59 protein-coding genes, 1 tRNA gene and 3 pseudogenes (1 of these 63 running past the window's edge) are annotated in these 54,095 nt (G+C 61.0%); 48 read left to right on the top strand and 15 right to left on the bottom strand.

Annotation, left to right across the window (positions count from 1 at the left end):
* From rpsN to MJ639_RS17025, 28 genes are all read left to right on the top strand, one after another.
* Positions 1 to 187: the 3' portion of a 30S ribosomal protein S14 gene (rpsN, locus tag MJ639_RS17155; protein ID WP_243375459.1), read on the top strand. Its footprint begins 119 nt before the window's first position; only the last 187 of its 306 coding nucleotides appear in the window; its start codon lies off the left edge, out of view; its stop codon occupies positions 185 to 187.
* Between the two features lie 15 nt (positions 188 to 202).
* Complete coding sequence (rpsH, locus tag MJ639_RS17150; protein ID WP_091136345.1) at positions 203 to 598, top strand: 30S ribosomal protein S8; 396 nt, start codon at positions 203 to 205, stop codon at positions 596 to 598.
* Positions 599 to 635: 37 nt separating this feature from the next.
* Positions 636 to 1,169, top strand: a complete 534-nt coding sequence (gene rplF / locus MJ639_RS17145) for a 50S ribosomal protein L6 (protein ID WP_243375455.1) — start codon at positions 636 to 638, stop codon at positions 1,167 to 1,169.
* Positions 1,170 to 1,181: 12 nt separating this feature from the next.
* Positions 1,182 to 1,544 (top strand): 50S ribosomal protein L18, encoded by a 363-nt coding sequence (gene rplR / locus MJ639_RS17140; protein WP_027317119.1) that lies wholly within the window; start codon positions 1,182 to 1,184, stop codon positions 1,542 to 1,544.
* Between the two features lie 122 nt (positions 1,545 to 1,666).
* Positions 1,667 to 2,236, top strand: coding sequence for a 30S ribosomal protein S5 (gene rpsE / locus MJ639_RS17135; protein ID WP_116529231.1), 570 nt, complete (start codon positions 1,667 to 1,669; stop codon positions 2,234 to 2,236).
* A gap of 14 nt (positions 2,237 to 2,250) precedes the next feature.
* Positions 2,251 to 2,457, top strand: coding sequence for a 50S ribosomal protein L30 (gene rpmD / locus MJ639_RS17130; protein ID WP_243375452.1), 207 nt, complete (start codon positions 2,251 to 2,253; stop codon positions 2,455 to 2,457).
* An 11-nt stretch (positions 2,458 to 2,468) separates the two neighbouring features.
* Positions 2,469 to 2,942, top strand: coding sequence for a 50S ribosomal protein L15 (gene rplO, locus MJ639_RS17125; protein WP_243375449.1), 474 nt, complete (start codon positions 2,469 to 2,471; stop codon positions 2,940 to 2,942).
* Positions 2,943 to 3,143: 201 nt separating this feature from the next.
* Positions 3,144 to 4,481, top strand: a complete 1,338-nt coding sequence (secY, locus tag MJ639_RS17120) for a preprotein translocase subunit SecY (protein WP_243375446.1) — start codon at positions 3,144 to 3,146, stop codon at positions 4,479 to 4,481.
* A gap of 58 nt (positions 4,482 to 4,539) precedes the next feature.
* On the top strand, positions 4,540 to 5,121 hold the full coding sequence (locus MJ639_RS17115) for an adenylate kinase (RefSeq protein ID WP_243375442.1): 582 nt from the start codon (positions 4,540 to 4,542) through the stop codon (positions 5,119 to 5,121).
* Positions 5,122 to 5,623: 502 nt separating this feature from the next.
* Complete coding sequence (rpsM, locus tag MJ639_RS17110; RefSeq protein ID WP_243375440.1) at positions 5,624 to 5,992, top strand: 30S ribosomal protein S13; 369 nt, start codon at positions 5,624 to 5,626, stop codon at positions 5,990 to 5,992.
* Positions 5,993 to 6,071: 79 nt separating this feature from the next.
* Positions 6,072 to 6,461: a 30S ribosomal protein S11 gene (rpsK, locus tag MJ639_RS17105; protein WP_091136316.1), complete on the top strand. Its 390-nt coding sequence runs from the start codon at positions 6,072 to 6,074 to the stop codon at positions 6,459 to 6,461.
* A gap of 92 nt (positions 6,462 to 6,553) precedes the next feature.
* On the top strand, positions 6,554 to 7,576 hold the full coding sequence (locus MJ639_RS17100; RefSeq protein ID WP_423790817.1) for a DNA-directed RNA polymerase subunit alpha: 1,023 nt from the start codon (positions 6,554 to 6,556) through the stop codon (positions 7,574 to 7,576).
* A gap of 121 nt (positions 7,577 to 7,697) precedes the next feature.
* Positions 7,698 to 8,120 (top strand): 50S ribosomal protein L17, encoded by a 423-nt coding sequence (gene rplQ / locus MJ639_RS17095; RefSeq protein ID WP_243375433.1) that lies wholly within the window; start codon positions 7,698 to 7,700, stop codon positions 8,118 to 8,120.
* A 151-nt stretch (positions 8,121 to 8,271) separates the two neighbouring features.
* Entirely contained in the window at positions 8,272 to 9,678 is a 1,407-nt protein-coding gene (locus tag MJ639_RS17090) for a Do family serine endopeptidase (protein WP_243375431.1), read from the top strand.
* Positions 9,675 to 10,112, top strand: a complete 438-nt coding sequence (locus tag MJ639_RS17085) for a GNAT family N-acetyltransferase (RefSeq protein ID WP_243375428.1) — start codon at positions 9,675 to 9,677, stop codon at positions 10,110 to 10,112. The genes MJ639_RS17090 and MJ639_RS17085 overlap by 4 nt, the downstream gene beginning before the upstream one ends.
* A 4-nt stretch (positions 10,113 to 10,116) precedes the next feature.
* The gene (locus MJ639_RS17080) at positions 10,117 to 11,439 is read left to right on the top strand and encodes a replication-associated recombination protein A (protein WP_243375426.1); all 1,323 of its coding nucleotides are present in this window, start codon (positions 10,117 to 10,119) and stop codon (positions 11,437 to 11,439) included.
* Between the two features lie 2 nt (positions 11,440 to 11,441).
* Positions 11,442 to 11,828, top strand: a complete 387-nt coding sequence (crcB, locus tag MJ639_RS17075; protein ID WP_243375424.1) for a fluoride efflux transporter CrcB — start codon at positions 11,442 to 11,444, stop codon at positions 11,826 to 11,828.
* Positions 11,829 to 11,871: 43 nt separating this feature from the next.
* Positions 11,872 to 13,164 (top strand): RluA family pseudouridine synthase, encoded by a 1,293-nt coding sequence (locus MJ639_RS17070; protein ID WP_243375422.1) that lies wholly within the window; start codon positions 11,872 to 11,874, stop codon positions 13,162 to 13,164.
* Positions 13,165 to 13,280: 116 nt separating this feature from the next.
* The gene (locus MJ639_RS17065) at positions 13,281 to 13,742 is read left to right on the top strand and encodes a hypothetical protein (protein WP_243375420.1); all 462 of its coding nucleotides are present in this window, start codon (positions 13,281 to 13,283) and stop codon (positions 13,740 to 13,742) included.
* A gap of 120 nt (positions 13,743 to 13,862) precedes the next feature.
* On the top strand, positions 13,863 to 14,450 hold the full coding sequence (locus tag MJ639_RS17060) for a GNAT family N-acetyltransferase (protein WP_243375417.1): 588 nt from the start codon (positions 13,863 to 13,865) through the stop codon (positions 14,448 to 14,450).
* Positions 14,451 to 14,527: 77 nt separating this feature from the next.
* Positions 14,528 to 14,803 carry a GNAT family N-acetyltransferase gene (locus MJ639_RS17055; RefSeq protein WP_243375414.1) on the top strand — a complete coding sequence of 92 codons (276 nt, stop codon included), beginning with the start codon at positions 14,528 to 14,530 and terminating at the stop codon, positions 14,801 to 14,803.
* Between the two features lie 112 nt (positions 14,804 to 14,915).
* On the top strand, positions 14,916 to 16,688 hold the full coding sequence (gene ftsH / locus MJ639_RS17050; RefSeq protein WP_243375412.1) for an ATP-dependent zinc metalloprotease FtsH: 1,773 nt from the start codon (positions 14,916 to 14,918) through the stop codon (positions 16,686 to 16,688).
* Between the two features lie 476 nt (positions 16,689 to 17,164).
* Complete coding sequence (rnk, locus tag MJ639_RS17045; RefSeq protein WP_243375410.1) at positions 17,165 to 17,578, top strand: nucleoside diphosphate kinase regulator; 414 nt, start codon at positions 17,165 to 17,167, stop codon at positions 17,576 to 17,578.
* The gene (locus MJ639_RS17040; RefSeq protein WP_243375408.1) at positions 17,575 to 18,366 is read left to right on the top strand and encodes a pseudouridine synthase; all 792 of its coding nucleotides are present in this window, start codon (positions 17,575 to 17,577) and stop codon (positions 18,364 to 18,366) included. The genes rnk and MJ639_RS17040 overlap by 4 nt, the downstream gene beginning before the upstream one ends.
* A gap of 70 nt (positions 18,367 to 18,436) precedes the next feature.
* Positions 18,437 to 18,562: a hypothetical protein gene (locus MJ639_RS17860; RefSeq protein ID WP_279306684.1), complete on the top strand. Its 126-nt coding sequence runs from the start codon at positions 18,437 to 18,439 to the stop codon at positions 18,560 to 18,562.
* A 23-nt stretch (positions 18,563 to 18,585) separates the two neighbouring features.
* On the top strand, positions 18,586 to 19,629 hold the full coding sequence (locus MJ639_RS17035) for a DmpA family aminopeptidase (RefSeq protein WP_243375405.1): 1,044 nt from the start codon (positions 18,586 to 18,588) through the stop codon (positions 19,627 to 19,629).
* 73 nt (positions 19,630 to 19,702) lie between these two features.
* On the top strand, positions 19,703 to 20,380 hold the full coding sequence (locus MJ639_RS17030) for an HAD-IA family hydrolase (RefSeq protein ID WP_243375402.1): 678 nt from the start codon (positions 19,703 to 19,705) through the stop codon (positions 20,378 to 20,380).
* A 17-nt stretch (positions 20,381 to 20,397) separates the two neighbouring features.
* Positions 20,398 to 21,180: an ATP12 family chaperone protein gene (locus MJ639_RS17025; RefSeq protein ID WP_243375400.1), complete on the top strand. Its 783-nt coding sequence runs from the start codon at positions 20,398 to 20,400 to the stop codon at positions 21,178 to 21,180.
* Between the two features lie 61 nt (positions 21,181 to 21,241).
* On the opposite strand, the gene MJ639_RS17020 is transcribed toward MJ639_RS17025, so the two are convergent.
* On the bottom strand, positions 21,242 to 21,619 hold the full coding sequence (locus MJ639_RS17020; RefSeq protein WP_243375398.1) for a hypothetical protein: 378 nt from the start codon (positions 21,617 to 21,619) through the stop codon (positions 21,242 to 21,244).
* Positions 21,620 to 21,784: 165 nt separating this feature from the next.
* On the opposite strand from MJ639_RS17020, the gene MJ639_RS17015 reads away from it, so the two are divergent.
* From MJ639_RS17015 to MJ639_RS16980, 8 genes and pseudogenes are all read left to right on the top strand, one after another.
* Positions 21,785 to 23,317 carry an acyl-CoA carboxylase subunit beta gene (locus MJ639_RS17015; protein ID WP_243375395.1) on the top strand — a complete coding sequence of 511 codons (1,533 nt, stop codon included), beginning with the start codon at positions 21,785 to 21,787 and terminating at the stop codon, positions 23,315 to 23,317.
* 2 nt (positions 23,318 to 23,319) lie between these two features.
* Positions 23,320 to 24,402, top strand: coding sequence for a PLP-dependent cysteine synthase family protein (locus tag MJ639_RS17010; protein ID WP_243375486.1), 1,083 nt, complete (start codon positions 23,320 to 23,322; stop codon positions 24,400 to 24,402).
* 349 nt (positions 24,403 to 24,751) lie between these two features.
* Positions 24,752 to 25,165: a hypothetical protein gene (locus MJ639_RS17005; RefSeq protein ID WP_243375392.1), complete on the top strand. Its 414-nt coding sequence runs from the start codon at positions 24,752 to 24,754 to the stop codon at positions 25,163 to 25,165.
* A 107-nt stretch (positions 25,166 to 25,272) separates the two neighbouring features.
* Positions 25,273 to 27,272 (top strand): annotated as a pseudogene (locus MJ639_RS17000) (acetyl-CoA carboxylase biotin carboxylase subunit).
* Positions 27,265 to 27,705: a hypothetical protein gene (locus MJ639_RS16995; protein ID WP_243375389.1), complete on the top strand. Its 441-nt coding sequence runs from the start codon at positions 27,265 to 27,267 to the stop codon at positions 27,703 to 27,705. Before MJ639_RS17000 ends, MJ639_RS16995 begins: the two are co-directional and overlap by 8 nt.
* Before the next feature lies 1 nt (position 27,706).
* Positions 27,707 to 28,132, top strand: a pseudogene (locus MJ639_RS16990) (gamma-glutamylcyclotransferase family protein); the annotation flags it as partial.
* 159 nt (positions 28,133 to 28,291) lie between these two features.
* A complete protein-coding gene (locus MJ639_RS16985) occupies positions 28,292 to 28,708 on the top strand; it encodes a DUF6766 family protein (RefSeq protein WP_243375387.1) in 417 nt (138 codons plus the stop codon).
* A 6-nt stretch (positions 28,709 to 28,714) separates the two neighbouring features.
* Positions 28,715 to 29,008, top strand: coding sequence for an acylphosphatase (locus MJ639_RS16980; protein ID WP_243375384.1), 294 nt, complete (start codon positions 28,715 to 28,717; stop codon positions 29,006 to 29,008).
* Here MJ639_RS16980 and MJ639_RS16975 read toward each other — a convergent pair.
* Entirely contained in the window at positions 29,005 to 29,409 is a 405-nt protein-coding gene (locus tag MJ639_RS16975; protein WP_243375380.1) for a rhodanese-like domain-containing protein, read from the bottom strand. The genes MJ639_RS16980 and MJ639_RS16975 overlap by 4 nt on opposite strands.
* 71 nt (positions 29,410 to 29,480) lie before the next feature.
* Between MJ639_RS16975 and MJ639_RS16970 the strand changes: the two genes are divergently transcribed.
* Positions 29,481 to 30,173 (top strand): DUF599 domain-containing protein, encoded by a 693-nt coding sequence (locus MJ639_RS16970; protein ID WP_243375377.1) that lies wholly within the window; start codon positions 29,481 to 29,483, stop codon positions 30,171 to 30,173.
* Positions 30,166 to 30,438, top strand: coding sequence for a DUF3253 domain-containing protein (locus MJ639_RS16965; protein ID WP_243375373.1), 273 nt, complete (start codon positions 30,166 to 30,168; stop codon positions 30,436 to 30,438). Before MJ639_RS16970 ends, MJ639_RS16965 begins: the two co-directional genes overlap by 8 nt.
* On the opposite strand, the gene MJ639_RS16960 is transcribed toward MJ639_RS16965, so the two are convergent.
* The 3 genes from MJ639_RS16960 to MJ639_RS16950 all read right to left on the bottom strand — a co-directional run bounded on the left by MJ639_RS16960 (position 30,429) and on the right by MJ639_RS16950 (position 32,827).
* Positions 30,429 to 31,232, bottom strand: coding sequence for a YdcF family protein (locus tag MJ639_RS16960; protein WP_243375370.1), 804 nt, complete (start codon positions 31,230 to 31,232; stop codon positions 30,429 to 30,431). The genes MJ639_RS16965 and MJ639_RS16960 overlap by 10 nt on opposite strands.
* 68 nt (positions 31,233 to 31,300) lie before the next feature.
* The gene (locus MJ639_RS16955) at positions 31,301 to 32,104 is read right to left on the bottom strand and encodes a YdcF family protein (protein WP_243375368.1); all 804 of its coding nucleotides are present in this window, start codon (positions 32,102 to 32,104) and stop codon (positions 31,301 to 31,303) included.
* A 21-nt stretch (positions 32,105 to 32,125) separates the two neighbouring features.
* Complete coding sequence (locus MJ639_RS16950; protein ID WP_243375364.1) at positions 32,126 to 32,827, bottom strand: ribonuclease activity regulator RraA; 702 nt, start codon at positions 32,825 to 32,827, stop codon at positions 32,126 to 32,128.
* A 142-nt stretch (positions 32,828 to 32,969) separates the two neighbouring features.
* Here MJ639_RS16950 and MJ639_RS16945 point away from each other — a divergent pair, with 142 nt between their 5' ends.
* Complete coding sequence (locus MJ639_RS16945; protein ID WP_243375362.1) at positions 32,970 to 33,548, top strand: hypothetical protein; 579 nt, start codon at positions 32,970 to 32,972, stop codon at positions 33,546 to 33,548.
* An 8-nt stretch (positions 33,549 to 33,556) separates the two neighbouring features.
* Here the strand turns inward: MJ639_RS16945 and MJ639_RS16940 are convergent, their stop codons facing one another.
* The 6 genes from MJ639_RS16940 to MJ639_RS16905 form a co-directional block, all read right to left on the bottom strand.
* Positions 33,557 to 34,042: a lysozyme inhibitor LprI family protein gene (locus MJ639_RS16940; protein WP_243375359.1), complete on the bottom strand. Its 486-nt coding sequence runs from the start codon at positions 34,040 to 34,042 to the stop codon at positions 33,557 to 33,559.
* 40 nt (positions 34,043 to 34,082) lie between these two features.
* Positions 34,083 to 35,255 (bottom strand): isovaleryl-CoA dehydrogenase, encoded by a 1,173-nt coding sequence (locus tag MJ639_RS16935; RefSeq protein ID WP_243375356.1) that lies wholly within the window; start codon positions 35,253 to 35,255, stop codon positions 34,083 to 34,085.
* Between the two features lie 189 nt (positions 35,256 to 35,444).
* Positions 35,445 to 37,541: a calcium-binding protein gene (locus tag MJ639_RS16930; protein WP_279306683.1), complete on the bottom strand. Its 2,097-nt coding sequence runs from the start codon at positions 37,539 to 37,541 to the stop codon at positions 35,445 to 35,447.
* Between the two features lie 191 nt (positions 37,542 to 37,732).
* Positions 37,733 to 38,638, bottom strand: a complete 906-nt coding sequence (locus MJ639_RS16915) for a glycoside hydrolase family 25 protein (protein WP_423790816.1) — start codon at positions 38,636 to 38,638, stop codon at positions 37,733 to 37,735.
* A gap of 93 nt (positions 38,639 to 38,731) precedes the next feature.
* Positions 38,732 to 40,156, bottom strand: a complete 1,425-nt coding sequence (mgtE, locus tag MJ639_RS16910) for a magnesium transporter (protein ID WP_243375354.1) — start codon at positions 40,154 to 40,156, stop codon at positions 38,732 to 38,734.
* Between the two features lie 224 nt (positions 40,157 to 40,380).
* Positions 40,381 to 40,465, bottom strand: a tRNA-Leu gene (locus MJ639_RS16905).
* Positions 40,466 to 40,695: 230 nt separating this feature from the next.
* On the opposite strand from MJ639_RS16905, the gene lipB reads away from it, so the two are divergent.
* From lipB to MJ639_RS16885, 4 genes are all read left to right on the top strand, one after another.
* Positions 40,696 to 41,427 carry a lipoyl(octanoyl) transferase LipB gene (gene lipB, locus MJ639_RS16900; protein ID WP_243375352.1) on the top strand — a complete coding sequence of 244 codons (732 nt, stop codon included), beginning with the start codon at positions 40,696 to 40,698 and terminating at the stop codon, positions 41,425 to 41,427.
* A 94-nt stretch (positions 41,428 to 41,521) separates the two neighbouring features.
* On the top strand, positions 41,522 to 41,848 hold the full coding sequence (locus tag MJ639_RS16895) for a hypothetical protein (protein ID WP_243375349.1): 327 nt from the start codon (positions 41,522 to 41,524) through the stop codon (positions 41,846 to 41,848).
* A gap of 105 nt (positions 41,849 to 41,953) precedes the next feature.
* The gene (locus MJ639_RS16890; RefSeq protein WP_243375347.1) at positions 41,954 to 43,561 is read left to right on the top strand and encodes a carboxyl transferase domain-containing protein; all 1,608 of its coding nucleotides are present in this window, start codon (positions 41,954 to 41,956) and stop codon (positions 43,559 to 43,561) included.
* A 55-nt stretch (positions 43,562 to 43,616) separates the two neighbouring features.
* Entirely contained in the window at positions 43,617 to 44,447 is an 831-nt protein-coding gene (locus MJ639_RS16885) for a protein-L-isoaspartate O-methyltransferase family protein (protein ID WP_243375344.1), read from the top strand.
* 50 nt (positions 44,448 to 44,497) lie between these two features.
* On the opposite strand, the gene MJ639_RS16880 is transcribed toward MJ639_RS16885, so the two are convergent.
* The 3 genes and pseudogenes from MJ639_RS16880 to MJ639_RS17915 form a co-directional block, all read right to left on the bottom strand.
* On the bottom strand, positions 44,498 to 46,126 hold the full coding sequence (locus tag MJ639_RS16880) for a calcium-binding protein (RefSeq protein ID WP_243375342.1): 1,629 nt from the start codon (positions 46,124 to 46,126) through the stop codon (positions 44,498 to 44,500).
* A gap of 441 nt (positions 46,127 to 46,567) precedes the next feature.
* Positions 46,568 to 47,404 (bottom strand): calcium-binding protein, encoded by an 837-nt coding sequence (locus MJ639_RS16875; protein ID WP_423790818.1) that lies wholly within the window; start codon positions 47,402 to 47,404, stop codon positions 46,568 to 46,570.
* 24 nt (positions 47,405 to 47,428) lie between these two features.
* A pseudogene (locus MJ639_RS17915) lies at positions 47,429 to 47,599 on the bottom strand (protease); the annotation flags it as partial.
* A gap of 629 nt (positions 47,600 to 48,228) precedes the next feature.
* On the opposite strand from MJ639_RS17915, the gene MJ639_RS16870 reads away from it, so the two are divergent.
* A complete protein-coding gene (locus tag MJ639_RS16870) occupies positions 48,229 to 49,101 on the top strand; it encodes a tetratricopeptide repeat protein (protein ID WP_243375337.1) in 873 nt (290 codons plus the stop codon).
* A 6-nt stretch (positions 49,102 to 49,107) separates the two neighbouring features.
* Here the strand turns inward: MJ639_RS16870 and xth are convergent, their stop codons facing one another.
* Complete coding sequence (xth, locus tag MJ639_RS16865) at positions 49,108 to 49,893, bottom strand: exodeoxyribonuclease III (protein WP_243375335.1); 786 nt, start codon at positions 49,891 to 49,893, stop codon at positions 49,108 to 49,110.
* 93 nt (positions 49,894 to 49,986) lie between these two features.
* On the opposite strand from xth, the gene MJ639_RS16860 reads away from it, so the two are divergent.
* The 4 genes from MJ639_RS16860 (at position 49,987) to aqpZ (ending at position 53,880) form a co-directional block, all read left to right on the top strand.
* Positions 49,987 to 50,679 (top strand): ceramidase domain-containing protein, encoded by a 693-nt coding sequence (locus MJ639_RS16860; protein WP_243375332.1) that lies wholly within the window; start codon positions 49,987 to 49,989, stop codon positions 50,677 to 50,679.
* Positions 50,666 to 51,214: a dihydrofolate reductase family protein gene (locus MJ639_RS16855; RefSeq protein WP_243375330.1), complete on the top strand. Its 549-nt coding sequence runs from the start codon at positions 50,666 to 50,668 to the stop codon at positions 51,212 to 51,214. The genes MJ639_RS16860 and MJ639_RS16855 overlap by 14 nt, the downstream gene beginning before the upstream one ends.
* Positions 51,215 to 51,946: 732 nt before the next feature.
* Positions 51,947 to 52,369: a hypothetical protein gene (locus MJ639_RS16850; protein WP_243375327.1), complete on the top strand. Its 423-nt coding sequence runs from the start codon at positions 51,947 to 51,949 to the stop codon at positions 52,367 to 52,369.
* A gap of 758 nt (positions 52,370 to 53,127) precedes the next feature.
* Positions 53,128 to 53,880, top strand: coding sequence for an aquaporin Z (aqpZ, locus tag MJ639_RS16845; protein WP_243375324.1), 753 nt, complete (start codon positions 53,128 to 53,130; stop codon positions 53,878 to 53,880).
* The last annotated feature ends 215 nt before the right edge of the window (positions 53,881 to 54,095 follow it).

Genomic DNA, 54,095 nt, shown 5'->3' with positions numbered 1-54,095 from the left:
GCGCTTCGAAGCGCGCCTCAAGTTGGCTGAGCTGCCGCGCAACTCGAACAAGTCCCGCATCCGCAACCGTTGCGAGATCACGGGCCGTCCGCGTGCGTATTACCGCAAGCTCGGCATGTCGCGTATCGCTCTGCGCGAGCTCGGCAACAAAGGCCTGATTCCGGGCCTCGTGAAGTCCAGCTGGTAAGAGGGAGGGCATCATATGATCAACGATCCGTTGGGCGATATGCTCACCCGTATCCGCAACGCGCAGATGCGCCGTCGCGGCACTGTTTCCACCCCTGGCTCGAAGCTGCGTGCCCGCGTTCTCGAAGTTCTCAAGAGCGAAGGCTACATCCGCGACTATTCGCAGACCGAGTTCGGCAATGGCCGTACCGAGTTTTCGATCGAGCTGAAGTACTATGACGGTCAGCCGGTGATCCGCTCCATCGAGCGCGTCTCCAAGCCGGGCCGCCGCGTGTATGCTTCCGTCGACGCCATGCCTCGCGTGGCTGACGGCCTGGGCATCACCATTCTCTCGACGCCCCAGGGCGTGATGGCCGACCATGAGGCCCGTGAGAAGAACGTGGGCGGCGAAGTGCTCTGCAAGGTCTTCTAAGGCCTAAGCACCAGCACAGAACCACGGAGATTCGAAAATGTCACGAGTAGGCAAAAAGCCGGTTCCGGTTCCGTCGGGTGTGACGGCGACCGTTGACGGTCAGATGGTTAAGATGAAGGGCTCGAAGGGCGAACTCTCGTTCCTCGTTCCCGAAGAAGTGTCGGTAAAGCTTGAAGACGGCGCCGTGACGGTCACCCCGCGCGACCTGTCCAAGGTGGCCCGTGCCAAGTGGGGCCTCTCCCGCGCTCAGGTTGCAAACCTGGTGCAGGGCGTCGCCAACGGCTTCGAGAAGCGCCTCGAGATCAACGGTGTCGGCTACAAGGCCGCTGTCGCTGGCAAGGTGCTGAAGCTGTCGCTGGGCTACAGCCACGACATCGACTACGAAATCCCGGCCGGCATCACGATTGTGACGCCCAAGCCGACGGAAGTCGTCGTCAGCGGCATCGACAAGCAGAAGGTCGGCCAGGTCGCCGCCGAGATCCGCGAATATCGCGGTCCGGAGCCCTACAAGGGCAAGGGCGTCAAGTATGCCGGCGAATTCATCTTCCGCAAGGAAGGCAAGAAGAAGTAAGGACGACGTATCATGGCTGAGAAGAAAGGCGCTGAAGATCGCCGCAAGGCCCGTGTGCGCCGTGCGATCCGGAAGGCTGCGAATGGACGCCCGCGTTTGTCGGTGTTCCGTTCGTCTAAGCAGATCTATGCCCAGGTTATCGATGACGTGCGCGGCGTGACCGTCGCTTCGGCATCGACGATCGAGAAGGACCTGAAGGGCAAGCTCAAGACCGGCGCGACCGTTGAGGCCGCAAAGGAAGTGGGCAAGCTCGTCGCCGAGCGCGCAGCCAAGGCTGGCGTGAAGCAGGTGATCTTCGATCGCTCGGGCTACCTCTATCACGGCCGCGTCAAGGCTCTCGCCGACGCAGCCCGTGAAGGCGGTCTGGACTTCTAATTTTAAGACATTCATGAACGGGGCGGGGAGTGGTTTACCTCCCGCCCTGATCGTGCTTTACGGCGGGTATCGTAAAAACCCCTTAGCGAGCGGGCCCGCCGCCCGCGCAAGTGAGAGGTCTCATGGCAAGAGAACCCAGAGAACGTGCTGATCGCGAAGAGCGTGACAGCGAATTCGTGGATCGCCTGGTCCACATCAACCGCGTTGCCAAAGTCGTGAAGGGCGGCCGTCGTTTCGGCTTCGCTGCTCTCGTCGTCGTCGGCGACCAGAAGGGCCGCGTCGGCTTCGGTCACGGCAAGGCCCGTGAGGTTCCGGAAGCGATCCGCAAGGCCACCGACGCTGCGAAGCGCTCGATGATCCGCGTGTCCCTCCGCGAAGGTCGCACCCTGCACCACGACGTGAACGGCCGCCATGGCGCCGGCAAGGTCGTGCTGCGTGCAGCTCCCCAGGGTACTGGCATCATCGCCGGCGGTCCGATGCGCGCTGTCTTCGAGGCAGTCGGCATGCAGGACGTCGTGTCGAAGTCGCTCGGCTCGTCGAACCCCTACAACCTCGTTCGCGCGACTTTCGACGCGCTCAAGAACGAGGACAGCCCGCGCTCCGTGGCTGCTCGCCGTGGCCTGAAGGTCTCGACGCTGCAGGCTCGTCGCCGTGACGCCGATGCGTCCGCCGACGCCGGCGCTGACGCGTAAGGGAGGCTTCGACAATGGCAAAGAAGCCTGCTGCTGCAAAAGCAACCATCACCGTTGAGCAGGTCGGTTCGCCGATCCGCCGCGAGGGCAAACAGCGCCAGACGCTGATTGGCCTCAAGCTCAACAAGCTTCATCGCACCTCGACCCTCGAAGACACGCCGTCCGTGCGCGGCATGATCGAGAAGGTCAAGCACCTCGTGCGCGTTGTCGACGGGCAGTGAGGAGAGCGATCATGAAACTGAACGAAATTCGCGATAACGAAGGTTCTACCAAGAACCGCATGCGCGTGGGCCGTGGTATCGGCTCCGGCAAGGGCAAGACCGGTGGACGCGGCGTGAAGGGACAGAAGTCCCGTACCGGCGTGTCGATCAAGGGCTTCGAAGGCGGTCAGATGCCTCTGCACCGTCGTCTGCCGAAGCGCGGCTTCAACAAGCCGAACGCCATTGATCTCAACGAGGTCAATGTCGGCCGCATCCAGCAGGCCATCGAGGCCGGCAAGCTCGACAAGGCTGCAACCGTGACCATCGAGTCGCTGGTTGCCGCCGGTGTGGTCTCCAAGCCGCGCGACGGCGTGAAGATCCTCGGCGTCGGCGAGCTGAAGGCCAAGCTGTCCTTCCAGGTCCATGGCGCGTCCAAGTCGGCCGTCCAGGCGATCGAGAAGGCGGGCGGCTCGGTGACCCTCCTGGGCGCCGTTGCACAGGCGTGAGCCTGAGCCCACATTAATCTAGATCCAAGCGGCGGCCCGCGTCTGATCGCGTGGCCGCCGTTTGTATGTGAGTGACTTCACTTTTCAGTTTGACTGCGCTTCCTGGAAGCACGATCAAGCTCAAGCCTTTCAGGTTTGCATGATCCGGGCGGACACCGGTCCTTTCAGTCCGATCATGCTTTCGGTATTCGGGGACGAAAAATGGCTTCAGCAGCCGAGCAACTCGCCGCAAACATCAATTTCGGTTCGATCGCCAAAGCCGAGGAATTGAAGAAGCGCATTTGGTTCACCCTCGGTGCGCTCATCGTCTATCGTCTCGGCACCTATATTCCGCTTCCCGGCATCAATCCGGAGGCACTCGCTCAGAGCTTTCAGAACGCCAGCGGCGGCGTGTTGGGCCTGTTCAACATGTTCTCCGGCGGCGCCGTCGAGCGCATGGCGATCTTTGCCCTGAACATCATGCCCTATATCTCGGCATCGATCATCGTTCAGCTCCTCACCTCCGTTCTGCCTTCCCTCGAGGCGTTGAAGAAGGAAGGCGAGGCGGGTCGCAAGATCCTGAACCAGTACACCCGTTACCTCACGGTGTTCCTGGCCCTCTTCCAGTCTTGGGGCATTGCTGTCGGTCTGCAGAGCTCCGGCAATATCGTTCTGTCGCCGGGGCCGTTCTTCCTGATCTCTACAGTCATCACGCTGACCGGCGGCACCATGTTCCTGATGTGGCTCGGTGAGCAGATCACCTCGCGCGGCATCGGTAACGGCACGTCGCTGATCATTTTCGCCGGCATCGTGGCCAACCTGCCGACGGCCATCGCCGGCACCCTCGAGCTCGGCCGTCAGGGCGCGATCTCCACGGGCCTCATCCTCGGCGTGATCGTGATGGCAGTCGCCATCATCTACTTCGTGGTGTTCATGGAGCGCGCCCAGCGCCGCCTGCTCATCAACTATCCGAAGCGCCAGGTCGGCAACCGCATGTACGAGGGCCAGACCTCGTTCCTGCCGCTCAAGCTCAACACCTCGGGCGTGATTCCGCCGATCTTCGCCTCTTCGCTGCTCCTGCTGCCGGCCACCATCGCCAGCTTCCAGACCGGCACGGACGGCACGGGTATCATCGCCACGCTCACGGCCTATCTCGGCCATGGACGTCCGGCCTACATGTTCCTCTATGCGGCCCTGATCGTATTCTTTGCCTTCTTCTACACGGCCATCGTGTTCAATCCGACGGAGACGGCGGACAACCTGAAGAAGCAGGGCGGCTTTATTCCGGGCATCCGCCCCGGTGAGCGGACGGCTGACTTCATCGATCAGGTGTTGACTCGCATCACCGTTCTCGGTGCAGCTTACCTCGTCATCATCTGCTTGATTCCGGAGCTTCTGGTCTCGTACGCGGCCCTGCCATTCTACTTTGGCGGCACTTCGCTTCTGATCGTCGTGTCTGTTACCATGGACACGGTTGCTCAGGTGCATGGCCATCTGCTGGCTCACCAGTACGAGGGGCTCGTCAAGAAGGCGAAGCTCAAGGGCGCACGCCGGCGGTAAAGAAATGGGCTTCCCGCAGGGCAATGCGGGAAGCCTCAAAAATGTGAGGGGAACGTCTATGAGGATCATCCTGCTGGGGCCGCCTGGGGCCGGTAAGGGGACTCAGGCTGTGCGTCTGGTCGAGCGCTTGGGAATTCCCCAGCTGTCGACCGGCGATATGCTCCGCGCAGCGGTGGCTGCCGGTACGCCGGTGGGCCTCAAGGCCAAGGCCGTCATGGACCGGGGCGATCTGGTGTCCGACGATATTGTCGTGGGCATCATCGCCGACCGGATCGAAGAGGCCGACGCCAAGAAGGGCTTCATTCTCGATGGCTTCCCCCGGACCGTCGCCCAAGCCGAGGCATTCGATTCCATGCTGGCCGAGAAGGGCCTCAAGCTCGACGCCGTCGTCGAGTTCAAGGTGGACGAGAATGCCCTCGTGGAGCGTATCGTGAAGCGGGCGAAGGAAACCGAGGCCCGTGGCGAGCAGGTCCGCAAGGACGACAATCCTGAAGTCTTCAAAACCCGTCTCGATGCCTATCGAACCCAGACGGCGCCGCTCTCCGCCTATTATCAGGGCAAGGGCATGCTGAAGACAGTCGACGGCATGGAGCCGATCGACGACGTGACTGTAGCGGTCAAGGAAATCCTGGGCCGCTGAAGGGCAGGGTGGTGAAGGCTTGGATTAGGCATCCCAGTATACTGGGTCTTGTTCTAGCGGGGCTTTATCTTGCCATCAGCGCTTGGCTTGTTTGGATGTCCCTATCAGCTGAAGGTGACCCAAAGGGATCCTTCGTCTTTCTTCAGCTTCCAATAGCCTTGCAACTGGCTGCTTTAGCTGAGCTAGGGTTCTTGCCATTCCTCATGAGGTTAGGGTGGATCGAGGCCTATCTCCTATTGATGCCTCCCACTCTGATACTGTTGTATTTCGTAGGATGGCTCTTGGAGAACTCTTCAAGGGCTTTAATAGGCAAGGGGCTTGACGCCTGGGTTAAAACCCGTTAGGGCCATGCCTCTTGCACAAGAACCTGCATATCCGGAGGGTTTCGTGAGAAACCTCTCTGGCTTGTTGTGTTCGCAATAAGCCCGCGCAGGGGCCGGCCTCCACCGGACGCGCGATAAACATCACCTGAAGCCCAGGCTTCACCACATGGAGACGGACGATGGCTCGTATAGCAGGCGTCAACATTCCGACCGCCAAGCGCGTTGTGATCGCGCTTCAGTACATCCACGGCATTGGGCCCAAGAAGGCTCAGGAGATCATCGAGAAGGTCAACATCCCGGCCGACCGCCGCGTGAACCAGCTGACCGACGCCGAAGTTCTGGCCATCCGCGAGACCATCGACCGCGACTACATCGTGGAAGGTGACCTGCGTCGCGAAGTGTCCATGAACATCAAGCGCCTCATGGATCTCGCCGCCTACCGCGGTCTTCGTCACCGTCGCAGCCTGCCCACCCGTGGCCAGCGCACGCACACGAACGCCCGTACCCGCAAGGGCAAGGCGAAGCCGATCGCCGGCAAGAAGAAGTAAGAATTCATCGGCCACCCATTCCGGGTGGCCCTTTCTCCCGAGCGCCTGGCATGACGGGCGCGTTTGAAGGACCAGTAGAATGGCAAAAGAAGCGACCCGCGTCCGCCGCCGCGAACGTAAGAACATCGTCTCCGGCGTGGCGCATGTGAACGCCTCGTTCAACAACACCATGATCACCATCACCGACGCTCAGGGCAACACGATCTCGTGGTCCTCGGCTGGCGCGATGGGCTTCAAGGGCTCGCGTAAGTCGACCCCGTACGCCGCTCAGGTTGCTGCTGAAGACGCTGCCCGCAAGGCTGCCGAGCACGGCATGCGCACCCTCGAGGTCGAGGTGTCCGGTCCCGGCTCCGGCCGTGAGTCGGCTCTGCGCGCCCTCCAGTCGGCAGGCTTCACGGTCACCTCGATCCGTGACGTGACGCCGATCCCGCACAACGGTTGCCGTCCGCGCAAGCGTCGTCGCGTCTAATTCAAGATCATCCTGCGCGTGGGCCACGGCCCGCGCGCATTCCGGTTTAGGGCCGGCTTTGACGCCGCCCGTCGAGCGGTACCTCAAGAGGTGTGGTTGTGATCCAAAAGAACTGGCAAGAGCTGATTAAGCCGAACAAGCTCGAAGTCTCCCCCGGCGACGATCCGAAGCGCATTGCGACGGTCGTGGCTGAGCCGCTCGAGCGTGGTTTCGGCACGACGCTCGGCAACTCCCTGCGTCGCGTTCTCCTGTCGTCGCTCCAGGGCGCCGCTGTGACGTCGATCCATATCGATGGCGTGCTGCACGAGTTCTCGTCGATCCCGGGCGTCCGCGAGGACGTGACGGACATCGTCCTGAACGTGAAGGCCATCGCCATCAAGATGCAGGGCGAAGGTCCGAAGCGCATGACGCTTCGCAAGACCGGCCCCGGCGCCGTCACTGCTGGCGACATCAACACGGTCGGCGACGTTCAGATCCTGAACCCCGAGCTCGTTCTCTGCACCCTCGACGAGGGCGCCGAGATCCGCATGGAGTTCACGGTCGATACCGGCAAGGGCTACGTTCCCTCCGAGCGCAACCGCGCTGAAGACGCTCCGATCGGCATGATCCCGGTCGACTCGCTCTACAGCCCGGTGAAGAAGGTGTCGTATCGCATCGAGAACACCCGCGAGGGCCAGATTCTCGACTACGACAAGCTCATCATGACGGTTGAAACGAACGGCGCCGTGACCCCTGAAGATGCCGTGGCCTATGCCGCCCGCATCCTGCAGGATCAGCTCCAGGTCTTCGTCAACTTCGAAGAACCCCGCAAGGAAGAGACCGCTGCCGCTGCTCCGCAGCTGCCGTTCAACCCGGCGCTCCTCAAGAAGGTCGACGAGCTCGAGCTGTCGGTCCGTTCGGCAAACTGCCTGAAGAACGACAACATCGTCTATATCGGCGACCTCATCCAGAAGTCCGAGGCGGAAATGCTCCGCACCCCGAACTTCGGCCGCAAGTCGCTTAACGAGATCAAGGAAGTTCTCGCTGGCATGGGCCTGCACCTCGGCATGGACGTGCCGGGCTGGCCGCCGGAGAACATCGAAGACCTAGCGAAGCGCTTCGAAGAGCACTACTAAGTTTCTTGAAGCCGCCTTTCTTTCGAGAGGCGGCTTCAAATCTGCCCCTGTCAAAACGACAGGATCATAAGAGAGACGGCCGTACCTTGGCACGGCGGCCGCTAGATCAAGGAGAGAGCCAATGCGTCACGGTTTCCGTGGTCGTCGTTTCAACCGTACGACCGAGCACCGCAAAGCAATGTTCGCCAACATGGCGGCTGCGCTGATCAAGCACGAGCAGATTGTCACCACCCTCCCGAAGGCCAAGGACCTCCGTCCGGTCGTCGAGAAGCTCATCACGCTGGGCAAGCGCGGTGATCTGCACGCCCGCCGTCAGGCCATGTCGAAGCTCCGCGACGAGGCGATGGTGAAGAAGCTGTTCGACGTCCTGGGCGCTCGCTACAAGGACCGCAACGGCGGCTACACCCGCGTTCTGAAGGCCGGCTTCCGCTATGGCGACAACGCCCCGCTGGCCGTGATCGAGTTCGTCGATCGCGACGTCGATGCCCGCGGCCAGGATTCGGGTCCGACCCAGAAGGTCGAGATCATCGAGGCCGCCGAGTAATCGGTCTGGTCCTTTCAGACTTCATCAAGGGCGGTCCTTCGGGCCGCCCTTTTTGCTTGTGGGTTGACGCACCAGATAAATGGCGTCGGAACTTGGTGTTTAAGTCCCCGCGTTCTATCGGTGTTGTCGTAATAAAAAGGGATTCGCCACCATGCGCATTTCTCCGCTCCGCTTGTCCATCATCGCTGCTGCTCTGGCTCTCGGCGTAGGAGGCGCGACGGCGCAGACCCAGCGGGTGGTGCCTGAGACCAAGGCCCAGGTTCAGCTCTCCTTCGCTCCCATCGTGCGTCAGACCTCGGGGGCGGTAGTGAACGTCTATGCCAGCCGCGCCGAGCGGCGGCAGAACACGGCCATGGAGGAGTATTTCCGCCGCTTCTTCGGCGATGATGCTCCTGGCGTTCCGCGCGGACGCTCCCAGAGCTCTCTCGGTTCGGGCGTAATCGTCGATCCGTCGGGCCTGGTGATCACCAACAACCACGTCATCGAGAACATGAACGAGGTGAAGGTGGCTCTGGCCGACAGGCGGGAATTCGAGGCGGATATTCTGCTGCGCGATTCCCGTACGGATATCGCCGTCCTGAAGCTGAAGGGGGCCACTAACCTCCAGACCGTCGAGATCGGCGATTCCGAGGCCCTCCAGGTCGGCGACATCGTGCTCGCCATCGGCAACCCCTTCGGCGTCGGCCAGACGGTCACGCAGGGTATCGTATCTGCCCTGGCGCGTACTCAGGTCGGCATCTCCGATTACCAGTTCTTCATCCAGACGGATGCTGCCATCAATCCCGGCAATTCGGGCGGTGCGCTCATCGACATGAAGGGGCAGCTCGTCGGCATCAACACGGCGATCTATTCCCGCTCCGGCGGCAGCATCGGCATCGGCTTTGCGGTTCCGTCCAGCATGGTGCTCGTGGTGCTCAATTCCGCCAAGGGCGGCGCCCGCAATGTGGTGCGCCCCTGGCTCGGTGCGCGTCTCCAGCCGGTGGACGGCGATATTGCCACGGGTCTTGGGCTAGAGCGGCCGACGGGCGTTCTCGTCACCTCCGTCTACGAGAAGGGCCCTGCCGCCGAGGCGGGCCTGAAGCGGGGTGACGTGATCCTCTCCGTGGATGGTCAGCCCGTCGATAATCCGGATTCCTTCGGTTATCGCTTCACGCTCAAGGGCACGCAGGGCCAGGCGCCGCTGACCGTGCTGCGCGGTGGCAAGCAGAACACGCTTCAAGTCAGGCTCGCCCCGCCGCCGGAAACGCCGTCGCGCGATCCTTTGAAAGGGCGTGCACGCACGCCGTTTGCTGGCGCGACCCTGGTCAACATCTCGCCGTCGGTAGCGGACGAGCTGCAGATCGAGGTGGCGGACGAGGGCGTCGTCATCGCCGATCTGGAAGGACGCAGCGTTGCCGCGAGCGTCGGTTTCGAGAAGGGAGATCTGATCGTGGCCATCAACGGCGAGCGGCTGTCCTCCACGAAGGATGCCGAGCGCTTCATTGAGCGCGCGGGCGGCTATTGGGAAATCACCGTCAACCGCAACGGCCGCGTCTTCACCACGGTGCTCGGACGATGAGTGGCTGGACGATCTCGAACTCTCTCTCGCCTGCCGAGCTTGAGAAAGCCTATCGCTGGATCGCCGAAGATAGCTATTGGGCAAAAAGCCTACCGCGCTCGATCTTTGAGCGCTCCGTGGCGAATTCCCTGTGCTTTGCGTTGCGCGATGCTGCGGGCGAGCTGCGCGGCTTTGCCCGTGTGGTGACGGACAAGGCGACTTTCGCCTATCTCTGCGACGTCTTCATCTGCCCGACTACGCGTGGGCAGGGGGCGGGAAAGGCACTAATCAGCGCGATCATGGAACACCCCGAGCTTCAGGATCTGCGCCGCTGGATGCTGGCGACGCGGGACGCCCATGGGCTTTACGCGCAGTACGGCTTTTCCCCGCTGGATAACCCTGAAAGGCTCATGCAGCGGCTGGACCAGGACGTCTATGCACGCCTAAGTTCTTAAGGTCATGAGCGACCTGTTTTCATCCGCCGGTCTCGACCAGAACGCGCCCAGGCCACTGGCCGATAGAATGCGGCCTCAAAAGCTGTCCGAGGTGGTCGGCCAGGATCATCTCGTCGGGCCCGATGGCATTCTGACCCGGCTCATCGCCTCGAAGTCCCTCGGCTCCCTGATCTTCTGGGGACCGCCCGGCACCGGCAAGACCACTGTCGCGCGGCTGCTCGCCAACGAGACGGAGCTGCATTTCGACCAGATCTCCGCGATCTTCTCCGGCGTCGCAGACCTGAAGAAGGTGTTCGAGACCGCCCGGCATCGCCGGTCAACGGGCAAGGGCACATTGCTCTTCGTGGACGAGATCCATCGCTTCAACCGCGCGCAGCTTGATGCCTTCCTGCCCGTCATGGAAGACGGCACGATTACGCTGGTGGGGGCGACCACCGAAAATCCTTCCTTCGAATTGAATGCGGCACTTCTGTCCCGCGCCCGCGTGCTTCTGTTCAAGTCGCTCGACGAGGACGCCATCGCGAAGATCCTCGCACGTGCCGAGGAGATCACCGGCAAAGAGCTGCCGCTTGATGAGGAAGCCCGCGCCTCCCTCGTGCGCATGGCCGATGGCGATGGGCGCGCCGTTCTGACCCTGGCGGAGGAAGTCTGGCGTTCGGCCAAGCCTGATGAAGTCTTCAACGCGGAGCAACTGCAGGAAATCATCCAGCGCCGCGCGCCGATCTACGACAAGGGGCAGGAGGGGCATTACAACCTCATCTCCGCGCTCCACAAAACCGTCCGTGGTTCGGACCCGGATGCGGCACTGTACTATCTCACACGGATGCTCGATGCGGGCGAAGACCGCCTTTTCATCGCCCGCCGCCTCGTGCGCATGGCGGTGGAGGATATCGGCCTTGCCGATCCGCAGGCGCTCGTGATCGCCAACGCGGCGAAGGATGCCTTCGATTTCCTCGGCTCGCCCGAAGGAGAACTCGCGCTGGCACAGGCGACGGTCTATCTCGCCACTGCGCCGAAATCGAACGCGCTCTATACCGCCTACAAAGCAGCGACCAGGGTGGCCAAGGAGCACGGCTCGCTGATGCCCCCGCGCACGATCCTCAATGCGCCCACCAAGCTCATGAAGAAGATCGGGTACGGCGACAACTATCGCTACGATCACGATGAGCCGGATGCGTTCTCGGGTCAGGATTACTGGCCGGAGAAGCTGGGTCGGCAATATTTTTACGATCCTGTCGATCGGGGCTTCGAGCGCGAGGTGAAGAAGCGGCTCGATTGGTGGGAGAAGCTGCGTCGCGAGCGGAATGGCGAGGACGAGCAGGAATAACCATGCAGGCCTATCTCCTCGTCTTTCTCGGAGCCGGAATCGGCGGTGCGGTGCGCCACGGAGTGAATGTCGGCTGCGCGCGTTACTGCGGCACAGCCTTCCCCTATGGCACGCTGACGGTGAATGTGGTGGGTTCCTTCATCATGGGGGTGCTCGCCGGATGGCTGGCCTTCAAGGCAGGCGAGGGATGGAGCCAGCCTCTGCGGCTTTTCCTGACTACCGGCATTTTGGGCGGCTTCACCACCTTCTCGGCCTTCTCGCTCGATGCCGTGCTGCTGTGGGAGAGAGGTGACCTTGGGCTGGCGCTGGGCTATGTGGCTGGCTCCGTCGTCCTTTCCGTTGCCGGCCTCGTCGCTGGCTTGGCGCTTATGCGGAGTATCGCCGCTTAAGACCTCGATTGCCGCAAAGGCGGCGCTCTGATACCCACATCGCATGAGAAAGAATGGTTCAGGACAGAATGGGGCTCGCGGCGGCGGGCGCTCCGGTGCTCGGCAGGGTTTTCGCTCTCGCGAGGACAAGCCCGCCCGTGGCGGCAGGGCTGCCAAGCAGGGTGCCGCCAAGGCTGCAGGCAAGGCGACATCAAAGGCCCCTGCAAAGGCTCCCAGCCGCGCCCGTCCGGCGGAGAAGCGTGAGCGGCCGGTAGAGAGGGTGCAGGCACGGCCTGTTGCTTCCCCGGCTCCGAACAAGCCCACGCGCGCTCAGGCTAAAGCCGCTGCGCAGGAGGTTCTGGCGACAGGCGTGCAGACCCTCGTGGTCGAGCCCGATGAGGCGGATATGCGAGTCGACCGTTTCCTGGTCGCGCGATTCCCGCAGCTCGCCTTCACCCATATTCAGCGTATCGTCCGCAAAGGCGAGCTGCGCGTCGATGGCAAGCGGGCGCAGCCCAATGAGCGGCTCACCGCCGGACAGAAGGTGCGCATTCCGCCGCTGAAGCTCGACCAGCCACGTCCGGTTTCGCGCAATGCCGCGAAGGACCAGAGCGATCTCGATTTCCTGAAGTCGATCACGCTCTACGAGGACAAGGACGTTCTCATCATCAACAAGCCCATGGGGCTTGCGGTGCAGGGCGGTTCGGGCACCAAGCGCCACGTGGATGGCCTGCTCGAATGCATGACGGATGCCGATGGGCAGAAGCCGCGCCTCGTGCATCGTCTCGACAAGGACACGGCAGGCTGTCTGGTCATCGCCAAGACGCGCTTTGCTGCGTCCACCATGGCGAAGTCGTTCCGCGCCCGCACCACGCGCAAGATCTATTGGGCGCTGGTGGCCGGCGTGCCGCGCGTGCGGCAGGGCAGGGTGTCCACCTATCTCGCCAAGGAAGGCGACGAGGGCGATTCCCGTATGAGGGTCGCGCGCCACGGCGATGAAGGCGCGAGCCACGCGCTCACCTATTACGCCATCATCGACACGGCGGCGCACAAGCTCGCTTGGTTGTCGCTGAAGCCTGTCACCGGCCGCACGCACCAGCTGCGCGCGCACACGGCGCATATCGGCCACCCCATCGTCGGGGATCCCAAGTATTTCGACATCGAGAACTGGGAATTGCCGGGCGGCATCCAGAACAAGCTCCATCTGCTCGCCCGACGCATCGTGATCGCGCATCCGCGCACGGGTAAGCCCATCGACGTGACGGCGCCGCTGCCGCCGCACATGCAGCAGAGCTTCAATCTTCTGGGCTTCGATACGAGCCAGTACGATCCCATCGTCGAGGCGCCGGAGGAGTAACCCGGCGCTTTCATTCCTCAAAGCCTTCTTGTCGCACTTTCGCCGTCCGCACAGTGCAGCATGTCTTATCTTGGACATCCATTCGGATGCCCAGGACATCGGCAAGGAGGGGATCGATGGAACACAAAGATCTCGACTATCTCCGTAGCGTCGCCGACGTTCAGCCGAAGCCCCTGTCGCGGCAGGAGCGGCTGGATCGTTGGATCAGCCTTCTCGAGCGTGAGCCGGAACGGCGTCTCAATTCCCTTGGTGAAATCGAATACAAGCCGCCAGTGGAACGGGCGCTGGTGCGGGAAGACAATTCCCCGCTGACGGTTGCCTATCAGGACCCCGTCCTGCGGGCGGACGGGCTTGCAAGCGACCGGCTCGGCGATGCCATGCGCTATTTCGGGCTCTCCGATGGACAGGCGCATTACGCCCTATGCTCATGCCTCAGCGGCCATATGGCGGAATCCGGAGCCTTCGCGCGCCGCCTGCGCAATGTGACCGGCGACGTGGCCTGGCAGCAGGCAATCGGCGCGTGGGCTCTGGCCGGGCTGGCGGTGGGCTTGCCTGCAGTCGTCTATCTGTTGGGCTGAGAGAAAAAGCCGATTGATTCCGACGGCCGGGGATGGGCACCATTCCCCGGTCGGTGCTGTTTGACTGTGGCCTCAAGCTCGACCATGAAGAATGGAGCAGCAGTGCAAAGGCCTTGATCCATGCTCCATATCGAGCCCGTAACTCTCGCAACCGACAGGCTCATTCTCCGCCCCTTAAGCCTCGATGACGTGCCTGCCTTGGGCGTGGCCTCCAGCGACGGCAATCAATGGGAGAAGAAGACCACCACGGTTCCGCGCCCGGAGGGGTTCGAGGACTACGTGCGAAAGGCGCTCGAACTTCAGGCGGCGGGCCTTGCGCTTCCCTTCGCGACCGTGGTGAAGGACGGCAATCAGGTTGTCGGCTCGACACGATTCATGAACATCGACGCGCTCAATCACCGGGTGGAGATCGGCACGACCTGGATCGCGAAATCCTGGCAGCGGACTTTTGTGAACACTCATGCGAAGTTTCTCATGCTCCGGCATGCCTTCGAGGTGTTAGGCTGCAACGCGGTCGAGATCCGCACCCATTCGCAGAACGACCAGTCCCGCGCCGCCATCGAGCGCCTTGGCGCCAAGCTCGACGGCATCCTGCGCCGCCACATGATCATGCCCGACGGACATATCCGTGACACAGCCGTCTACAGCATCCTCAGCGATGAATGGCCCGCGGTGAAGGCGCGCTTGGAGCAGCGGCTTTCCGCATAGTTGTTGAGCTTGGCTGTTTGGCGGAACGCTCCATTCAGCGTAACGTTGTCTCTCCAGCCTAAGAAAGGAGTTCGAGCATGGGCAGCGTCGTGCGTGACAATGCAGCCGGTCACCGTTTCGAGCTTGAGCGTAACGGACATCTGGCTTTCGCCACTTATGAACGCCGAGGAGAAGATCTCGTTATCCGCCATGTGGAAGCGGCGATTCCCTTGCGCGGCACAGGGGCCGCTGACGAGCTGATGCGGGGCGTGGCTGAGATCGCCCGCGCCGAAGGGCGCATGATCACGCCGCTCTGCGGCTACGCTTACACCTGGCTGCGTCGGCACAAGGATTATCGTGACCTTCTGAACTGACTTTCGCCCCCTTCATCCTGGGTGTGCCTTTTCGCCGTACTGCGGACTGCGTCAAAAACGACTACAGGTCGAACTTCATCGACAAGAAACGAAGTTCGCCAAGGGGGCGTCCGTGACTAACGTGATCGAGAAGGCAAGAGAGCTCTTGCGCAGGAAAAGCGTGGCCATCACGGTTGGCATCATGGCCCTAGCCGTGGTTCTGGCTGCCGTGTCTGTGCCCTTTTTCGTCTCCGACAAGGTCGATGAGATTGCGTATTCCGAGTTCTCCCGTGAACTCGGCGAGGGCAAGGTCAGCCGCATTCAGGTGCAGGATGGCGGCCTGACCGTCTGGACCGGAGATCAATCGGCCTTCGTGCGCCTTCCGTCCTCCATGCTGACGGCGCAGATCATCGACCGCGCGACTGCCTCCGGCGCGCAGGTGGATTTCAAGAAGTCGGGCATCGATCCCTCCCATGCCGCAAGCTTCGTGATTTCGCTCATCATGGTGGTGGCCGTGCTGGCGCTGGTGGCGGTCCAGGTCGATTTCAAGCCCACCAACCGCTGGCCGCGCACGGTCAGGAACATCCCCGACCGCTTTGACGGTGTGGCCGGACAGGAAGAGGCGAAAGCCGAGCTGCAGGAGGTGATCTCCTTCCTGCGCGATGGGCAAGCCTTCGAGAATGTGGGTGCCCGCATTCCGCGCGGCGTGCTGATGGTCGGCCCGCCCGGCACAGGCAAGACCCTTATCGCTAAGGCTCTGGCCGGCGAGGCCGGCGTGTCCTTCATTGCCGTCTCGGGCAGCGATTTCTCAGCGCCGCTGATCGGTATCGCCAAGGGCCGTGTGTCCAAACTGTTCGAGCAGGCGCGCCGCAAGGCTCCATGTTTGATCTTCATCGACGAGATCGATGCCATCGGCCGCAAGCGTGGCGGCGGCGGCTCGGCGGCGGATCGCGAGTTCGAATCAACCCTCAATCAGCTCCTCGTGGAGATGGACGGCTTCAACACCAGTTCGGGCGTGATCGTCATCGGCGCGACGAATAGGGTCGACGTGCTCGATCCCGCGCTGCTGCGTCCCGGCCGCTTCGACCGTCAGGTCCATATCGGCCTTCCCGACATCACGGGCCGTGAGGCGATCCTCGCCGTCCATGCCCGTAACGTGAAGCTGGCGGGAGGTGTCGATCTCGCCTCCATCGCCCGTGGCACGCCCGGCTTCTCCGGCGCTGATCTCGGCAACCTGCTCAATGAGGCTGCTATTTTCGCGGCGCGCGAAGGTGTCGCCGAGATCGACCGTGAGCATCTGGAGGCTGCCCGCAACAAGATCATCATGGGCCTGGAGCGCCGCTCGCTTGCGATCACCAGCGAGGAACGCAGGCTCGTTGCCGTGCACGAGGCGGGGCACGCTCTCTGTGCCTGCCTGACGCCGGGCTCCGACAAGGTGCACAGCGCCACAATCATCCCACACGGCCAGGCGCTCGGCCTCGTCATGCGCCTGCCGGAGAACGACCGCTACTGCATTCCCGTCGAGAAGCTCGAGGCTGACCTTATCGTCGCCATGGGCGGACGCGCGGCGGAGGAGGTGGTCTTCGGTCCCCGTAAGGTCACGACGGGCGCTGCAAGCGACATCGCACACGCCACCAATATCGCGACCCGCATGGTCACCGAATGGGGCATGAGCCCCGCCATCGGGATGATGAAGGTCGCGCGTTCGGGCGAGAGCTTTCCGCGCGAGGTCGAGCAGGAGATCCGCCGGATCATCGAAGAGATGTATGCCGCCGCGAAAACCTGCATCGAGGACAATCGCGAGGCGCTGGACAGACTTGTCGCCGCTCTCCTGGAGAACGAGACCATTGATGGCGATGAGGTTCGCCGCATCGTGGCCTTGAGCGAGAGGCGGCTGGCGGCCTGAGCCAGCCCTTCACCTTCAACACGACTCCTTTCTGAAGCATGGCTCAGATTTGACAAACGGGACGACGTGTAGGAGTCTCGGAACATCATGTTGAGCACCGCATATCACCGTCGCGGCCTGCATCGAGCAGGCAACCTCATCGCGGGCAAGTAGCCCCGAGCTCAACGCGCGTGCGCGCTCCGGGCTCGGGGCGCTCCAAGATAGCTGTATCATCGGACATCTTGTGAGGCCGGATGCTCGTGCATCCTGTGCGACGGTAAGTTTCAACAACTCCTCAAGCCCTTGCTCTGCAAAGCGGAGCGCAATCCCTCTCATGCGGCCGCATTGCCATGTGGCCAGCCGAGGGGCGAGGCTTGTCCTGAGTTAGCCTGCGCACATCAAACCTCCTCCTGACCGTTGATCAGAGCTTGCTCCAACCCGGAGCAGTTTCCCCTTGCCGATGCTGAATGACGATCACAACAGACAGGAGATTTGAGATGGCAAAAAAACCGGCGGGCGGCGCAAAGCCCCGCATCATTCTGACGGCCTCAGACCACGAGAAACTCTCGCTGCTTGCCCGCGCAGCCGAAAGCACGATGCCCGACATCGCGTTCGAACTGGCCGAGGAACTGGACCGGGCGAATGTGCTGCCGGAGGGTCGGGCTTCTGATGCTGTGTGCATGGGCTGCGAGGTCGAGTTCCGCGATGACGTCACGGAGAGGGTGCAGACCGTAATCCTCGTATACCCCAATGAGGCCGATATCTCGAAGGGGCGCATCTCGGTCCTGACGCCTATCGGAACCGCCCTGATCGGTGTGCCTGTCGGCAAGTCTATCAATTGGATCACGCGGACTGGCGAGACGAAGCGATTGACGGTGCTGCAGGTGCGCGAGCCCACCGTCGCATCATGAGGAAACCCTTTGCAGGACGCCCCGATGGTGCCGTGGTCAGCCTGCCGCGTGCTTTGTCTAAGCTTGGTTTCTGCTCCCGCACTCAGGCCGAGGCGCTGATTGCCGAGGGGCGCGTGCGGGTGGATGGCCGGGCTGCTCGCAATGTAGCGACCCGCGTCGATCCCAAACGCGCCCGCATCACTGTCGATGGCGAGCCTGTCGTGGCGGAGCGGAAGGTGTACCTGATGCTCAACAAGCCGCGCGGCCTGGTCACGACACGCGACGATCCGCAGGAGCGGGCGACGGTCTATGATTGTCTGAAAGGTCTCGACCTGCCGTTCGTCACACCGGTGGGGCGGCTGGATAAGGCGAGCGAGGGCCTGCTGCTTCTGACGAATGATACCCGCTGGGCGCAGCGTGTGCTGGATCCCGCTTCGAATGTCGAGAAGGTCTATCATGTGCAGGTCGATTGCCAGCCGGACCCGGCAATGCTGGAAAGGCTTGAAGCGGGCATGGTGCTCGATGGTGAGCGTCTCGTCGCGAAATCGGCCCGCGTTCTTCGCGTCGGCTCCCGCAACGCATGGCTCGAAGTGGTTCTCAGCGAAGGCAAGAACCGCCAGATCCGGCGCCTTCTCGAGGCCATTGGCGCTAACGTGATCCGCCTTGTGCGCATCGATGTCGGGGGAGTGCAGCTCGGCGATCTTCGGCAAGGTACCGTCCGTCACCTCACGCCTGGCGAGAAGGCCATGCTCGATGCTCCTGCTCGTAATGCTCCGGACCGGCGGGAGGCCTCGGCTTCGTATCGATGACGCCCAACCCTTCTGGCGGCGGGCGGATTTATTGAATATGGTGCCGGCTCAGAACAGGGGGCATCAGGTCATGAAGCGTATTCTTCAAGCTGTTTTCGTCGTCGGCATCGGTTTGATGGCGAGCGCCTGCGACAAGTGCGGAAACTGGAACGTCAACACTCCTAAGATCTGCCACGGCTCCGGCCAGCAGCGCTGATCTCCATTGTTGCAGGGCGAGAGATGAGCCGAACCGTCAATGACTTCGGTCTGGTCTGCGGAATTCTGCCGCAAGGCGCGCGGAACGCGATCACGGACGTGCCGGGCGTCAGGGTGGGGCACTGCACCCTGCGCGATGGGGACATCAATACCGGCGTAACGGCCATCCTGCCGCATTCCGGCAGCCTCTTCCGCCGCAAGGTCGTGGCGGCTTCCGAAGTGATCAACGGGTTCGGCAAGTCCACCGGTCTGGTGCAGATCGACGAACTTGGAACGATCGAGACGCCGATCCTTCTCACGAACACACTCTCCGTCGGTGTCTGCGCGACGGCTCTGATCCGCGAGGCGATTGCGCAGAATCCCGATATCGGGCGAAGCACGTCGACGGTGAATCCTGTCGTGGGCGAGTGCAATGATGGCCCATTGAACGACATTCAAGCCATGGCCGTGACCGAAGATCATGTCAGGGCGGCCCTGGCCGCCGCGGATGACGGGCCGGTCGAGCAGGGGAGCGTTGGCGCCGGCACGGGCATGACCTGCTTCGGCTTCAAGGGCGGCATCGGTTCGGCCTCGCGCAAGATCGCTCTCGATGGCTCTGATCATCATCTCGGCGTGTTGGTCCTGACCAACTTCGGCAATGCCGGCGATCTCGTTCTCCCCGATGGACGTCGCCCTTCGCCCAAGCAGATGGAACCTCCGATCAAGGCACAGGAAAAAGGCTCCGTCATCATCGTGCTCGCCACCGATGTGCCGCTCGAACACCGTCAGCTCAAGCGCATCGCCAAGCGTGCCGGTGCGGGGCTTGCGCGTCTCGGCTCGTTCTGGGGACATGGCAGCGGCGATATCGCGATTGCGTTCACGACGGCGAACACCATCGACCACGACAGCAAGGCCGATCTGGTGGAGTGGCGCATCCTGAATGAAAACCGCATCGACCTGCTGTTCCGCGCGGCCACCGAGGCGACGCAGGAGGCTGTGCTGAACTCGATGCTTGCGGCGGACAGCTTCATGGGCCGAGGGGGCAAGACGCGGGTTTCCCTGGCGGACGTCCTGCATGGCGCTGGTTGAGATACCGGTCATTGTTCTTCGGCCGGTTTCTGGCTAACCAGAAGCAATTGCTCCCACGTCCGAGTGCTTTCTCTTGAAACTCATCCTCTTCGATGTCGATGGTACGCTGGTCGACAGCCAGAACATCATCGCGGCTTCCGTCCATGGGGCCTTCCTCGCTCTCGGCATGACACCACCGAGCCGCGAAAAGTCGCTTTCCATCGTCGGTCTCTCCCTGGTCGAAGCGTTCAAGGTGCTGGCGGGTCCTGACTCGCCCGCCGAGGACCTCGCCCAGGCCTACAAGGACGCCTACAATGTCCTGCGTCTCGATCCCGCCAACGATGCGCCGCTCTTCTCCGGGGCGGGTGAATGCATCGAGCGCCTGAGAGGTCGTGACGACGTGTTGCTGGGCTTGGCCACCGGCAAGTCGCGCCGGGGCGTCTCCATGCTGATCGAGCGGCACGGATGGGAAGGCGTCTTCTCCACGATCCAGACTGCGGATGACGCGCCCTCGAAGCCCCATCCGGCCATGATCCTCCAGGCCATGGAGGAACTCGGTATAGGGCAGGACAAAACGCTGATGATCGGCGATTCCAGCTACGACATGGCCATGGCCCGATCCGCCGGGGTGCTGCCCATCGGCGTTTCCTGGGGCTTCCAGCCCGTGGACGTGCTGAGGGAAACGGGGGCCCGCCATATCGTCGATAGCTACGCCGAGCTTGAACCTATTCTGCAAGCGTTCCTGTCGGAACTCTCGCATCTTCCCGCCTGAACGCCTATCTCACAGCCATGACAGATTCACGCGACTGGTTTCCTGACCAAGACGAACCGAACCCCATGCGGGCGGCTCAAGCCGGCATGAAGCCCACGCTGCCCAAGCGCTTCTACAAGGAGGCGGGTGTGGAGGAGCGGGACGGGCTGTTCCATCTCACCCTCGACGGGCGTGTGGCCAAGACGCCGAGCAAGCAGGCGCTTGCCGTTCCCTCGCGCGCGCTTGCCGAGGCCATGGCACGGGAATGGGCCGGGCAGGGGGAAGAGATCGATCCAGCGAGCATGCCGATCACCCGCATCGTCAATTCCGCTATTGATGGTGTCACGCCGCGGCAGGCGGAGGTGGTGGATGATCTCGTGCGCTATGCGGGTTCCGATCTCGTCTTTTACCGGGTGAGCGAGCCGGCGCGGTTGGTCCAGTCTCAGGACTCAGCCTGGAACCCGATTCTCGACTGGGCCAAGGATACGCACGGCGCCCGTTTCACCCTCGCGGAAGGCGTCATGCATGTGAGCCAGCCGGACGAGGCGATTGCTGCTGTCCGCAACGTGATCGAGGGGATTAACTCACCCTTCGCACTCGCGGCCCTTCATGTGATGACCACGCTCTCCGGTTCGGTGCTGATCGCGCTGGCCCATGCAGTCGGGCCTCTCGATGCCGACCAGGCTTGGGCGGCTGCTCATGTGGATGAGCTTTATCAGGAGAGCGTCTGGGGCGAGGATCATGAGGCCATGGAGCGCCGCCGCAGGCGCGAGGCCGATTTCCGGGCTGCCTCCGAGGTCTTCCATCTCCTCCGCACTTAAAAATTGGAAAGCCGCCGGCGTGGGGGCATACCGGCGGCTTTCCGTGAGGCAATCAGCTTTTTTACGCACGCCTAAAGCTGATGCCGCACTTCTTGCGAACCGAGGCTTCCTCGATGGCCTGCATCTGGCCCTTCAGGTTCGCGAGTTCGGCGGTCTTGGCATTGTCGCCGCCCACGAAGAATGCGGCCGGCCAGAAGACGACCAGGGCAGCGGTGGTGGCGACCACGTCACGGGTATGCTGGGAATCCTGGGCGCCGGCAGCCGCTGCGGCGGCAGAGCTGACACGCTGGGCCTCCACGCTCAGGTCGCGGCAGCTATAGCCTGCATAGGCGGCGGTCGAGACGTAGGAAGCCGACACATTCTCCGAGCGGCTGGCGCAGCCGGCGGCGGTCAGGGAGAGAGCCGCAGCGAGAGCGGCGAGGGGACGGATGGTGTTCACAGTTTTTCCTCAGCAATGTTATTGCGTGCTATGAACTAGAGCTGACAGCTGGGCCGTGAAGGCCTGGCAATGTGCTGTGGAACACACGCCGTAAGTGGCATTTTGAGCCGCGTATGGCTGTGCTAAGCGGGAGGCCACTATTTCTCCCGGCATCAGGGACCACCCATGAAAGACATTCTCGAACGGCTTGAAGAGCGGCGAGCCCAGGCCCGCCTCGGCGGCGGTGAAAAGCGCATCGAGGCGCAGCACGCCCGGGGCAAGCTCACGGCGCGGGAGCGGATCGAGCTCCTCCTCGACAAGGGCTCCTTCGAGGAATTCGACATGTTCGTGGAGCACCGCTCCAGCGATTTCGGCATGGAGAAGGTGAAGATCCCCGGCGACGGCGTCGTCACCGGTTGGGGCACGGTCAACGGCCGCACGGTCTTCGTCTTCGCCAAGGACTTCACGGTGTTCGGCGGTTCGCTCTCCGAGGCGCACGCCCAGAAGATCACCAAGATCCAGGACATGGCGCTGAAGATGCGCGCTCCCATCGTCGGTCTGTTCGATGCGGGCGGCGCGCGCATCCAGGAGGGCGTGGCGGCGCTCGGCGGCTATGGCGAGGTGTTCAAGCGCAACGTGATCGCCTCGGGCGTCATTCCGCAGATCTCAGTGATCATGGGGCCGTGCGCGGGTGGCGATGTCTATTCGCCGGCCATGACCGATTTCATCTTCATGGTGCGCGACCGCTCCTACATGTTCGTGACGGGGCCCGACGTCGTGAAGACCGTTACCAACGAGACGGTGACTTCGGAAGAACTCGGCGGCGCGAAGGTGCACACCACCAAGTCGTCGGTGGCTGACGGCGCCTATGACAACGACGTGGAGGCGCTGCTTCAGGTGCGCCGCCTCATCGATTTCCTGCCCGCCAACAACATGGACGGCGTGCCAGAAATCCCAAGCTTCGACGATCCGAACCGCACGGATGACAGCCTCGACACCCTGATCCCGGACAATCCGAACAAGCCCTACGACATGAAGGAGCTGATCCAGAAGGTCGTGGACGAGGGCGATTTCTTCGAGATCCAGGAATCCTACGCCAAGAACATCATCACGGGCTTTGCCCGTATCGAGGGCCGCACGGTCGGCTTCGTTGCAAACCAGCCGATGGTGCTCGCGGGCGTTCTCGATTCAGACGCATCGCGCAAGGCTGCGCGCTTCGTGCGCTTCTGCGATGCGTTCAATATTCCGATCGTCACCTTCGAGGACGTGCCGGGCTTCCTGCCGGGCACGGCGCAGGAATATGGTGGCCTCATCAAGCACGGCGCGAAGCTGCTGTTTGCCTATTCTGAGGCCACAGTGCCGCTGGTGACCGTGATCACCCGCAAGGCCTTCGGCGGCGCCTATGACGTGATGGCCTCAAAGCATATCGGCGGCGACATCAACTACGCCTGGCCCACCGCACAGATCGCCGTGATGGGCGCGAAAGGCGCGGTGGAAATCATCTTCCGCCAGGACATCGGCGACGCGGAGAAAATCGCCGCGCGCACCAAGGAATACGAAGACCGCTTCATGTCGCCCTTCGTGGCTGCCGAGCGCGGCTATATTGACGAGGTGATCATGCCGCACTCGACCCGCCGCCGGATCGCGCGAGCCCTGGCGATGCTGCGTCACAAGGAGACGGAGCGGCCTTGGAAGAAGCACGATAATATCCCGTTGTGAGCATGTCAGTCCCCTGCAATCGTTCCTGGGTCTCCACCGCCATCCAGATCATCGAGGCGGATTTCAACCGGTCGTCGGATACACATCTCTTGCAGGTGCCGCTGCCTGCGGTGCCGGGGATTTCGCTTTATCTGAAGGATGAGTCCACGCATCCGTCGGGGAGCCTCAAGCACCGTCTGGCGCGCTCGCTGTTTCTCTACGGGTTGTGCAACGGCTGGATCGGGCCGGAGACCACGATCATTGAGGCGTCGAGCGGGTCTACGGCGGTGTCGGAGGCGTATTTCGCGCGGATGTTGGGGCTTCGCTTCATCGCCGTGATGCCGCGCTCCACGTCGGCTGAAAAGATCGCGCAGATCGCGTTCTATGGCGGCGAGAGCCATTTCGTGGATTCGCCTGCTGCGATGTACGAGGAGAGCGCGCGTTTGGCGCGTGAGCTCAACGGTCATTACATGGACCAGTTCACCTATGCCGAGCGGGCGACGGACTGGCGCGGCAACAACAACATCGCGGAATCCATCTTCAGCCAGATGGCGCATGAGGAATACCCGATCCCGAGCTGGATCGTGGTGGGCGCGGGCACCGGCGGCACCTCGGCGACGCTGGGGCGCTACATCCGTTATCGCCGCCTGCCGACGAAGCTGTGTCTCGCCGATCCGGAAGCATCCGTGTTCCACCGTCATCTGGCGGATCGGAGCGTGTGCACCGTGTCCAATCCGCCCTCCGTCGTAGAGGGCATCGGCCGTCCGCGCTGCGAGCCGTCCTTCGTGCCGGAACTCATCGATCGCGCTTATGCGGTTCCCGATGCAGCCAGCATCGCCGCGGCGCGCGTTCTTTCTCGCCGCATCGGCCGTTCCTGCGGCGGCTCGACGGGCACCAACCTCTGGGCCGTGGCGCAGGTCGTCGGCGAGATGGTGCAGAGGGGCGAGAAAGGCTCCGTCGTGACGCTTCTGTGCGATTCAGGCGACCGCTACCGCTCCACGCATTTCAACGACGATTGGCTGAAAGAGCGCGGCATCGACATCAAGCCTGCTGAACAAGCGATCGAGCGCTTCTTCGAGACCGGCGTTCTTCCGGACAGCAAATAGCACTCGTCTTCATTGAGCGGATGCTCTCGCCTTGCCTCGCGTTCCTTAACGGGCAGACGCAAAAGCGTGCCGCTGTTGTTCAGCAAATGCAACAATGCTGCGTATGAGGCGCTGAAAAGACCTCCTTGCGGGGCTGCGGGGCCGATGGGGGTCTATGCCGAAATCCGTGCAGGCGCTGGAAAATTTCGCTCATCAATAATCCGGCAACCAAAGACTCTCAACAAGGCTTAACCTCAACACCGATTCAGCATGCCGCGTTAACGGTTTGCGGCGCTGCTCGTGTGAAACTCCTCTCAACACAAGAGATCAACCGGCTGGACCCGTGCAAAAGCCGGAGGGAGACACGAGCATGTTGAAGGACAGCCTTCGCGATTTCATCGATGGTGCAGCCGAGCGCAGCTTTATCTCGGCCGATGACGTGAAGACGCTCATGGGCGAAATCCTGGACGCGGGCATCTCGAGCCGTCTGGAAGTGGAATCGCTCCTGGCGCTCGATCGGATGATCGAGGCCGATGAGAGCTGGGGTCCTGCATTGACCAAGCTCGTCGTGGAATTCGCGGTTTGGAAGCGGGCGCCCTTCGGCGTGGTCAGCGGGGACGATGCCCTGTGGCTGGCAACCGTTCTGGAAGTGAGCGGCCCGAGCCCGAACGCCATGAACATCGCCTATGCCATCCTGGATGAGGCTGGCTATGTGGACGTGGCTCTGCTCGATTTCATCATGCGCGGACGCCAGCAGGCCCGCCGGAGCCTCATGGCGGCGTGAGGGCCAGCCTCATCTAACCTAAAAGCTAAAGCAGCCCCGCTTCCCGAATGCGCCGATGTGCAGTAACGGAGGTGGGGCTAAGTTTTTAGGGTGGAGCATCGAGGCTCATGTTCGACAAGATCCTGATTGCCAACCGTGGCGAGATCGCGTGCCGGGTCATCAAGACCGCCCGCCGCATGGGTATCAAGACCGTCGCCGTCTATTCCGATGCCGACAAGGATGCGCTCCATGTGGAAATGGCCGACGAGGCCGTCCATATCGGCCCGGCCGCTGCCGCCCAGTCCTATCTGATCATCGAAAAGATCGTCGAAGCCTGCAAGGCGACGGGCGCCCAGGCCGTCCATCCGGGCTACGGCTTTCTCTCGGAGCGCGAGGCTTTCCCTAAGGCGCTTGCCGAGGCAGGAATCGTCTTCATCGGCCCCAATCCCGGCGCCATTGCCGCCATGGGCGACAAGATCGAGTCGAAGAAGGCAGCCGCCGCCGCGAAGGTCTCGACGGTTCCCGGCTATCTCGGCGTCATCGAAGGGCCCGAGCAGGCGGTGCAGATCGCCAACGAGATCGGCTATCCGGTGATGATCAAGGCCTCCGCCGGTGGTGGCGGCAAGGGCATGCGTATCGCTTACTCCGCCGACGAGGTGGCCGAGGGCTTTGCCCGCGCCAAGTCGGAGGCGGCGTCCTCCTTCGGCGACGACCGAGTCTTCATCGAGAAGTTCATCACCGATCCGCGCCACATCGAGATCCAGGTGCTCGGCGACAAGCATGGCAACGTGATCTATCTGGGCGAGCGCGAATGCTCGATCCAGCGTCGAAACCAGAAGGTCATCGAGGAAGCGCCGTCGCCGCTTCTCGACGAGGAGACCCGCCGCCGCATGGGCGAGCAGGCTGTCGCTCTGGCCAAGGCCGTGGGCTACGATTCCGCGGGCACGGTCGAGTTCGTGGCCGGCCAGGACAAGTCATTCTACTTCCTCGAAATGAACACCCGTCTGCAGGTGGAGCATCCGGTGACCGAGATGATCACCGGTGTCGACCTTGTAGAGGAAATGATCCGCGTGGCAGCCGGCGAGAAGCTGCGCCTCGCCCAGAGCGACGTAAAGCTCAACGGCTGGTCGGTGGAAAGCCGCATTTATGCGGAGGATCCCGTCCGCAACTTCCTGCCCTCCACAGGCCGCCTCATCACCTACCGTCCGCCGGAAGAGGGCGAGCAGGACGGCGTGACGGTGCGCAACGATACCGGCGTCTATGAGGGCGGCGAGATCTCGATCTACTACGATCCGATGATCGCCAAGCTCGTGACCCATGCGCCGACCCGCGCGCAGGCCATCGAGGCCCAGGCCACCGCGCTCGATGCCTTCGCATCGACGGCATCCGCCACAACATCCCGTTCCTATCCGCGCTGATGCAGCACCCACGCTGGAAGTCTGGCGCGCTCTCCACCGGTTTCATCGCGGAAGAATTCCCGCAAGGGTTCAAGGCTCCCGCGCCTGAAGGAGAAGTTGCTCTTCGCATGGCTGCGGTCGCGGCGGCCATCGATCACCTCCAGAACGTGCGCAAGCGCTACATCTCGGGCCAGATGCGCGAGGCGTCTGCCGTGCAGTTCGATCTGGAGCGCGTCGTCATGATGGGCTCCGCCCGTCATGACGTGGTTGTCGAGGACGAGGAGGACGGCATTGTCGTGATGATCGACGGCCAGTCCTGGCCGGTCGAGTCCGACTGGGTGCCTGGCGAGCCCGTATGGACCGGCATGGTGGGCGGCGAAGAAATCGCGGTGCAGGTGCGGCCGATCCTCAACGGCTTCGCACTCGCCCATGCGGGTACCTCGGCCGAGGTGCGCGTCTACACGAAGCGCGAGGCGGAACTCGTGGCACTCATGCCCGAGCGCCAGGAGGCGGATACCGGCAAGCAGCTATTGTGCCCGATGCCGGGGCTCGTGAAGTCGATCAGCGTTTCCCAGGGCCAGGAGGTCAAAGCCGGCGAACCGCTCTGCATCGTCGAGGCGATGAAGATGGAAAACGTGCTCCGCGCCGAACGTGATGGTACAATCGCCAAGATTCATGCGAAGGAAGGCGACAGCCTCGCGGTCGATGCCGTCATCTTGGAATTTGCCTGAACCGAAGGGATTGTCCCGATCCGGCTATTGGCTCTGCTGGGCGGGGACGGCGATCGCCTTCGCCCTTCTTGCATTCTGGCCGAATATCGGACTCGGTTTCGGCAACACGGCGATCGCTCTCTTCGCCGCCGCCATGCTCCTTGTCGTGCCCGTGCTGTGGGTCCTTCGCCTGAGAAATGCGGGCCGATCCACTCTATGGGTTCTGCCGATCGGGGTGGGGCTTATCACTCTTTCCATGGCGTCTTGCGATATGCTCGCTGGGCGAGCCGGCTTCGACACTGGCAAGGTCCCCGACAACGCGACCGAGCAAGCCCTCCAAAATGCCGTCTTTCCGGAGTTGGCTCTGATCGTCGGTCTGGCATTCCTCGCCGTCACGCTCATTATCGGCATGCTGCCGCCGAAGCCGGTCATCATCACCGAAAGCCAATCCTGAGATGCCCCTCTATTTCGCCTATGGGTCCAACATGGACCAAGCCGCCATGCTGCAGCGGTGCCCGGCGTCGAAGCCCGTAGGCGTCGCGCGGCTCATGCGCCACCGCTTCATCATCTTCGATGCGGGCTATGCCTCCGTGGTGCGAGATCCGCAGCGCGCGGTCTGGGGCATGGTATGGGATCTGGCGCTGGCGGATGTTCCCGCCCTCGACCGCTACGAGAGCCTGTCCACAGGGCTCTACACGAAGGTGGTGCAGCCGGTCGTGACGGAACAGGGGCCTCGCCGGGCTGTGGTCTATGTGGGGCATAGCGCGAAGCCCGGCACACCTCGTTCCGGCTATATGGAGGGCGTCATCGAGGCGGCCCAGCATGCCGGCCTGCCGGAGGATTACATCCGAAGCCTGGGCATGTGGCTGCCGAAGGCGCCGGTCTCAGCCGCTCCCGTTCCCCAGCAGCCGAAAGTGCGCCCGCTCTGGGCTGCGCCCACGAGCACGATCCGCAAGTAGCGGCGGGCTACACACCATCGCCTCCAGAACCTTTGCCGTGGGCACGCGTTGAATCGCATGTTGCGTTAGAGGTGTGTTGAGATGGAAACGAAAGTAAAACGGAGTTCGACCTGGAAGGCCTATGGCTATGCCTGGGTGACCTTGGGCTTTTTCTTGATTTCCCTTGTCGGGCACTGGCTCTTCGGCTGGTCCGCCTATGTCAACGACCAGCAGGCTCATGCCCAGCCCATCCTCATGTCCGAATATCTCGTCGAGATGATGCGGGACACGCTGGAGAACTGGCAGTCCGAGTTCCTGCAGCTCCTCTGGCAGGTCGGCGGCCTGGCCATCCTGCTCTATGTGGGCTCGCCCCAATCGAAGGAGGGCGACGACCGTATGGAGGCCAAGATCGACGAGATTCTGCGCAAGCTGGACCCGCAGGATGGAGAGCGTATCATCAAGACCCTCGACGAGGATTATGCGGGACGCCATACGGATGCTCGCCATGCCCATTATTGAGGATCGATGAGTAACGACCGCATCGCCCATGTCTTGATCCACGGCCGTGTCCAGGGTGTCGGCTTCCGCGCCTGGACACACCATCAGGCCGAATTGCACGGCTTGAAAGGCTGGGTACGTAACAGGCGTGATGGCAATGTCGAGGCGGTGTTCTCAGGACCCGGCGAAATGGTCGAGGTCATGCTCAAGGCCTGCCATCAAGGGCCTGCTGGCTGCCTTGTGCAGTTGGTCGAGCCGGTCGAGGGCACCGATCCGGAGCTTGGCGATGCGGATGGATTCGAGGTCCGCGGGACCGTCTAGGCCTTCGGCCCTGTCTCGACAGATCCGCCCGCCTTTTTCCAAGCCGTGAAACCGCCCTCGATATGAGCGACCGGCTTCAAGCCCATGTCCTGCGCCGTGGCTGCGGAGAGGGCCGAGCGCCAGCCGGCGGCGCAGAAGAACACGAAGGTCTTGTCCTGGTTGAAAACCGGCTTGTGATAAGGGCTTTCCGGATCGATCCAGAATTCCAGCATGCCGCGCGGGCAATGCACCGCGCCGGGAATGCGGCCCTCCCGCTCCAGCTCGCGAGGGTCGCGCAGATCCACGAACACCACATCCTCGCGTCCATGCAGGGCGACAGCCTCATCGGTAGGCAAAGTGCGAATCTTTGCGCTGGCTTCCTCGAGCAAGGTCTTGTAGCCGCGTGAGATGGTCTGAGGCATGGTTGGATGGCTCCCCTTTCAGGCTTCCTTCAAACTGGGCATGATGGCGGCGGAGTCAACGGAGACGAAGGTTGCTGGGTTTCACCATTCTCGATTACGCGGCATTGGGATTTTTCCTTCTCGCCTGGTTCGGCTACCACGCCGCTGTCGAGTTCACCCCGGCAGGGCAGAAAAGCCTCAACAAGGTGATGAACGGCTATCGCTTCCGCTGGATGGAGCAGCTCGTGGTGCGCGAGAACCGGATCGTGGACACCACGATCATGGCTTCGCTCATGAACGGCACGGCCTTCTTCGCCTCCACCTCGCTGATCGCCATCGGCGGTGTGCTGGCTCTGCTGCGCTCGACGAACGACGTTCTGCCGATCTTCTCGCAATTGCCCTTCGGGCCGCCTCCCACGCCTTTGGCCTGGGAACTCAAGGTGATCGGGCTCGCCGTCATCTTCGTCTATGCGTTCTTCAAGTTCGCCTGGTCGTATCGCCTGTTCAATTACATGGCGATCATCGTGGGTGCCGTGCCTGTGCTGAAGGACGGCAATCGCGAAGAGGCGCTGGTCGTGGCCCGTCAGGCTGCCGCCATGAATGCCGTGGCCGGAAAACATTTCAATCGCGGACAACGGGCATTCTTCTTTTCGCTCGCCTATCTCGGCTGGTTCATCAGCGCCTATCTGTTCATTCCGGCGACAGCGGGAGTTCTCTTCGTCATGTGGCGACGCCAATTCGTTTCCGATGCGCGCGCGGCTGCGCTGGGACATAAAGATGCCTAAGAACGTAAGTCCCGATGAACTCGAAGCCGCCTTGCTTGCGCTCCTCAACGAGCGCGGCCCTGGCAGGTCGATCAGTCCCGCCGACGTGGCGAGCGCCGTTGGCGGTCATCGGTCGGAAGAATGGGGGCCTCTCATGCAGCCGTTGAGGCGCGTGGCGGTGCGCCTGATGAAGGAAGGGCGCATTGTGATCGTGAGGAAGGGTAAGCCGGTCGATCCGGACGATTTTCGCGGCACCTATCGGCTCGCCTTGCCGCCTCAATCATGAGGCGAGGGCAACAACTCGTCCGTTCTCCCCGTGACGTAGTAGCCGACAAGCCCCATCCACTCTTTCATGCTCACGTCGAGACGTCGCAATCCTTCTGAGACGGAAGAATGCGGGTGAAGGTTCTTGAAGCCTTTCCCCGTCCGGAAATCGACTGGGTAGGCCGTGACCGGAAATCCGGCTTTCTCGAAGACGGCCGTGGCGCGGGGCATATGCCAAGCGGATGTGATGAGCAGCCAGCGCTCGCCTTTATGAGGCTTCACCAAATCCCGCGAGAACTCTGCATTCTCGGATGTCGTTCGCGAATGAACCTCCATGACGATGCGGGACGGATCGACGCCGACGCTATTCAGGAAATCTGCGATAATAGGAGCTTCCGCTGCCCCTTTTCCAAGAACGCTTCCGCCGCCGCCTGAAATGAGAATGCGGGCATTCGGGTATTGATGCGCCAGCTGAGCCGTCTCGAGCACGCGCTCCAATGCTTCGTTGCCGACAATCCTGCCGCGAGAAAAGGACTCTCCGGCTTGGACGGATCCGCCAAGCAATATGATGCCCTCAACGGGCTTTCCATCGTGCGTGAAGGCTGGAAAGCGCTCCTCCAGAGGAAGCAGCGTATAGTCGGCTATCGGCGAGATCCCGAGCACGAGGGTCATTGCTGCAAAAATCAAGGTGACCTGTATGCCGATCTTCTTCCACGGCGTGAAGCAGGCAAGAACTGATCCGAGCAGGATGAAGCAGAAAAGCAGGTTGGACGGTGTGGCGAAGAACCATGCAATCTTCGAGATGTAGTAAAACACGTAACGCTCTCTTCCTGAGACTTCCGGTCTTCTTGGCGCGATTTTCAAGGCTCGCGCCGTCGCAAAGATTATTCGTGAGGCGAGGGGAGCAACTCGTCCGTGCGGCCTGTGAGGTAGTAACCAACCACGCCGACCCATTCCTTCATGCTCACGTCGAGACGGCGCAAGCCCTCTGACACGAAGGCGCGCGGGCGCTGATTGGCGAAGCCGACATTCGTCCTGAAATCCACCGGATGAGCCGTCACGGGGAATCCGGCTTTCTTGAAGACGGCCATGGCGCGCGGCATGTGCCAGGCGGATGTAATGAGCAGCCACCGCTCACCTTCCTGCGGCTTGACGAGCTCGCGGGAAAACTGCCCGTTCTCCGATGTGGTCCTAGAACGATCTTCGATGACGATGCGGGCTGGATCAACGCCAACACGTTTCAGGTAATCGGCAATGATGGGAGCTTCGGCAGAACCGTCCGAGAAAACCGTGCCGCCACCGCCGGTGATGAGAATGCGCGCGTTAGGATAACGATGAGCGAGTTCGAGAGCATAAAACACCCGCTCGGAGGCTTCGTTGGAAACGAGAACGCCGCGTTCGCTGGAATCGGCCGCTTCGACGGAGCCGCCGAGAAGGATGATGCCGTCGACCGGCTTTCCGTCATCGACAAAAGCCGGAAAGCGCTGTTCCAGAGGAAGCAGAACATAATTGGCGAGGGGCAGGATTCCCAAGGCCAATGTCGCGAGCGTGAATGTGACGGCCATCGCCATCCCGAATTTTCTCAACTTCGAAAATCGCGTGAGAACGAGGCCGAGCAGAATAAGGCTGACGAGCAGGTTGGATGGCGTGGCGAAGAACCAGGCGACTTTAGAGACGTAGTAAAACACCAGCCATCCTTCTGTGCGTAGTTAGGACTTAGACTCGGCTTCGTAGCGAGCCTTCGTTTCTGCATTCGGCGGGTAGAGGCCGGGGAGGGGCACGCCCTTTTCCACTTCGCGCATCACCCACAATTCATAGCGCTCCTGCTCGACGGCGGCCTTCGCGACATCCCCGACCATTGCTGCGGGAATCACGACCACGCCGTCGCGGTCGGCGACGATCACGTCATCGGGGAAGATCGCCACGCCGCCACAGCCGATGGGCTCCTGCCAGCCGACGAAGGTGAGGCCGGCCACGGACGGAGGGGCGGCGACGCCCGCGCACCAGACCGGCAGGTTCGTGCCTTCCACGCCGACCGCGTCGCGAATGACACCGTCCGTGATCAGCGCCGCGACGCCGCGCTTCTTCATGCGCGCGGTGAGAATGTCGCCGAAGATACCGGCATCGGTCACGCCCATGGAATCGACGACCGCAATGCAGCCGTCCGGCATGGCCTCGATGGCGGCGCGAGTGGAAATCGGGGAGGCCCAGGATTCAGGCGTCGCCAGATCCTCGCGGGCGGGCACGAACCGCAGGGTGAAGGCGCGGCCCACCATCTTCTCCGTGGCGTTGAAGGCGGGCATGGGCCCCTTCATCCAGCAGCGGCGGATTCCCTTCTTCAGCAGCACGGTAGTGATCGTGGCGGTAGAGGCTGCGCGCAGGGCGTCGGCAATGGTCTTATCGAGTGACATGAGAGTTTCCTGACGTTAGGGCACGTCTCTCATAGCGGTCACCCGCGCCGAGCGCCACCGTAAGACAAGTGATTGTCACGCAGTAATATTGCCTTATTGCAGTGGACTCAATGAGTCGTGCCTCTTTTGATGGGAATCCGTCGTGAAACGCGTTGCTGTCTTTCTGCTTCTTATTCTCTCGATTATTGCCCAGCCTGCCGGCGCGCAAAGTCTCGGCCCTAAAGCCGCGCGGAAAGCGGCTGAGCGGCTGGTTCAGAAAGTGGTCGAGGCCCTGGCCGCTCAGGATTTCAGGAAACTTGCGTCCTTTGTCGGTGACGAAGGCCTGAAGGTCAGCCCCTATGTGCTGCTGGACGACAGCGATGTGCTTCTGACACGCTCCGAGGTGGAACGTTGCGCCGCGGATCCGGAGGTGCGGCATTGGGGCGAGAAGGACGGCAGCGGCGATCCTATCGAGGCGACCTGCAGCCGCTATTTCGAAGAATTCGTCTGGAATGCGGATTACCGGCAGGCGGACGAGGTCCTCTACAACGAGCTGCGCCAGCGCGGGAACGAGGTCAACAACAACCACGAATTCGCATCCGATGGAATCGTCGTCGAGCTGCACATTCGCGGCACTGGCGACATGGCGGCCATGAATTGGAAAAGCCTTCGCCTGATCTTCCGTCAGGGCGATCAGGGACTATCCCTGATCGCGATCACGCGGGATGTCTGGACGATTTGAAGACGACCTCACATGATGTCGAGATCTCTGATTTCCAGAGCGCGATGCGCCGTTTCTTCCAGCCGACAGAGGAAGGCGTTGTCGAACCCGAGAGCGCCATCCTGGATGACGGAGAAGAGGCCGCACTTGGCATCTCGATAGGCAATCCAGGTCTGCTGCGCCTTGCGCAGGGCTTCGAGCCCCCGGCCTGAAAGCAGGGACGCTTTCTCCCGGTACCATCGGTTCAGGAGTTCATCCCAGATGCGCTCTTCGGCCTGAACGCATGTTCTCGTCCGTGATCTAGGTTTTACTTCTGGGTTTGTGCCTTCATTGCACGCATCCGCGACACGCTTGATGCATTGCCGTTGCTCGATGAGAGATGAGGCCGCTTCCACGCAGGACAGAATGATCTGCTTCTCGGAGCCGGTGGGCTCGATGGAGGCTGGGTCGTCTCCGGACGCGGCAAGAGCCGGCAGAGAAATTAGGAAGGGCAGGAAAAAGATCAGGCGGCGCATGGTGATCAGACCATGCGCCGTCTGATAGAGAGTTGCAAGCTCAAGCCATCTTGTTGAACAGCTCGCGCCCGATCAGCATGCGGCGGATTTCGCTGGTGCCGGCGCCGATCTCGTAGAGCTTCGCGTCGCGCAGCAGGCGGCCTGTCGGGTAGTCGTTGATGTAGCCGTTGCCGCCCAGGAGCTGGATCGCGTCGAGCGCCATCTTGGTGGCGTTCTCGGCGGCATAGAGGATCGCGCCGGCCGCATCCTCGCGGGTGGTCTCGCCACGGTCGCAGGCCTTTGCCACCGCATAGACATAGGCCTTGGAGGCGTTCATCGTCACATACATGTCGGCGATCTTGCCCTGCACGAGCTGGAACTCGCCGATGGATTGGCCGAACTGCTTGCGTTCGTGGATGTAGGGCAACACCACGTCCATGCAGGCCTGCATGATGCCCGTGGAGCCTGCTGCCAGCACTGCGCGCTCGTAGTCGAGACCAGACATGAGCACGTTCACGCCCTTGCCGACCTGGCCGAGCACGTTCTCCTCCGGCACCTCACAATCCTCAAACACCAGCTCGCAGGTGTCGGAGCCGCGCATGCCGAGCTTGTCGAGCTTCTGGTGCGTGGAGAAACCCTTGAAGCCCTTCTCGATGAGGAAGGCCGTCATGCCGCGCGGGCCTGCTTCCGGATCGGTCTTGGCATAGACCACGAGGGTCTCGGCGGTGGGACCGTTGGTGATCCACATCTTGTTGCCGTTGAGCACGTAGCGGTCGCCGCGCTTCTCTGCGCGGGTGCGCATGGAGACCACATCGGAACCGGAGCCGGGCTCGGACATGGCGAGCGCGCCCACATGCTCGCCGGAAATGAGCTTGGGCAGATAGCGGCGCTTCTGCTCATCGGTGCCGTTGCGGCGGATCTGGTTGACGCAGAGATTGGAATGGGCGCCGTAGGACAGGCCGACGGAGGCGGAAGCTCGGGAAATCTCCTCCATGGCGATCACGTGCTCGAGATAGCCGAGGCCCGTGCCGCCATACTCTTCCTCAACCGTGATGCCGTGCAGGCCAAGTTCGCCCATCTGAGGCCAGAGATCGCGTGGGAACTGGTTCGTACGGTCAATCTCTTCGGCGCGAGGAGCGATTTTCTCCTGGGAGAAGTCACGCACTGTTTCACGGATGGCATCGGCGGTTTCGCCGAGGTCGAAATTGAAAGCTTTCGCGGCATTCGGCAGCATTCTCGGGTCCTCCCATGTCCAGCGGCGTCATTGCGCCCGGATCACTTCTCGTTCTGCCATCATCTTGGACAGCAGTGCTGACCTTTTCAAGCGGGGAGGTTCGAGGAATTGGTCGAATAGGGCAGGGCTCATGAAAAAACTCCCCTGCCGGGCAGGGGAGTTTGGAGGCTTCAACCCTGATCGCGAGAATCAGAGATAGAAGTCGCTGAGCTTCAGATAAGCCGGCTTGTTCTTGAGCAGAAGCTCGAACTCGGCGGCTGCATCCTTGTCGGTGTTGAGCGACAGAAGGCCCGTCTTGGCATCGTAGCGCATCTGCCCGGCTGCCGTGAATTTCTGCTTGGCTGAGAGGAGCTTGCCGAAGGCGTTGTCAGCCTTGGTGCCGGTGTTGGCATCGATGCCCGTCAGGTCGATACGGTCTTCCTTCACCTTGAAGTCCAGGATGATGTCTCGCTTGCTGCGGATGCCCGTATCGCCCTTGCCGAAGACGAATACGTCTCGGCCCGTGCCGCCCGTCAGGACATCCACGCCGGTTCCACCGACGAGCCTGTCGTTGCCCGCACCGCCGTTCAGGGCGTCGTTGCCGCCGCCGCCGACCAGCATGTCGTGCCCGGCATTGCCCTTCAGGCTGTCCTTCCCGGACTTGCCGTAGATCACGTCGTCACGGCTGCTTCCGTTGCGGACCTGCAGGAGCTTCCAGATGTGACCGATCTGCCAGACCTGACCATCGGCGAACGCAATGTTCTCGATGTTCCCGCCGTCCTCTGCCGTGAGGAAGTAGTTGTCGATGACGAGCTTCTGGCCATGCAGCGAGATCATCAGATCCTCGTAATCCGCACCTGTCGCCGCGAACTGAACCTCTGACGAATTGGCATGGATGCTCAGCGTATCGACGCCACGGGAATCCGAGATCGTGTCGTTGCCGCTGCCGAAGGCCCAGCGGTAGACGTTGTTGCCGGCGCCACCCTTCATCAGGTCGTCGCCTGCGCCGCCATCGAGGGTATCGTGGCTGGCGGTGCCTTCGAGAGTGTCGTTGTCGGCCGTGCCAAGAACGAGGCGTCCTTCCAGCGGCGGAGGAGGCGAAGACACTTCGATGCCCAGGGCAATCTTGACCTCTCTCAAGGTCCAAACGGTGCCGTCTGCGAACACGATCTTCTCGATGAGGCCAGTTTCACCGAAATAGCCCTCGATCGTCAGGAAGCGGCCATTCTGCTTGATGAACAGGTTGCCGTTATCCAAATCCGCCGAGAAGACGAAGTTCGACGGTGAGCCTGACAGGATCAGGGTGTCGATACCGTGCGTATCCCTGATCCGGTCATCGCCGCCCGTGTAGGACCACAGATAGGTATCGTTGCCGGACCCGCCGACCAAGGTGTCGTTTCCTTCACCGCCCTGGAGCGTGTCGTCATGTTCCGTACCGATGATGATGACATCCTTCGGCGGCGGCGGCGGGGGCGGAGGCGGAGGCACCTGCTCCTCTAACAGTTCCAGAATCTTGTCGAGGTTCCAGACCGTGCCGTCCATGAACGTGATTTTCTCGATATGTCCACCATTGGCGCTTGTATCGAGATAATTCCGGATCGTGACCGAGGCGCCGTCCTTCGAGAGCACCAGCGTGCCGTCATCCAGGAGTGTAAGTTCGAAGCCGGATGAATCCGAGCCGATGCGGAGCATGTCGAGGCCGCCGGTATCCTTGATCAGGTCATGACCGTAATTCGGATTCCAAACGTAGATATCGTTGCCCGTGCCGCCGAGGAGCACGTCGTCGCCCTCGCCGCCGATCAGGGTGTCGTGTCCGGCGCCGCCCGTGAGCGTGTCATTGTGCTGAGTGCCGAGCAGGTAGAGGTTCTTGACCGGGGCGGGCTGCTCTTCGGGGACCTGCTGGACGATCTGCAAGATGTCCTGCAGGCTCCATTCAGAGCCGTCTGCGAGCACGATCTTCTCGATCTGGCCATTCTTGTAGGGCTCGTCATTGAAGTAGCCTTCGATGTAGAGGCGTTCTTCGATGTCATCACCGAACTGAATGATGAGCGGATAGCCCTTCTCACCGATCTTCGTGTAAAACTTCAGCTGCTCCAGCGTGGCGTTGATGACGACCTTGTCCTGGCCGCCGTAATCGCGCACGACATCGCTGCCATGGCCAGGGCCCCAGACATAGGTGTCATTCCCGGTGCCGCCTTCGAGCAGGTCATTACCTGCACCGCCGTCGAGCGTATCGTTACCATCGCTGCCTATCAGATGGTCGCCACCTGAGGTGCCATAGAGGGCAAAGTCCGTATCGCTGCTCATGGGTGTGCCTGATAACTTGCATTGCGGCTCTGCCGGGAAGTATGGGCACATCCCTAAGCGTAACCTTGTCATGTTATATAATGACACTTGCTCAACGGCAAGACTATATTCCCGAAGGCTTTGCGCCGTTCCAAAAGAAAAAAGGCGCCCTGAGGGCGCCTTGTAAGGCTCAGTGAAAGGTTGCCCTGGAGCTACTCGTCGATGCTGGCCGTCTGGACCGAGTCCAGGGGCTGGCATCGCCCAGCGGGGGCGAGCCTGCGGTAGTCGCGGGGATCGCAGGCGCTCTGGACGAACATGCGCCACTGGTTTTCCGTACCGTAGAAGGTGTTGCGGTCCACGTCGCCGTCGATACCGGGCACTCGGCCGGTGGTGGTGAACTGCCAGAAGGTCCAGCGGCGGTTGTTGTAGCGCTCGTGGGGCTCTGCAGCCGTGCTGCGGATCCAATAGGGATAGTCGTTGAACTCGCCTTCCAGGATTTCCTTATGGAAGGTGATGTCGGTGTAGATGATCGGGCGCTTGCCCGTATGGGCTTCCATCTCGCGCAGCATCGTGTCGATCATGGCGAGCGCCTGCTCGCGCGGAACCTTCTTGGGGCAGTTCACGGACTGGCCGTTCCATTCCACGTCGAGAACCGGGGGCAGGGCCTCCGGGTCGGCGGGCACGTTCCGCTTGAACCAAGCGGCCTGCTCATGGGCCGGGCGGCACCAGTACACGAAATGGTAGGCGCCCCGCGGAACGCCGGCGCGCTTGGCGCCGTACCAGTTTTCCTGGAATTTGCTGTCGATATGGTCGCCGCCTTCGGTGGCCTTGATGAAGGCGAATTGCGTGCCGGCCTTGCGCAGGGAGGCCCAATCCACCGGGCCCTGCCATTTGGAAATATCCACGCCGTGGATCGGCAGGCGGTGAGCCCTGGCGACGCCATGATGCGGGCGGGCGTCACTCTTGGCGGGATAGCGGCTGGAGGACATGCTCGGCGCGACGGCGCAGGAAGCAAGGCCCAGGGCCATGGCGGTAACGGCGCCAAAACGCGCTGCCCGAAGGAACGTCGTCAGGCCGGAGCTTTTGGAGCGGCGGGGGGAACGGCGGCGTGTCTTCATCGGGCTTAACTGTAATGAACGCAGGACTGGATCGCATCAGGGATGCCCGAAACCGGTTAACACCCCCTTACGAACGTCCATGATGCAATGAAATTACAGTTTAAACCAGAGCGTAGCGATGCCCAAGAAGGAGAAGAAGCCGACGATATCGGTGATCGTGGTCACGAAAGGTCCTGAGGAAACGGCAGGGTCCACCCCCAGGCGGTTGAGGCCGAGAGGTACGAGGATGCCGCCGAGAGCCGCGAAGATCAGCACCGTGATGAGGGCGAGGCCGATGACCAGGCCGATCTGAGGCGTCTGAAACCATAAGGCCGCCAAGCTGCCCATGATGCAGGCGAAGACGATGCCGTTGAGCAGGCCGACCGCCGCTTCGCGGGTGACGATGCGCCAGGCATTGGAACGGCCGAGATCGCGAGTGGCGAGCGCGCGTACGGCCACCGTCATGGTCTGCGTGCCTGCATTGCCACCCATGGAGGCGACGATGGGCATGAGGATGGCGAGAGCCACCATCTCCTGAAGCGAGGCCTCGAAGAAACGGATGACGCCTGCCGACAGGAAGGCCGTGCACATGTTGGCGAAGAGCCAGGGGAAGCGGCTGCGCTGGGTGTAGAGGACCGTGTCCGACAGCTCTTCGTCCGGCTTCACGCCACCGAGTTGCTTGATGTCGGCATCGGCTTCTTCCTCGAGCACGTCGACGATGTCGTCGACCAGGATCGCGCCCACGAGGCGGTTCTCCTCGTCCACCACGGCGGCAGAGACGAGGTTGAAGCGCTCGAAGAGGCGGGCGACGTCTTCCTGGTGGTCGGTGGCTTCCACGCGGTCCGGTTCGTCGTCCATGATCTCCTGGATCGTGACGGGGCGCTTGGAGCGCAGCAGCCGATCAAGGGCAGCCGCGCCCAGGAGGTGACCCGCCGGATCAATCACGAAGATCTCGTAGAATGTTTCCGGCAGATCCGGCGTCTCACGCATGAAGTCGATGGTCTGCCCCACCGTCCAGAACGGCGGCACGGCGATGAACTCGGTCTGCATGCGCCGGCCGGCGCTGTCTTCCGGGTAGTCGAGGGAGCGCTGGAGCGCGACGCGCTCCATGGCCGGGAGCTGTTCGAGAACCTCGGCCTTCTCCTCTTCGGGAAGGCTTTCGAGAATGGTGACGGCGTCGTCGGAATCGAGATCGCGCACGCCCTCGGCGACGGTCGAGGTTTCGAGCTCTTCGAGAATCTCCTCGCGGACGGCTTCGTCCACTTCGGTGAGCGCGGTGAAATCGAAGGACGAGCCCATCAGCTCGATGAGGCGAGGGCGATGCTCCGGTGCCAGGGCCTCAAGCAGGTCGCCGAGTTCGGATTCGTGGAAATCCTCCACCAGCTCCTGCAGGCGTTCGGTGTCGGATGCTTCGATCGCATCGGCGGCGGCGGCGAGGAATTCCGGATTGAGTTCGCCTTCCTCATCACGGAAGGCGAGCGGCTGAGGAGCCGGCCCATCGGGCGGTGGAAGTGTCTTGTCGTTTTCGACTTCCATCATGAGCCTTCCTCAGAAGATTGCGGTGGCCTTTTAGGTGCGTGTGCATGCCGATGCAATGCGCCTGAAAAGCCTCGTTCAGGGAATCGTTTAGCTACCGTTGCTGTAAGATTGATTCAGGTTCGTGAAGCACAGCTCTAGAACCTGGAGCGTCACTCAATATGAGCAACAAAAAAGGCCCCGTGAAAGGGGCCTTTTTGTCATCAACACATCGAGTGTCGAGAAATTGGTGCGGTCAAGAGGACTCGAACCTCCACGGGTCTCCCCGCTACCACCTCAAGGTAGTGCGTCTACCAATTCCGCCATGACCGCGAACTCGGTTTCAGGAGGGTTTCTCCTGAAGAGGCGGTCGATCTAACAGATGAATTCGGGCACTGCAAGCCCATCTTTTCCAGTCTGTCACGAAACTCGGCATTTCGCCCTGGACCTGTGCATGAAGGGCCATGCCATCCCTATATGAAGGGCAGATCCGCAGAAGCATGAGTTGACCCTCAGTAGTCTTCGGGATCACAAGAGCCTCCTTCATCAAGGCAGAAGGTGACATGGTGTCGAACCTGCGGGACAGCTTGGCCGATCGGTTCCTGAGCGGGAGCCCCTCCGATTCCGTCGAGTGGGCGATTGCCGAGGGGCTGACGCCCTATGAGACGGCGGTCGCCTTCATGGAGGCGAGAGTTCAGGCTGTCGCCGACGGGGAGGCGAGGGAGCTCGTCTGGCTCGTGGAGCACCCGCCGCTCTACACAGCCGGCACCTCGGCCCAGGCCTCCGACCTCGTGGACCCAGAGCGATTTCCGGTGCACCAGACGGGCAGGGGCGGACAATACACCTATCATGGCCCCGGGCAGCGGGTGGCCTATGTGATGCTCGACCTGAAACGACGCGATCCTGATCTGCGTCGCTACGTGGCGGCTCTCGAGGCTTGGCTGATCCGGACCCTCGACGCCTTCAACATTCGGGGTGAGCGACGGGAAGATCGGGTGGGCGTGTGGGTGCGCCGGCCGGACAAGGGCGAGACAGCCGAGGACAAGATCGCCGCCATCGGCATCCGCGTGCGGCGCTGGGCGACCTATCACGGAATCAGCCTGAACGTGGAGCCGGATCTCTCCCACTTTTCAGGGATCGTTCCCTGCGGCGTCACTCAGCATGGGGTCACCAGCCTCGTGGATCTCGGCATCCCCGTGACCATGCCAGAGGTCGATGCCGTTATGCGTAAGGCTTTCGAGGAGATTTTCGGCCCGACCGAGCGGGTCGAGGCGCCGTTGCTTCCCGGCAACTGAGGGACAGTTTTTCACACCTGCCATGGTCAGGCTTCTCCTCCGAGGCGCTTCGTGCTCTAAGCTAGAGCAAACGGCGACTTCTGGCGGACATTTCATGCAACGAATTCTTCTTGCCTCTCTCCTTCTCGTAAGCGTTTCGGCCTGTGGCTACCGTCCCGACCCCGAGGATCTGATCCATATCGTTGATTCGCCGGCTGACGTGCGCGTTTGCCAGAATCTGGGAGAGGTAAGCCCCGTCATTTCGACCACTCCGGGCTTCGGCTCCGCGACGGACAGCATGAAAGAGGCCGTGGTGGCCCTGGGCGGCACGCATCTTTATCTGCAACAGACTGCTCACGACTGGTCTCTCGTTCGCGGCATCGCCTATCGCTGCGGCCCCGGTGTCGTCGAGACTGAGACCGTCATTCGGACGAAAGGCTGATCGCTTAGCCTGATGGCGGAGTTGCCGGGCTCCCTGGTCCCAGCTACTGACGGAGAGCCCCCGGTTCGACCGTGAGGAGCTAACAAAATCAGGGAGCCTAACGCCGTGCCCGTCATTGCCACTTCTGCCGACCTGTCATCTGATAATGCGCGGGCGAACCGCGCAGCCTGGGCGGATCTTGCCCGCGATCTCCAGGCCAAGAGGCAGGCTGCCGCCGAGGGCGGCCCCGCGAAAGCGCGCGAGCGGCATCTGGCGCGCGGCAAGCTCCTGCCCCGCGAGCGCGTGATGCGCCTGCTCGATCCGGGCGCTCCTTTCCTGGAGCTTGGTTCTCTTGCTGCCTATGGCATGTATGAAGACGCGATCCACGGCGCCGGCATCATCACCGGTATCGGGCGCGTCGAAGGCCGCGAGGTCATGATCGTCTGCAACGACTCGACGATCAAAGGCGGCACCTATTATCCGATGACGGTGAAGAAGCATCTGCGTGCGCAGGAAATCGCGCGCGAGAACCGTCTGCCCTGCATCTACCTCGTCGATTCCGGCGGCGCGAACCTTCCGCACCAGACGGATGTGTTCCCCGACCGCGAGCATTTCGGCCGCATCTTCTACAACCAGGCGACGCTCTCATCGATGGGCATTCCGCAGATCGCCTGCGTCATGGGCTCGTGCACGGCGGGCGGTGCCTATGTGCCCGCCATGTCGGACGAGACCATCATCGTGCGCCGTCAGGGCACGATCTTCCTCGGTGGTCCTCCGCTCGTGAAGGCAGCGACGGGTGAGGTGGTATCGGCGGAAGATCTCGGCGGCGCCGACGTGCATGCCCGTCAATCGGGCGTGGCGGATCACTACGCCACCGACGATGTACATGCGCTGGCGATCGTGCGCCGCATTGTCGGCACCCTGAATACGCGCAAGAAGATCGACATCGATCTCGCCGAGCCGGTGGAGCCGAAATATTCCATCGACGATCTCGACGGGATCGTGCCGACCGATCTCAAGAAGCAGTACGACATCCGCGAAGTCATTGCGCGTCTCGTCGACGGTTCCGAGTTCGACGAGTTCAAGCGGCTGTACGGTACGACGCTGGTGACGGGTTTCGCGCGGATCTGGGGCATGCCGGTCGGCATCATCGCCAATAACGGCATCCTGTTCTCGGAGAGCGCTCTCAAAGGCGCCCACTTCATCGAGCTGTGCTGCCAGCGTCGCATTCCGCTGCTCTTCCTGCAAAACATCTCCGGCTTCATGGTGGGCAGCCAATACGAGGCGGGCGGCATCGCGAAGGACGGCGCGAAGCTCGTGACGGCTGTCGCCTGCGCGCAGGTTCCGAAGATTACGCTTCTCGTCGGTGGCTCCTTCGGTGCCGGCAACTACGGCATGTGCGGCCGTGCCTATTCTCCGCGCTTCCTGTTCACTTGGCCGAATTCCCGTATCTCGGTGATGGGCGGCGAGCAGGCGGCGAGCGTTCTCGCCACCGTGCGCCGCGACAACATCGAGGCCGAGGGCAAGAGCTGGAGCGCGGAAGAGGAGGAGGCTTTCAAGGCTCCGATCCGTAGCAAATACGAGGAGGAGGGCTCCCCGTACCACGCAACAGCGCGTCTGTGGGACGATGGGGTCATCTTGCCTTCCGAAACACGGCGCGTGCTGGCGTTGGCTTTTTCGGCAGCGCTGAACGCGCCGATTCCTGAAACGAAGTTCGGCGTGTTCAGGATGTAAGCACGCGTTTCGCGATGAAGGCGGAACCGGTCTAGGCCGCTGAGACTTTCAAAGTATGTCCAACGATACGCTTGAGACATACCGCTCCAACTATGCAGAGCAAATTGCGCGTCTGACCGATCTTCGTGACAGGCGCATCGAGCACGCTTTTGCCGCCGTTCCCCGAGAGAACTTTTTGCCGCCGCCGCCATGGACGACAATCAGCGCGGGCATAACGACCACGACGCGCGATGTTGCGGCTATCTACGACAATGTTCTCGTCGCCATTGATCGGGAGCGCGGCATCAACAATGGCGAGCCTGCGCTTCATGCGGCGTGGCTCGATGCCGTGAGTCCGCAGCCTGGCGAGACCGTGGTTCATGTGGGGGCGGGCACCGGCTACTATACCGCTATTCTCTCGCGTCTCGTTGAGCCGAGCGGTCGAGTGGAGGCTTATGAATACGAGACAGACCTAGCCGAAACAGCCGCACGAAACCTGGGGAGTTATTCCAACGTAGCTCTTCATGCAGGCTCGGCCTTCGGGAGAGTGTTGTTGCCTGCAGACGTGATCTACGTGAATGCCGGTGTATTGGCCCCGGATGCCGAGTGGTTGAAGGCGCTCAAGAACGGCGGACGGCTGATCTTCCCATGGCAACCGCATAAGGGGTGGGGGCCAGCGATGCTTATCGAGCGTCTGCCTGGTGGATTTGGTGCAAGCCCTCTCATGACAGTAGGCTTCATCTCATGCAGCGGCACGTCCGAAAATCTGTCCATCGCGAAACTGCCGAGCGAGGATGATCTGGCTTCCGTGCGCTCGATCTGGCTCGTGGAAGATCGAGTTCCTGATGAAAGTGCCATAGCCATCTATGAGACTGTCTGGTTTTCATCGGCGCAGGTGGCCGTTTAAAAGCATCATGGCCGGATTAGCTCCGGCCATGATAGGTAATCAGAGGTGGCTTAGATGATCATCAGATCGTCGAGCTTGATTATCGTACCAGCTTTAACCTGAGCAAAGAGCTGGGCTTTACCCTGACCTGAACCATCAGGGTCGTAGTAAAGAGCGCCTTTGTCTTTATCATAAATGATATGATGATTATTGTCCTTGGCCTCTTTACCAATAGTGAAAAATGCCTTGTTCAACTTGGTGGGGTTTGTGAGAGAACCCGCTCCGAGCTTCTTGAAGATCGCATTATCTAGGTAGATCGTGTCGTAAGTGGATGAAAAATCGCAGATTTTATCTACGTTACTCGAGCTGAGTTGAGTATCGAATACGAACGTATCTTTGCCTTTGCCTCCATACAAGATGTCCGAGTTCTGCCTGCCGTTCAGGGTGTCATTGCCATCAAGACCCTTGAGAGTATCTTTGCTCGTGTTGCCTTTGATGGCATTGTCAGAAGCGTTGCCGGTCAGCTTCAAGCTTGTTGCGCTATAAGCTGCGGTAAGATTCTCCAGTCCGTTGCTCAGGGTATAATGAGAGGTCGCAATGACCGTATCGGTGCCGGACGTATCGGTGATCACGTCTCTGATGTTGTCGACATAGTAAGTATCATTACCAGCCCCTCCAGCCATCTTATCGGCGCCAGCGCCGCCGTTGATGATATTCGCCTTATCATTGCCTCTGATCGTATTGGCGAGCTTGTTTCCGGTAAGGCAGATAGCAGCCGAGCCGTTGGCGAACAGATTTTCCACGAAATCGCTCAGCGTGTAGCTGACAGAGGCATAGACTGTGTCGTTGCCATTGGAGATCGAGTTCTCGATGACCCGGTCGTCCTTGTTATCGACAAAGTAGGTATCGTTGCCTGATCCGCCTTCCAGGCGGTCTGCGTCTGCTCCGCCGTTAAGCGTATCGTTGCCTTCGTAACCCCTCAGGACATTCCTTCCGGTATTTCCCGTCAAGCGGTTATCGGCGTTGTTGCCCGTTCCCGAAAGATGCGCGTCTCCAAGAAGCAGGAGAGATTCAAAGTTGTTCTGGAGCGTATGACTGACCGATGCATTGACCTGGTCTGTGCCTTCACCAGCGGCTTCCAGAATGATCTCATGGCCATCATGGATGATATAGGTATCATCGCCGATGCCGCCGATCATCTTATCGGCTCCTCCTCGACCGTCGAGATAATCGTTGCCTTGACCGCCAATGAGTTCATCTGCTTTGGCGCCGCCTGTTAGGATGTCGTTGCCTTCACGGCCATCCAGGACATTGACCATGTTGGCATTGCCGATGATCTCGTTGTTTAGGTTGTTGCCAACGCCTTTGGAGGCTCCCCTCGTTAGGATGAGCTTCTCGACATGGGAGCAGAGCCGGCTGATGTCTATAGACGATATAATCGTGTCGAAGCCCTGATCTTCGAATTCATCCACGACATCGCTGTAATCATCGACATGATACGTATCATTGCCGCCGCCGCCTGCAAGATAATCGCCGCCGCCGCCGCCATCGATGATGTTGTCATCATCGTTTCCGTAGATATTGTTATGAAACGCATTGCCGATAGCGCCAGAATTTCCGTATGACGCAGTCATTCTTAAGTCACCGGTTTCGTCCTCATCAAAAATGAATAGACGCAAAGCTGGATTATATCTGATCATTTTAGGTCCTCTTGAATATATTAGAATTGCGAGACAAATGAATTCGTGAATAAAAGACGGTTTTTGTGTCTTTAGGTTAGACTTTCATCTTTCGTCTCGCGTATTTATAGATGTGTCGCTAGCATATAAATTCAACAATGCCATTGTGTTCTAGAGCACATGGCGAAATTCTGAGATTTAAACCAATTGTATGATCAGTATGTAATTTACGATTACTATGATGGTAGGGTCGGCGTTCTTGATTTTGAAGGGGCGCCAAGGTTCTGGTGAGCGGTCACACGGAGCGTTCCTGGCGCTTTTGTTCTAAGCGCTGTCGTAGGTGCTGCTTGGCGATAGAAGAGCTGTTTCCGTTTGTGGAAATATTTCGCTTACGCTGAAAGATGGCTGTCTAAAATGCATCATGGCCGGGGCATGCCCCGGCCATGAGCAGTGTATAAACGATTAGACCACGAAGATGTTGAGGTTGGAGATTGCTGCCAACTCCTGGCCCGGTTTGAATGTGGCGATCAGCTGAGCGCTGCATTCCGTGCCCGAACCGTCCGCGTCATAGCGAAGGCCGCCATCTTCACCGAGGATGATGAAGTCGTCGCTGTCCTTGGCCGATCCGAAAGCGAAAAAGTTTGCCTTCAGAGCGGACGGCTTGGTCGAGCAACCGCAATCGATCATCTTGAAGATGTCGCCGTTGAGAAGGATGCGATCTTCAGCAGCATTGAAGTCGACGATCCTGTCAGCATGAGCAGCGCCAAATTCGCTGAACGAAAAGGCGTCCTTGCCTTCGCCGCCGATAAGGGTGTCGTGGCCCTTGCCGCCGCTCAGCGTATCGTGGCCATCGTTGCCCGTAAGGACATTGTTGCCGCTGTTGCCGGTGATCTTGTTGGCAAGATCGTTGCCGATGCCGTCGATGTCCTTCTTCGAGGTGGAATCGCTGAGAGTCAGGTTCTCGAAATTCGCCCGAAGCATGTAGGTGATGGATGCATTGACCGTATCGGTGCCCTCGTCAGCATTCTCATGAACCTGATCGTAAATGCTGTCCACGTAATACATGTCGTGACCGACGCCGCCTTCCATGGTGTCGGCACCAAGGCCGCCGTTCATGGTGTCATTGCCGACTTCGCCGTACAGCTTGTTGTTGCCGTCGCCAGCATTGAGCACGTCATGACCGTCGCCGCCATAGGCAACGCCTGCCTTGTGGGCGATCAGGATGTTGTTGTTGAGGCTGTTGCCGATAGCGAGCTTGCCGCCAGTCTGCAGGCCCTCGACAAAGGCAGTCTTGCGCATGTCGAAGCCGGACTCGAGGTAGGAAAAGATAATGTCGTTGCCGCCACCGGCATATTCCTCGACCACATCGCCCTCATCGCGGACATAGTACATATCATCGCCGGCGCCGCCGACCATGGTATCGTTGCCAAGGCCGCCGTCGATGATGTTATTCGAGGCATTGCCGAGGATGGTGTTGTCGAGATCGTTGCCCATCACATTCCAATTGCGATAGGCGGGGGCTTCCGAAAGATCAAAGAAGAATTCATCTTCTCCGAGAACAACTGTCTTAATCGGCGAGTACTCTTTAGCCATTTCTTCTATTCCTGGTCTATTGATGAAAAGAGCTGAAATAAAAATTCATCAATCATATTTAATTTTACATATGATCGATTGAATAAATCTATCTCTCAGCTCGATGCAGGAATTAGGATGTTCCGTGATAACATCAATAAGCCCTTGTGTGCGCTGCAGCACATTATGGAATCAATAAATTTCTTTAGGGAATGTGAGGGCGGTGGCGCTTTCATGAGGCTCGGTTTGGCTCGGCAAAGAGCATTAAAAATGTTGCTGGCTGGCAACACCCAAAAAGCTTCATCATCCTACCACTCTTGGCCCAAGCGCCGCCGCGATCCCGCCATAAAGCACGAGCACCTGTGAAAGCAGCTAAAGTGCTTCTAAACCAACGCTTTAAAGTGGCGCGTAGCAGGGGCGGTCTTCGATTAACGCTATCGAACAGCCTATTGCGAGAACCATTGCATAGGTGGCGCAGCACATGGCAGATCACAGGAGTTCCGTTCGGTCGGGGCCTCTTGTGAGAACCGAATGGAAAAGAGTCGAAGTCCATGAATGCGCGCCTGATCCACAAGCTGAAGTTGACACACCGTCATACGGCGGTCGCTGCTTGCGCGTTCGTTCTGCTCGGCTCCTCCTCGGTATTCGCACTCGACGCTGCGCCGCATCCTCAACCTTTGACGCCTGCCCTCGCGCCCATCATTGCGCCTTCCGGAAAGTATGGATCCGTTCGCGAGGCTCTGCGTACGGGCATGCGGGACTACAATGCCGGTGACAAGCTTGGAGCCGCCGCCGCGCTCGAATACGCGGCCGGGCAGGGGCATACGCTCGCGCTCTGGAAGCTCGGACGCATGTATGCCGATGGCGACGGGGTCGAGCATGATGACCTGAAGGCCTTCGAGTATTTCTCCAAGCTCGCGGACCAGCATGCGGACGAGAGCCCGGATTCACCGAATGCGACGGTCGTTTCCAGCGCCTTCGTGGCATTGGGCGGCTACTTCCTGGATGGCATCAAGGGCACCTATGTGAGCGCCAACCCGGCTCGCGCCGTCGAGATGTTCAGCTACGCGGCGTCTTATTTCAGCGACTCCAACGCGCAGTACAACCTCGCCCGCCTTTATATGGAAGGAACGGGCGTTTCTCGGGATGCGCGCCAGGCCGCCCGCTGGTTCAATCTGGCTGCCGAGAAGGGACATCACCCGTCCCAGGCGCTGCTCGGCCACATGCTGATGAACGGGCAGGGTGTGCCGCGCCAGCGCGCCAAGGGGCTCATGTGGCTGACGCTTGCCCGCGAAGCCGCCACCGAGAACGGTAAGGATCAGTGGATCGAAAGCCTCTATGCGGAAGCTTTCACCACCGCTGACGAGAGCGACCGTAAGCTGGCGCTTGCCCTGCTCGAGCAGTACATCCAGTCACGGCGCTAGTCGCGCTCACTCGATATCGAGATCCACCATCACCGGCACATGGTCGGAGGGCTTGTCCCATCCGCGCACTTCCTTACGGATCGAGGCGCTCTTCAGCTTGTCCTGCGCCTGGGCCGAGAGCAGCAGATGGTCGATGCGGATGCCGTTGTTCCGCTGGAAGGCGCCGGCTTGATAATCCCAGAACGAGTAGAGGCCCGGCTGGACGCTGCACGCACGCACGGCATCGATGAATCCGAGATTCTCAAGCTCGCGAAACTTCGCACGGCTTTCCGGCTGAAAGAGCGCGTCCTTGACCCACGCTTCCGGATTGGCCGCATCCCGAGGCTCCGGGATCACATTGTAGTCGCCGCAAAGCACCAGAGGTTCCTCGAGCGGGAGGAGGCGGCGCGCATGAGCGATCAGCCGATCCATCCAGGCGAGCTTGTAATCGAATTTGGGTGTGCCGATTGGGTTGCCGTTGGGCAGATAGATGGAGGCGACGCGCACCACGCCTGCTGATGTGGAAATGGTGCCTTCGAGATAACGCGCCTGCTCGTCACTCTCGTCCCCCGGCAGGCCGCGTCGGACGTCTTCGAGTGGCCGCTTGGAGAGGATGGCAACGCCGTTGTAGGTCTTCTGGCCATGGGTAACGACGTTGTAGCCGAGCGCCTCGACTTCGGCCCTCGGGAAGGCCTCGTCCATGCATTTCAGCTCCTGCAGGCAGAGCACGTCCGGATCCGCGCTTTTCACGAAGGTGGCGAGGTGGTCCAATCGCTGCTTAATCGAGTTTACGTTCCAGGTGGCTATGCGCATCGTGTCGGTCTCGGTGGCCCTTTCAAACTTTCATCGGACGTTCGTCGAAAGCTTGCAAGGTGGAACCCTCCACCATCCCCACGGTTGCAGCCCATGAATTCTTCCTGGTTCCAATCCATTGACAGTTATTGCGAGCGCCTTGACCCAGGATTCTGGGCGGAGCCGGTCAATGCTCTCTCTAACGGCTTCTTCCTCCTGGCTGCCGCCCACGCCTTTCTCGTATGGCGGAGCAAGGGGAGGCGGGATTGGCCTGCGCTCTGGCTGATCGCCGTTGCCGCCATCGTCGGCATCGGGAGCTTCCTGTTCCATACCTTCGCGAACCGCTGGTCGCTGCTCGCGGATGTGCTGCCGATCGCGGTATTCATCTACAGCTACTTCCTGCTCGCCATGCGGCGTTATCTGCGGCTGGGAATCGTGCAGGCGCTTGCCATCACTCTTGCCTTCATCGTCTTCAACATGAGCTTCGGACGGCTATGGTTCGGCCTCTTTCCTGCCGCCACGCTCAATGGATCAGTTGGGTATCTGCCGGCTCTGATGGCACTAGTGGCAGTGGGAGTTGCTTGTCTGATGGCCTCGCATAAGCAGGCCGAGCACGCTCTGCTGTGGGCAGCCTGTGTCTTCGGTCTGTCCTTGGTGTTCCGCTCCATCGACAACGCTGTCTGCCCTGCGCTACCACTCGGCACGCATGCGCTCTGGCACATGCTGAATGCCCTGGTGCTGTGGATCCTCATGATCGCGGCGCTCGCGCATGCTCCCGAGGAAAGGCCGCCTGATGTCCCGCGTTGAAATCCATGGCTATGCCATCGTGTCGGATGATGACCGCATTGCGGATTCGACGGGCCAGACGCCGGATGTACTGCGCAACGATGCGGACTGGGCCTATTTTCAGGCGGAGCTCAACCGGTCGGACGTGACGGTGCTGGGGCGTCTGGGGCATGAGGCCAATCCCAATCCGCGGAATCGCGTGCGCATGATCCTGTCGTCCTCATCTCAGGGAATCGAGCGGCGTGTCGATGGCTGGTGGTGGAACCCGGAGAGGCTTTCCTGGGATGAAGCCATCCGCAGGGTACTTCCTTATGGCGGCAGGGTCGCCGTGCCTGGCGGCAGGCAGGTCTTCGATCTGTTCTTAAAGCTCGGCTACGACGCGTTTCATCTCACCAGGGCCGAAGGCGTCGCCGTTCCCGGTGGTGTACCCGTTTTTTCCGAATGCGAGACGGGAAAGGGCGCCGAGGCAATCTTGTCTGAAGCAGGCCTCACGCCTGGCCAGAGGAAGACCCTCGATCCGGTTGGACCCATCAGTCTTGTCGTTTGGCGCCGCTGAGAGGGAAACATCGCCCCGATTGCCGAGTTGATGTGCGATGCCCTTTGCAGGGAGAAAGCGCATGTGCACCAGGCTTTCCATTGTCCTTCTCACCACCTGCCTCGTGACAGGCGTCGCCTGGGCTCAATCCTCTTCATCCGGCGGAAGTGGCGGCTCCACGGGCGGTGCCTCATCCTCCACCGGTTCGACCGGCCCATCGACGAGCTCAACAGTTCTTCCGCCATCCCAGCAGGGTTCCCAGATGCAGTCCGCTCCCGCTCAAGGTTCGGGGACAGGACAGGCCAGGCAGGGTGGAACGGACAGCTCTCAAAGCTCTAACCAGAACACCACACCATCCAACGCGGCGACAGGTCCGGTTTCTCCTCCTGGAACCGAAGGCAGCACAGGTGGAGCGGTAGGTGCGGGCCCCGCGACGACCGGCGGAATCGGTGGCGTTGTGCGCCGCCCAGGCCAGAGTTCTGCTGTTCCTCCTTCTTCTCGGGAGCAGAATCTCCTCGATGAAGGCGAGCGCTTGGAGCAAAAGGCCAGACGCGATTTGTGCGTCGGATGCTGAGGACGCTTACGAGGCGTGCGATTCCCCAAGCGGAAACACTGCGATGAAGAACGTACGAGCGCTGGAAGCCAAGAAAGAAAAGGCTTTCAGTGACGTCGTAAGCATTCATTAACCATGCGGGCGCATGCTTTCCGACAAGCCGATCCAAATGGTTCTGGCGATTCACGGGGGTAGCGCTCATGACGGACGAGAGCTTCGAAAAGACGATCCGCGAGAGGATCGCAGCAGTCGAGCTGGTGACGGAATCAATCGCCGAGCAGGGCAGGGACTCTGACCTGCACGATCTGCGCGTTCTGCTCATCAACACCATGAGCCTCATGAAGAGAGATCCGGGCGTCGAAGCGTCGGTGGACGATCTTTATGCTGCTGCGAAAGCCATCGTAAGAGACGCCACGCTGGGTATGCATCCCGTCTCCAGAAACATACGCTTCGTACGGAGTGCACTCGCGCGCTTCTCCGAGCGCGTCCCGGTCGTGGCCGGGCTGTCGGAGCCGGACGATTCCCTTCGCTTCCGTGGCCTTGAGGCGGCCTATGCCGTGCAGCTCGAGAGGACGGCCGCGACGGAAGCTGAGGACAATCAGGATGTGCGCTCGGCTGCGTAGGATCGGGATAAGTGCTGAAGCCAAGACAATGCTTGGCTATTCAGACTGATAATCCTCAGGGAGCAAGGTAGAACTTCGCTTTGAAGCTCTCCATGCGCTCTACTGCTCGCTGATTAACGAGGAAGGCCACGCATCGACAGCGCTGCTCCACCAAAGTTGTCGTTTCTGATCCCGGGTGATTGCGTGGCTTGGGAAGTCACGTAATTGGGCAGTTTGCCTTCCGTGTTCGAGGATGAAACGCACCCCATCAGGGCAGGGCAAGCGATCAGAACAATCAGCATCATCTTCATATGAATTCCCTCGGTGCTCCATCCTTATAGCTTGGCCTTAGAGAGCAGCTTGACGGGACGGGACAATTTCTTGACATTTTGGGGCCTAGCATGCGCGTTGAGCGCCGCACGGGGCATCCAGAAATTCAATCCAAGGCCTTAATCGCTGCTGTCACTCGCGCAACGAGCGCGAAGGTCTTCGCATGCTTGTCAGCATTCCATGGCGTCGCAATCCCAAACCCCTGGAAGCGACAACGCTGTACGCGGACTGCGGCGCTTCGTTCATATCGGGAATGATGCAGGTGTCGGCCATACGGAAGTGTCGTGTGATACTGGCATTGCTTCACTGCTCCACCGGGAAGGCGTATGCTGCCCTCATAAATCACTGTTCTGTGTTGGACTTGGGCCTGCGACGGGCCGTCTTTGATCGACAGCTTTGTCGACGTCGTTCCGAAACCGAGAGGCTGCGTAACCCCAAGGGAGGAACTCATGGACCTGCACAACAGCCAGAACATCCATCGTTGCGTTGCGGAGGGCATCGGGACCTTCTGGCTCACCTTCGCCGGTTGCGGCAGCGCTGTCATCGCAGCAGCTTTCCCCGAGATTGGCATCGGCCTTTTAGGCGTCTCGTTCGCCTTCGGCCTGAGCGTGCTTACTATGGCCTATGCCATTGGTCACATCTCCGGATGCCACCTCAACCCGGCGGTAACGGTCGGTCTGGCTGCAGGTGGAAGGTTCCCGAAGCAGGACATCCTGCCCTACATCATATCGCAGGTGTTGGGAGCGGTTATCGCTGCGGCGGCACTCTACGCCATTGCGACTGGCTCTCCCACCTTCGATATAGCGAAGGGCTTTGCCGCCAACGGCTACGGCACCCATTCACCGGGCCAGTACAGCATGATCTCAGGCTTCGTGACCGAGATCGTGCTGACCATGATGTTCCTGTTCATCATCATGGGTTCCACTCACGGCAAGGCTCCTGCCGGCTTCGCGCCCATCGCCATTGGTCTGGGTCTGACACTTATTCATCTCGTCAGTATTCCGATCACCAATACGTCCGTGAACCCGGCGCGCAGCACTGGCCCGGCGCTTTTCGCGGGTGGTTGGGCCTTGGCGCAGCTCTGGATGTTCTGGGTCGCGCCTCTTATCGGCGGGGCGATTGGCGGCATCCTCTACCGCTGGCTCAGCGAGGAACCCTCAGCCCAGGTCACTGGCGTAACGCCTCCGGCCCCGGCCGAGTGAAGTGGCAAGCGGGTGTAAAATATAGATGAGGCCATCATCGCGAATGTTTACCGCCGCTCAAGCCAATCAGCGTCCTGTTTGATCAAGACGGGTTATCGTTCGGTGTTGTCGTATTTGGCCAAGCCTGTGTTGGATGGGTCGTCTCGGGCGTTTCGCGGCGAGTAAGGCGGGCTGTGATGCACAAAAGCCCCCGCTGCTTTCGCTGCGGGGGCTTC

Origin of the sequence: Microvirga solisilvae (assembly GCF_022808595.1) — a bacterium.
In the GTDB taxonomy this organism is placed as follows: domain Bacteria; phylum Pseudomonadota; class Alphaproteobacteria; order Rhizobiales; family Beijerinckiaceae; genus Microvirga; species Microvirga solisilvae.
This window is presented reverse-complemented; position numbering and strand designations above follow the sequence as displayed.

Excerpts from the sequence above, each read along its gene's own strand:
- rpsH (WP_091136345.1), top strand. The coding sequence starts at position 203 with ATGATCAACGATCCGTTGGGCGATATGCTCACCCGTATCCGCAACGCG.
- rplF (WP_243375455.1), top strand. The coding sequence starts at position 636 with ATGTCACGAGTAGGCAAAAAGCCGGTTCCGGTTCCGTCGGGTGTGACG.
- rplR (WP_027317119.1), top strand. The coding sequence starts at position 1,182 with ATGGCTGAGAAGAAAGGCGCTGAAGATCGCCGCAAGGCCCGTGTGCGC.
- rpsE (WP_116529231.1), top strand. The coding sequence starts at position 1,667 with ATGGCAAGAGAACCCAGAGAACGTGCTGATCGCGAAGAGCGTGACAGC.
- rpmD (WP_243375452.1), top strand. The coding sequence starts at position 2,251 with ATGGCAAAGAAGCCTGCTGCTGCAAAAGCAACCATCACCGTTGAGCAG.
- rplO (WP_243375449.1), top strand. The coding sequence starts at position 2,469 with ATGAAACTGAACGAAATTCGCGATAACGAAGGTTCTACCAAGAACCGC.
- secY (WP_243375446.1), top strand. The coding sequence starts at position 3,144 with ATGGCTTCAGCAGCCGAGCAACTCGCCGCAAACATCAATTTCGGTTCG.
- MJ639_RS17115 (WP_243375442.1), top strand. The coding sequence starts at position 4,540 with ATGAGGATCATCCTGCTGGGGCCGCCTGGGGCCGGTAAGGGGACTCAG.
- rpsM (WP_243375440.1), top strand. The coding sequence starts at position 5,624 with ATGGCTCGTATAGCAGGCGTCAACATTCCGACCGCCAAGCGCGTTGTG.
- rpsK (WP_091136316.1), top strand. The coding sequence starts at position 6,072 with ATGGCAAAAGAAGCGACCCGCGTCCGCCGCCGCGAACGTAAGAACATC.
- rplQ (WP_243375433.1), top strand. The coding sequence starts at position 7,698 with ATGCGTCACGGTTTCCGTGGTCGTCGTTTCAACCGTACGACCGAGCAC.
- MJ639_RS17090 (WP_243375431.1), top strand. The coding sequence starts at position 8,272 with ATGCGCATTTCTCCGCTCCGCTTGTCCATCATCGCTGCTGCTCTGGCT.
- MJ639_RS17085 (WP_243375428.1), top strand. The coding sequence starts at position 9,675 with ATGAGTGGCTGGACGATCTCGAACTCTCTCTCGCCTGCCGAGCTTGAG.
- MJ639_RS17080 (WP_243375426.1), top strand. The coding sequence starts at position 10,117 with ATGAGCGACCTGTTTTCATCCGCCGGTCTCGACCAGAACGCGCCCAGG.
- crcB (WP_243375424.1), top strand. The coding sequence starts at position 11,442 with ATGCAGGCCTATCTCCTCGTCTTTCTCGGAGCCGGAATCGGCGGTGCG.
- MJ639_RS17070 (WP_243375422.1), top strand. The coding sequence starts at position 11,872 with ATGAGAAAGAATGGTTCAGGACAGAATGGGGCTCGCGGCGGCGGGCGC.
- MJ639_RS17065 (WP_243375420.1), top strand. The coding sequence starts at position 13,281 with ATGGAACACAAAGATCTCGACTATCTCCGTAGCGTCGCCGACGTTCAG.
- MJ639_RS17060 (WP_243375417.1), top strand. The coding sequence starts at position 13,863 with ATGCTCCATATCGAGCCCGTAACTCTCGCAACCGACAGGCTCATTCTC.
- MJ639_RS17055 (WP_243375414.1), top strand. The coding sequence starts at position 14,528 with ATGGGCAGCGTCGTGCGTGACAATGCAGCCGGTCACCGTTTCGAGCTT.
- rnk (WP_243375410.1), top strand. The coding sequence starts at position 17,165 with ATGGCAAAAAAACCGGCGGGCGGCGCAAAGCCCCGCATCATTCTGACG.
- MJ639_RS17040 (WP_243375408.1), top strand. The coding sequence starts at position 17,575 with ATGAGGAAACCCTTTGCAGGACGCCCCGATGGTGCCGTGGTCAGCCTG.
- MJ639_RS17860 (WP_279306684.1), top strand. The coding sequence starts at position 18,437 with ATGAAGCGTATTCTTCAAGCTGTTTTCGTCGTCGGCATCGGTTTGATG.
- MJ639_RS17035 (WP_243375405.1), top strand. The coding sequence starts at position 18,586 with ATGAGCCGAACCGTCAATGACTTCGGTCTGGTCTGCGGAATTCTGCCG.
- MJ639_RS17025 (WP_243375400.1), top strand. The coding sequence starts at position 20,398 with ATGACAGATTCACGCGACTGGTTTCCTGACCAAGACGAACCGAACCCC.
- MJ639_RS17015 (WP_243375395.1), top strand. The coding sequence starts at position 21,785 with ATGAAAGACATTCTCGAACGGCTTGAAGAGCGGCGAGCCCAGGCCCGC.
- MJ639_RS17010 (WP_243375486.1), top strand. The coding sequence starts at position 23,320 with ATGTCAGTCCCCTGCAATCGTTCCTGGGTCTCCACCGCCATCCAGATC.
- MJ639_RS17005 (WP_243375392.1), top strand. The coding sequence starts at position 24,752 with ATGTTGAAGGACAGCCTTCGCGATTTCATCGATGGTGCAGCCGAGCGC.
- MJ639_RS16985 (WP_243375387.1), top strand. The coding sequence starts at position 28,292 with ATGGAAACGAAAGTAAAACGGAGTTCGACCTGGAAGGCCTATGGCTAT.
- MJ639_RS16980 (WP_243375384.1), top strand. The coding sequence starts at position 28,715 with ATGAGTAACGACCGCATCGCCCATGTCTTGATCCACGGCCGTGTCCAG.
- MJ639_RS16975 (WP_243375380.1), bottom strand. The coding sequence starts at position 29,409 with ATGCCTCAGACCATCTCACGCGGCTACAAGACCTTGCTCGAGGAAGCC.
- MJ639_RS16965 (WP_243375373.1), top strand. The coding sequence starts at position 30,166 with ATGCCTAAGAACGTAAGTCCCGATGAACTCGAAGCCGCCTTGCTTGCG.
- MJ639_RS16950 (WP_243375364.1), bottom strand. The coding sequence starts at position 32,827 with ATGTCACTCGATAAGACCATTGCCGACGCCCTGCGCGCAGCCTCTACC.
- MJ639_RS16940 (WP_243375359.1), bottom strand. The coding sequence starts at position 34,042 with ATGCGCCGCCTGATCTTTTTCCTGCCCTTCCTAATTTCTCTGCCGGCT.
- MJ639_RS16935 (WP_243375356.1), bottom strand. The coding sequence starts at position 35,255 with ATGCTGCCGAATGCCGCGAAAGCTTTCAATTTCGACCTCGGCGAAACC.
- MJ639_RS16930 (WP_279306683.1), bottom strand. The coding sequence starts at position 37,541 with ATGAGCAGCGATACGGACTTTGCCCTCTATGGCACCTCAGGTGGCGAC.
- MJ639_RS16915 (WP_423790816.1), bottom strand. The coding sequence starts at position 38,638 with ATGAAGACACGCCGCCGTTCCCCCCGCCGCTCCAAAAGCTCCGGCCTG.
- mgtE (WP_243375354.1), bottom strand. The coding sequence starts at position 40,156 with ATGATGGAAGTCGAAAACGACAAGACACTTCCACCGCCCGATGGGCCG.
- lipB (WP_243375352.1), top strand. The coding sequence starts at position 40,696 with ATGGTGTCGAACCTGCGGGACAGCTTGGCCGATCGGTTCCTGAGCGGG.
- MJ639_RS16895 (WP_243375349.1), top strand. The coding sequence starts at position 41,522 with ATGCAACGAATTCTTCTTGCCTCTCTCCTTCTCGTAAGCGTTTCGGCC.
- MJ639_RS16885 (WP_243375344.1), top strand. The coding sequence starts at position 43,617 with ATGTCCAACGATACGCTTGAGACATACCGCTCCAACTATGCAGAGCAA.
- MJ639_RS16880 (WP_243375342.1), bottom strand. The coding sequence starts at position 46,126 with ATGATCAGATATAATCCAGCTTTGCGTCTATTCATTTTTGATGAGGAC.
- MJ639_RS16875 (WP_423790818.1), bottom strand. The coding sequence starts at position 47,404 with ATGCGCAAGACTGCCTTTGTCGAGGGCCTGCAGACTGGCGGCAAGCTC.
- MJ639_RS16870 (WP_243375337.1), top strand. The coding sequence starts at position 48,229 with ATGAATGCGCGCCTGATCCACAAGCTGAAGTTGACACACCGTCATACG.
- xth (WP_243375335.1), bottom strand. The coding sequence starts at position 49,893 with ATGCGCATAGCCACCTGGAACGTAAACTCGATTAAGCAGCGATTGGAC.
- MJ639_RS16860 (WP_243375332.1), top strand. The coding sequence starts at position 49,987 with ATGAATTCTTCCTGGTTCCAATCCATTGACAGTTATTGCGAGCGCCTT.
- MJ639_RS16855 (WP_243375330.1), top strand. The coding sequence starts at position 50,666 with ATGTCCCGCGTTGAAATCCATGGCTATGCCATCGTGTCGGATGATGAC.
- MJ639_RS16850 (WP_243375327.1), top strand. The coding sequence starts at position 51,947 with ATGACGGACGAGAGCTTCGAAAAGACGATCCGCGAGAGGATCGCAGCA.
- aqpZ (WP_243375324.1), top strand. The coding sequence starts at position 53,128 with ATGGACCTGCACAACAGCCAGAACATCCATCGTTGCGTTGCGGAGGGC.